55 protein-coding genes (1 of these 55 running past the window's edge) are annotated in these 57,671 nt (G+C 33.0%); 26 read left to right on the forward strand and 29 right to left on the reverse strand.

Annotation, left to right across the window (positions count from 1 at the left end; genetic code table 11):
- Positions 1 to 191 precede the first annotated feature (191 nt).
- Together Q9Q97_RS03965 and Q9Q97_RS03970 are read left to right on the forward strand one after the other, a co-directional pair.
- A complete protein-coding gene (locus tag Q9Q97_RS03965; RefSeq protein WP_306154861.1) occupies positions 192 to 644 on the forward strand; it encodes a DUF1569 domain-containing protein in 453 nt (150 codons plus the stop codon).
- Positions 645 to 656: 12 nt separating this feature from the next.
- Complete coding sequence (locus tag Q9Q97_RS03970) at positions 657 to 1,091, forward strand: nuclear transport factor 2 family protein (protein WP_306154862.1); 435 nt, start codon at positions 657 to 659, stop codon at positions 1,089 to 1,091.
- On the opposite strand, the gene nth is transcribed toward Q9Q97_RS03970, so the two are convergent.
- Complete coding sequence (gene nth, locus Q9Q97_RS03975) at positions 1,092 to 1,742, reverse strand: endonuclease III (protein WP_306154864.1); 651 nt, start codon at positions 1,740 to 1,742, stop codon at positions 1,092 to 1,094.
- A gap of 56 nt (positions 1,743 to 1,798) precedes the next feature.
- Positions 1,799 to 2,656: an alpha/beta hydrolase gene (locus tag Q9Q97_RS03980; protein ID WP_306154865.1), complete on the reverse strand. Its 858-nt coding sequence runs from the start codon at positions 2,654 to 2,656 to the stop codon at positions 1,799 to 1,801.
- A gap of 116 nt (positions 2,657 to 2,772) precedes the next feature.
- Between Q9Q97_RS03980 and Q9Q97_RS03985 the strand changes: the two genes are divergently transcribed.
- The 6 genes from Q9Q97_RS03985 (at position 2,773) to Q9Q97_RS04010 (ending at position 12,442) form a co-directional block, all read left to right on the forward strand.
- Positions 2,773 to 4,200, forward strand: a complete 1,428-nt coding sequence (locus Q9Q97_RS03985; protein WP_306154866.1) for a glycogen synthase — start codon at positions 2,773 to 2,775, stop codon at positions 4,198 to 4,200.
- Entirely contained in the window at positions 4,190 to 5,470 is a 1,281-nt protein-coding gene (locus Q9Q97_RS03990; protein ID WP_306154868.1) for a glucose-1-phosphate adenylyltransferase, read from the forward strand. Before Q9Q97_RS03985 ends, Q9Q97_RS03990 begins: the two co-directional genes overlap by 11 nt.
- A 79-nt stretch (positions 5,471 to 5,549) precedes the next feature.
- Positions 5,550 to 7,454: a 1,4-alpha-glucan branching protein GlgB gene (gene glgB / locus Q9Q97_RS03995; protein WP_306154869.1), complete on the forward strand. Its 1,905-nt coding sequence runs from the start codon at positions 5,550 to 5,552 to the stop codon at positions 7,452 to 7,454.
- 204 nt (positions 7,455 to 7,658) lie between these two features.
- Positions 7,659 to 10,058 (forward strand): glycoside hydrolase family 31 protein, encoded by a 2,400-nt coding sequence (locus Q9Q97_RS04000; RefSeq protein ID WP_306154870.1) that lies wholly within the window; start codon positions 7,659 to 7,661, stop codon positions 10,056 to 10,058.
- An 84-nt stretch (positions 10,059 to 10,142) separates the two neighbouring features.
- On the forward strand, positions 10,143 to 10,952 hold the full coding sequence (locus Q9Q97_RS04005) for a M48 family metallopeptidase (RefSeq protein ID WP_306154871.1): 810 nt from the start codon (positions 10,143 to 10,145) through the stop codon (positions 10,950 to 10,952).
- Positions 10,953 to 11,116: 164 nt separating this feature from the next.
- Positions 11,117 to 12,442 (forward strand): MFS transporter, encoded by a 1,326-nt coding sequence (locus Q9Q97_RS04010; RefSeq protein WP_306154872.1) that lies wholly within the window; start codon positions 11,117 to 11,119, stop codon positions 12,440 to 12,442.
- A gap of 93 nt (positions 12,443 to 12,535) precedes the next feature.
- Here Q9Q97_RS04010 and Q9Q97_RS04015 read toward each other — a convergent pair whose 3' ends face one another.
- From Q9Q97_RS04015 to Q9Q97_RS04030, 4 genes are read right to left on the reverse strand one after another with little or no spacing between them, the layout of a single operon-like run.
- Positions 12,536 to 13,255 (reverse strand): head GIN domain-containing protein, encoded by a 720-nt coding sequence (locus Q9Q97_RS04015; protein ID WP_306154873.1) that lies wholly within the window; start codon positions 13,253 to 13,255, stop codon positions 12,536 to 12,538.
- 20 nt (positions 13,256 to 13,275) lie between these two features.
- Positions 13,276 to 14,334 carry a hypothetical protein gene (locus Q9Q97_RS04020; protein ID WP_306154874.1) on the reverse strand — a complete coding sequence of 353 codons (1,059 nt, stop codon included), beginning with the start codon at positions 14,332 to 14,334 and terminating at the stop codon, positions 13,276 to 13,278.
- Complete coding sequence (locus tag Q9Q97_RS04025; protein ID WP_306154875.1) at positions 14,318 to 14,851, reverse strand: anti-sigma factor; 534 nt, start codon at positions 14,849 to 14,851, stop codon at positions 14,318 to 14,320. The genes Q9Q97_RS04020 and Q9Q97_RS04025 overlap by 17 nt, the downstream gene beginning before the upstream one ends.
- A gap of 14 nt (positions 14,852 to 14,865) precedes the next feature.
- Positions 14,866 to 15,420, reverse strand: a complete 555-nt coding sequence (locus tag Q9Q97_RS04030) for an RNA polymerase sigma factor (RefSeq protein ID WP_306154876.1) — start codon at positions 15,418 to 15,420, stop codon at positions 14,866 to 14,868.
- Between the two features lie 275 nt (positions 15,421 to 15,695).
- On the opposite strand from Q9Q97_RS04030, the gene lon reads away from it, so the two are divergent.
- The 10 genes from lon to rpsA all read left to right on the forward strand — a co-directional run bounded on the left by lon (position 15,696) and on the right by rpsA (position 27,175).
- Positions 15,696 to 18,149, forward strand: a complete 2,454-nt coding sequence (gene lon, locus Q9Q97_RS04035; protein ID WP_306154877.1) for an endopeptidase La — start codon at positions 15,696 to 15,698, stop codon at positions 18,147 to 18,149.
- A gap of 188 nt (positions 18,150 to 18,337) precedes the next feature.
- Entirely contained in the window at positions 18,338 to 19,357 is a 1,020-nt protein-coding gene (porQ, locus tag Q9Q97_RS04040; protein ID WP_306154878.1) for a type IX secretion system protein PorQ, read from the forward strand.
- A 4-nt stretch (positions 19,358 to 19,361) separates the two neighbouring features.
- Entirely contained in the window at positions 19,362 to 19,964 is a 603-nt protein-coding gene (locus Q9Q97_RS04045) for a murein L,D-transpeptidase catalytic domain-containing protein (RefSeq protein WP_306154879.1), read from the forward strand.
- A 26-nt stretch (positions 19,965 to 19,990) separates the two neighbouring features.
- Positions 19,991 to 20,596 (forward strand): murein L,D-transpeptidase catalytic domain-containing protein, encoded by a 606-nt coding sequence (locus Q9Q97_RS04050; RefSeq protein WP_306154880.1) that lies wholly within the window; start codon positions 19,991 to 19,993, stop codon positions 20,594 to 20,596.
- A 39-nt stretch (positions 20,597 to 20,635) separates the two neighbouring features.
- Entirely contained in the window at positions 20,636 to 21,328 is a 693-nt protein-coding gene (gene cmk, locus Q9Q97_RS04055; protein WP_306154881.1) for a (d)CMP kinase, read from the forward strand.
- 68 nt (positions 21,329 to 21,396) lie between these two features.
- Positions 21,397 to 22,770 carry a nucleoside permease gene (locus Q9Q97_RS04060; protein WP_306154882.1) on the forward strand — a complete coding sequence of 458 codons (1,374 nt, stop codon included), beginning with the start codon at positions 21,397 to 21,399 and terminating at the stop codon, positions 22,768 to 22,770.
- Positions 22,771 to 22,907: 137 nt separating this feature from the next.
- On the forward strand, positions 22,908 to 23,396 hold the full coding sequence (locus Q9Q97_RS04065) for a hypothetical protein (protein WP_306154883.1): 489 nt from the start codon (positions 22,908 to 22,910) through the stop codon (positions 23,394 to 23,396).
- A gap of 357 nt (positions 23,397 to 23,753) precedes the next feature.
- Positions 23,754 to 25,013: a hypothetical protein gene (locus tag Q9Q97_RS04070; RefSeq protein WP_306154884.1), complete on the forward strand. Its 1,260-nt coding sequence runs from the start codon at positions 23,754 to 23,756 to the stop codon at positions 25,011 to 25,013.
- 75 nt (positions 25,014 to 25,088) lie between these two features.
- A complete protein-coding gene (locus Q9Q97_RS04075; RefSeq protein WP_306154885.1) occupies positions 25,089 to 25,328 on the forward strand; it encodes a hypothetical protein in 240 nt (79 codons plus the stop codon).
- Positions 25,329 to 25,396: 68 nt separating this feature from the next.
- Positions 25,397 to 27,175 (forward strand): 30S ribosomal protein S1, encoded by a 1,779-nt coding sequence (gene rpsA / locus Q9Q97_RS04080; RefSeq protein WP_306154886.1) that lies wholly within the window; start codon positions 25,397 to 25,399, stop codon positions 27,173 to 27,175.
- A 259-nt stretch (positions 27,176 to 27,434) separates the two neighbouring features.
- On the opposite strand, the gene Q9Q97_RS04085 is transcribed toward rpsA, so the two are convergent.
- Both Q9Q97_RS04085 and Q9Q97_RS04090 read right to left on the reverse strand, forming a co-directional pair.
- A complete protein-coding gene (locus tag Q9Q97_RS04085; protein ID WP_306154887.1) occupies positions 27,435 to 27,959 on the reverse strand; it encodes a biopolymer transporter ExbD in 525 nt (174 codons plus the stop codon).
- Positions 27,960 to 27,970: 11 nt separating this feature from the next.
- Positions 27,971 to 28,498 carry a biopolymer transporter ExbD gene (locus Q9Q97_RS04090; RefSeq protein ID WP_306154888.1) on the reverse strand — a complete coding sequence of 176 codons (528 nt, stop codon included), beginning with the start codon at positions 28,496 to 28,498 and terminating at the stop codon, positions 27,971 to 27,973.
- A gap of 200 nt (positions 28,499 to 28,698) precedes the next feature.
- On the opposite strand from Q9Q97_RS04090, the gene Q9Q97_RS04095 reads away from it, so the two are divergent.
- Positions 28,699 to 29,256 carry a fasciclin domain-containing protein gene (locus Q9Q97_RS04095; RefSeq protein WP_306154889.1) on the forward strand — a complete coding sequence of 186 codons (558 nt, stop codon included), beginning with the start codon at positions 28,699 to 28,701 and terminating at the stop codon, positions 29,254 to 29,256.
- 105 nt (positions 29,257 to 29,361) lie between these two features.
- Here the strand turns inward: Q9Q97_RS04095 and Q9Q97_RS04100 are convergent, their stop codons facing one another.
- From Q9Q97_RS04100 to Q9Q97_RS04150, 11 genes are all read right to left on the reverse strand, one after another.
- Positions 29,362 to 30,207 carry a DMT family transporter gene (locus Q9Q97_RS04100; RefSeq protein ID WP_306154890.1) on the reverse strand — a complete coding sequence of 282 codons (846 nt, stop codon included), beginning with the start codon at positions 30,205 to 30,207 and terminating at the stop codon, positions 29,362 to 29,364.
- 6 nt (positions 30,208 to 30,213) lie between these two features.
- Complete coding sequence (locus Q9Q97_RS04105; RefSeq protein WP_306154891.1) at positions 30,214 to 30,843, reverse strand: peptidylprolyl isomerase; 630 nt, start codon at positions 30,841 to 30,843, stop codon at positions 30,214 to 30,216.
- Positions 30,844 to 30,987, reverse strand: coding sequence for an SsrA-binding protein (locus tag Q9Q97_RS04110; protein WP_306154892.1), 144 nt, complete (start codon positions 30,985 to 30,987; stop codon positions 30,844 to 30,846).
- An 81-nt stretch (positions 30,988 to 31,068) separates the two neighbouring features.
- Positions 31,069 to 32,496 carry a serine hydrolase gene (locus Q9Q97_RS04115; protein ID WP_306154893.1) on the reverse strand — a complete coding sequence of 476 codons (1,428 nt, stop codon included), beginning with the start codon at positions 32,494 to 32,496 and terminating at the stop codon, positions 31,069 to 31,071.
- Positions 32,497 to 32,520: 24 nt separating this feature from the next.
- Complete coding sequence (locus Q9Q97_RS04120) at positions 32,521 to 33,963, reverse strand: serine hydrolase (protein WP_306154894.1); 1,443 nt, start codon at positions 33,961 to 33,963, stop codon at positions 32,521 to 32,523.
- A gap of 82 nt (positions 33,964 to 34,045) precedes the next feature.
- Positions 34,046 to 35,902 (reverse strand): M56 family metallopeptidase, encoded by a 1,857-nt coding sequence (locus Q9Q97_RS04125; protein ID WP_306154895.1) that lies wholly within the window; start codon positions 35,900 to 35,902, stop codon positions 34,046 to 34,048.
- A gap of 11 nt (positions 35,903 to 35,913) precedes the next feature.
- Positions 35,914 to 36,282, reverse strand: a complete 369-nt coding sequence (locus Q9Q97_RS04130; RefSeq protein ID WP_008468912.1) for a BlaI/MecI/CopY family transcriptional regulator — start codon at positions 36,280 to 36,282, stop codon at positions 35,914 to 35,916.
- Positions 36,283 to 36,289: 7 nt separating this feature from the next.
- Positions 36,290 to 36,451, reverse strand: coding sequence for a hypothetical protein (locus Q9Q97_RS04135; RefSeq protein WP_306154897.1), 162 nt, complete (start codon positions 36,449 to 36,451; stop codon positions 36,290 to 36,292).
- Positions 36,452 to 36,506: 55 nt separating this feature from the next.
- Complete coding sequence (locus Q9Q97_RS04140) at positions 36,507 to 38,135, reverse strand: M56 family metallopeptidase (protein WP_306154898.1); 1,629 nt, start codon at positions 38,133 to 38,135, stop codon at positions 36,507 to 36,509.
- 7 nt (positions 38,136 to 38,142) lie between these two features.
- Entirely contained in the window at positions 38,143 to 38,508 is a 366-nt protein-coding gene (locus tag Q9Q97_RS04145) for a BlaI/MecI/CopY family transcriptional regulator (RefSeq protein WP_125720928.1), read from the reverse strand.
- A gap of 166 nt (positions 38,509 to 38,674) precedes the next feature.
- Complete coding sequence (locus tag Q9Q97_RS04150; RefSeq protein WP_306154899.1) at positions 38,675 to 39,892, reverse strand: MFS transporter; 1,218 nt, start codon at positions 39,890 to 39,892, stop codon at positions 38,675 to 38,677.
- A 99-nt stretch (positions 39,893 to 39,991) separates the two neighbouring features.
- On the opposite strand from Q9Q97_RS04150, the gene Q9Q97_RS04155 reads away from it, so the two are divergent.
- The 7 genes from Q9Q97_RS04155 (at position 39,992) to Q9Q97_RS04185 (ending at position 45,064) form a co-directional block, all read left to right on the forward strand.
- On the forward strand, positions 39,992 to 40,591 hold the full coding sequence (locus Q9Q97_RS04155) for a DUF1684 domain-containing protein (protein ID WP_306154900.1): 600 nt from the start codon (positions 39,992 to 39,994) through the stop codon (positions 40,589 to 40,591).
- Positions 40,591 to 41,238: a TatD family hydrolase gene (locus Q9Q97_RS04160; RefSeq protein WP_306154901.1), complete on the forward strand. Its 648-nt coding sequence runs from the start codon at positions 40,591 to 40,593 to the stop codon at positions 41,236 to 41,238. Before Q9Q97_RS04155 ends, Q9Q97_RS04160 begins: the two co-directional genes overlap by 1 nt.
- 163 nt (positions 41,239 to 41,401) lie before the next feature.
- Positions 41,402 to 42,118 (forward strand): tRNA threonylcarbamoyladenosine dehydratase, encoded by a 717-nt coding sequence (locus Q9Q97_RS04165; protein ID WP_306154902.1) that lies wholly within the window; start codon positions 41,402 to 41,404, stop codon positions 42,116 to 42,118.
- Between the two features lie 199 nt (positions 42,119 to 42,317).
- Entirely contained in the window at positions 42,318 to 42,980 is a 663-nt protein-coding gene (locus Q9Q97_RS04170) for an HAD family phosphatase (RefSeq protein ID WP_306154903.1), read from the forward strand.
- A 69-nt stretch (positions 42,981 to 43,049) separates the two neighbouring features.
- The gene (locus Q9Q97_RS04175) at positions 43,050 to 43,892 is read left to right on the forward strand and encodes a DUF2911 domain-containing protein (RefSeq protein ID WP_306154904.1); all 843 of its coding nucleotides are present in this window, start codon (positions 43,050 to 43,052) and stop codon (positions 43,890 to 43,892) included.
- 231 nt (positions 43,893 to 44,123) lie between these two features.
- On the forward strand, positions 44,124 to 44,645 hold the full coding sequence (locus Q9Q97_RS04180) for a TetR/AcrR family transcriptional regulator (RefSeq protein WP_306154905.1): 522 nt from the start codon (positions 44,124 to 44,126) through the stop codon (positions 44,643 to 44,645).
- Positions 44,646 to 44,650: 5 nt separating this feature from the next.
- On the forward strand, positions 44,651 to 45,064 hold the full coding sequence (locus tag Q9Q97_RS04185; RefSeq protein WP_306154906.1) for a nuclear transport factor 2 family protein: 414 nt from the start codon (positions 44,651 to 44,653) through the stop codon (positions 45,062 to 45,064).
- Between the two features lie 46 nt (positions 45,065 to 45,110).
- Here Q9Q97_RS04185 and Q9Q97_RS04190 read toward each other — a convergent pair whose 3' ends face one another.
- The 10 genes from Q9Q97_RS04190 to Q9Q97_RS04235 form a co-directional block, all read right to left on the reverse strand.
- Positions 45,111 to 45,737 (reverse strand): MCP four helix bundle domain-containing protein, encoded by a 627-nt coding sequence (locus Q9Q97_RS04190; protein WP_306154907.1) that lies wholly within the window; start codon positions 45,735 to 45,737, stop codon positions 45,111 to 45,113.
- A 28-nt stretch (positions 45,738 to 45,765) separates the two neighbouring features.
- Complete coding sequence (locus Q9Q97_RS04195; RefSeq protein ID WP_306154909.1) at positions 45,766 to 46,368, reverse strand: hypothetical protein; 603 nt, start codon at positions 46,366 to 46,368, stop codon at positions 45,766 to 45,768.
- 287 nt (positions 46,369 to 46,655) lie between these two features.
- The gene (locus Q9Q97_RS04200; protein ID WP_306154910.1) at positions 46,656 to 48,383 is read right to left on the reverse strand and encodes a sodium:solute symporter; all 1,728 of its coding nucleotides are present in this window, start codon (positions 48,381 to 48,383) and stop codon (positions 46,656 to 46,658) included.
- A gap of 114 nt (positions 48,384 to 48,497) precedes the next feature.
- Positions 48,498 to 51,029, reverse strand: coding sequence for a PIG-L family deacetylase (locus Q9Q97_RS04205; RefSeq protein ID WP_306154912.1), 2,532 nt, complete (start codon positions 51,027 to 51,029; stop codon positions 48,498 to 48,500).
- Between the two features lie 176 nt (positions 51,030 to 51,205).
- On the reverse strand, positions 51,206 to 52,831 hold the full coding sequence (locus Q9Q97_RS04210) for a hypothetical protein (protein WP_306154915.1): 1,626 nt from the start codon (positions 52,829 to 52,831) through the stop codon (positions 51,206 to 51,208).
- 206 nt (positions 52,832 to 53,037) lie between these two features.
- A complete protein-coding gene (locus Q9Q97_RS04215) occupies positions 53,038 to 53,556 on the reverse strand; it encodes a hypothetical protein (RefSeq protein ID WP_306154917.1) in 519 nt (172 codons plus the stop codon).
- 177 nt (positions 53,557 to 53,733) lie between these two features.
- Positions 53,734 to 55,566: a hypothetical protein gene (locus tag Q9Q97_RS04220; RefSeq protein ID WP_306154920.1), complete on the reverse strand. Its 1,833-nt coding sequence runs from the start codon at positions 55,564 to 55,566 to the stop codon at positions 53,734 to 53,736.
- A 78-nt stretch (positions 55,567 to 55,644) separates the two neighbouring features.
- Complete coding sequence (locus Q9Q97_RS04225; protein ID WP_306154921.1) at positions 55,645 to 56,745, reverse strand: AI-2E family transporter; 1,101 nt, start codon at positions 56,743 to 56,745, stop codon at positions 55,645 to 55,647.
- 101 nt (positions 56,746 to 56,846) lie between these two features.
- Entirely contained in the window at positions 56,847 to 57,377 is a 531-nt protein-coding gene (locus tag Q9Q97_RS04230; RefSeq protein WP_306154923.1) for a mechanosensitive ion channel domain-containing protein, read from the reverse strand.
- Between the two features lie 10 nt (positions 57,378 to 57,387).
- Positions 57,388 to 57,671, reverse strand: partial view of a Maf-like protein gene (locus Q9Q97_RS04235; protein WP_306154925.1) — the 3' end only. It continues 301 nt past the right edge of the window; 284 of the gene's 585 nt are visible here — the last part of the coding sequence; the start codon falls outside the window, past its right edge; it ends in the stop codon at positions 57,388 to 57,390.

A 57,671-nucleotide genomic window follows, 5' to 3' on the forward strand; every position in this document is an offset into this window, starting at 1 on the left:
TGAAATTGGTAGACACGCTGGACTTAAAATCCAGTGAACAGCAATGTTCGTGCGGGTTCAAGTCCCGCTCTGAGTACAAAACTTCAATTGGCTTTTGCTAGTTGAAGTTTTTTTTTGCTTAAAATTGAGATCACTCGTTAATTTTTATATTTTTACTTCACTATTCTAGCTAACCATAATATCGTTTAACTATGCAAAATGTTTTTCTTAAAGAAGATTGTGATCAATTTATAAACAGAATTAATCAGCTTAAATCAGATTCACAACCACTTTGGGGTAAAATGTCAGTTGATCAAATGCTGGCTCATTGCAATGTGACGTATGAAATGGTATTTGATGATATTCATGCGAAACCAAATGCTTTTATGAGATTTCTTTTAAAGACATTAGCTAAAAAAGCAGTTGTAGGCGATACTCCTTATTCTAGAAATATTAAAACGGCTCCACAGTTTATTGTTAAAGGTGATCGAGATTTTGATCTTGAAAAAAATAGACTCATTAATTACATAAATAAGACCCAAAGCTTGGGCGAAAGTGAATTTGAAGGAAAAGAATCTCTTTCTTTTGGAAAATTATCTTCAAAAGAATGGAATAATATGTTTGCTAAACATTTGGATCATCATTTTTCACAATTTGGAGTTTAAAACTTTATAGCTATGAGAATTTATACAATTATTTTTTTTCTGCTTTTAGGAATTTCTTCTTATGCTCAAAAAGAAGAGGCGCAAAAATGTATTGAATCTTTTTTCGAAGGATTTCATCAGCGCGATTCTGCAAAGATTAAATTAGTATGCTCAGACAAAATGATTTTGCAATCTATTAGTGAAAGTGCAGCTAAAGGAAATAGACTTTCTAATGAAAGTGCGAAAGAATTTTATAAATCTATCGCATCAATTCCTTCAAATATAAAATTTCAAGAAAAAATATTGAGTTATAACATTCAAATTGATGGAACAATGGCTCATGTTTGGACTCCTTACGAATTTTACATTAATGATAAACTAAGCCATACTGGAGTAAATGCTTTTACACTGTTTAAAGAAAAAGATTCGTGGAAGATTATTTATATAATCGATACACGAAGAAAATAATTAATTTTTAAGTATTTCAGTATTGTAATATAAACAAATATCAGTCAAAAGACATTCAGGACATTTTGGTTTGGGTCTGCATGTTTCTCTGCCTAAAAAAGATATTGCCATTCCTATTTCAGACCAGATATTCTTAGGAAGAACCTGCATTAAGTCTTTCTCTATTTTATTTCCGTCTTTATTTTCTTTTACAATTCCAATTCTTGGAGCGACTCTGATGACATGTAAATCAGCAATAATTCCTTCGGCAGGTTTATTGGTTTCTCGTAGAATAACATTTGCAGATTTTCTTCCCACACCTTTTAAAGTTGTCAATCCGCTCATTGTTAGTGGAATATCTTTGTCTTCTTTAATAGTATTTGCAATTTCTAAAATCCATTTTGCTTTTGTAGAATGGTTTCGGACTTTAGTGATGTAAGATGTAAAAGTTTCTAAATCGGTTTTTGAAATGCTTTTTAACGTTGGATATTTTTCGAATAAAATCGGAGCTATGTTATTTATATTAGCATCTGAATCTTGTGCAGATAGGATCACCATAACAAGTAATTGATATGTATTTTCGTATTCTAAAGGATGCTTTTTTCCTTTATATTTTTTTAAAATGGGTTTTAATTTTATTTCCCAATCCGAAGTCTCACCAAATAAATCCATTTCGTTTAAAATTAAAATATTGAAAACTAGGTTTTTGCATTATAAATTTACGGATTTTAAATAAACTCAAGAATTTTTTTAATAACGCTGTGATTTCCTAGAATTTTTCTGTGACCTAGTCCTTCGGTTAAATATAAAGTTCCATTTTCCAAGTTTTCATGTATATGAATTCCAGCTTTTACAGAAACTTCTGGATCGTCATTATCATGCATTACTAGAACAGGAATTTTTATTTTCTGAGCTGCTCTGTAAGCCGAAAAATCATCCATTTTCACTTGGTATCTATTTTCAAAAGAATCTCTAAGACGATTGCTGATTTCTTTTTTCAATCCCAATTTAAAAGTAAATTCATCTAAGATATCCTGAACAATATCTCCGCTTCCAATAACTACCGCTTTTTCCACCTTAAGTCCGTCTTTAATAGCGTTCAGAACCGACATTCCGCCTAAAGAATGCCCGATTGCAATTTCAAAAGGTCCGAATTGCTTTTCTATTTCTAATATAGATGCTATAAACTCTGACATTATTGTTGTTTTGCCTTCTGATTTTCCGTGTGCTGGTGCATCAAAACTAATTGTAGAATAACCATTAGCCAAAAGCTCATCGGCAATTTTAAAGAGCTGAGTCCCTCTTCCAGACCAGCCGTGAACTAATAATACTTTGCACTCACTTTGCCCATATGAATATGTAACTACACTTTTATCAATCGCAGGAACATGAATTAATTTTTGAATGCTTTTGGAATCCATTTCTAATTCACGTTTCGGAACTTTATGTTTTATTGGTGTTGTGAAAATCTTTGCAGCAAATTTTGTAACTAATTTTGTAGATATAAAAGCGCAGATTTTCGCAGAAATTATAATAATCTTCGGAATTTTTAATGATTTAGTAGGATTGGTTGCCTTTTTTGCCATTTCAATAAAACTTATTTAAAGGAAGGATTTTGCTTGTTTTTTTGCTAAATTTAAAAAAGCATAAAAGTAGTAATAAATGATTGCTGCTTATATATAATCATAAATTAATTTCTGAAATGGAAATATTTCATATTAGTGCAGAATGTTATCCAGTAGCAAAGGTTGGCGGTTTGGGTGATGTAGTTGGTGCATTGCCTAAATATCAACAGTTTGCGGGGCATGACGTTAGAGTTGTACTTCCTTGTTATGACACGAAGTTCAAAAATGAAAATGATTTTGAATGTGTGCATTGGGGAACTGTTAAATTAGGAAGTTTTAATTTTCAGTTTAGCGTCTTAAAAGAAACAACAGATAAGCTAGGTTTTGAATTATATCTAATAGAAATTAATGAGTTATTTAATCGTCCGAATGTTTATGGTTATGAGGATGATATCGAAAGATTTTTATCTTTTCAGATTGCTACACTTGATTGGATTCTAGCTCGAAATCAAGTTCCAGATATTATCAATTGTCATGATCATCACACAGGTGTTATTCCATTTTTGCTTCAGTTTGCTTATAAATATGAAAATTTGAAGCATGTAAAAACGGTTATTACAATACATAATGGATTATATCAGGGATGGTTTGGCTTTGATAAACTGTATTATTTGCCAGAGTTTGACTTGAAACATGTTGGGTTTTTAGAATGGAGCAATTCTATAAATTCTCTCGCTGTAGGTATTAAATGCGCGAATGCTGTGACTACGGTTTCACCAAGTTATTTAAATGAAATTAATATTTCAGCAAATGGATTAGAATCATTGTTTAACTCGGTTCGACATAAATCTAAGGGAATTTTAAACGGAATTGATATTGAGGTGTGGAATCCAGCTAAAGATCAAATGATTGCTGAAAACTATTCTATTGATGATTTCGAAATAGGAAAAAGAAAAAACAAAGAAAAATTGTGCGAAGAGTTTGATCTAGATCCGTCAAAACCATTATTTAGTTTTATTGGAAGATTATTTGAAGAAAAAGGAGGCGATTTGCTACCGCATGCTTCAGCTTTAGCTTTGTCAGAACATTTTGAGGAAATTAATATTCTGATTTTAGGATCAGGAAATTCAGAAATTGAATCGCAGTTAACTCAGCTGAGAAATGATTATAAAGGAAATTACAATGTTTTTATAGGTTATAATGAAAATTTAGCGCATTTGATTTATGCGGGTTCAGATTATATTTTAATGCCTTCTAGAGTTGAACCATGCGGCTTAAATCAGATGTATGCCATGCGTTACGGGACAATTCCGATTGTTAGAAGAACTGGAGGGTTAAGAGACACGGTTGTTGATTTTGGAGATGAAGGAAATGGGGTTTGTCATGATCAGGCTTCTGTAGCCGACATTTGCTATTCAATAAATCGTGCGGTTAGGTTGTATGAGGATAGAATAAATTTCAATAAAGTTTTAAAAAGAGGAATGACAGCAGATCATTCCTGGGAAAGTGTTTGCCAAGAATATATCGAAATATACAACTTAATAATTCAGCAAAATGAAATTTAAAAAGAAAAATGTAGTTGCCATTATTTTAGGAGGTGGACAAGGTTCACGTTTATTTCCATTGACAGAAACAAGATCAAAACCAGCAGTTCCGATTGGAGGAAAATATCGTTTGGTCGATATTCCGATTTCTAATTGCATCAATTCTGATATCTTTAAAATATTTGTTTTGACACAATTTAATTCTGCTTCTCTAAATGCTCACATTAAGAATACTTTTAATTTCAGCATTTTCAGCCAGTCTTTCGTTGATATTTTGGCTGCAGAACAAACTCCTGATAATCCAACTTGGTTTCAGGGAACGGCAGATGCTGTAAGACAATGTATGTCGCATTTTTTAAAACACGATTTTGATCATGCATTGATTCTTTCTGGAGATCAGCTGTATCAGATGGATTTTAATGAAATGCTCGAAGCTCATATCGCTGCCGATGCAGAAATTTCTATTGCAACTTTACCCGTAAATGCTAAAGATGCTCCAGAGTTTGGAATTCTAAAAACGAACCACGAAAGTGTTATCGAAGCTTTTATAGAAAAACCGCACGCGTCACTATTACCAGATTGGGAATCTGAAGTGAGCGAACAAATGCAGGAAAAAGGCAAAAAATATCTTGCCTCAATGGGAATTTATATTTTTAATAAGCCTCTTTTGGAAGAATTGATGGCTGATCCTGAAACGAAAGATTTCGGTAAAGAAATTATTCCGCAAGCTGTTGGGAAACATAAAATTTTAAGTTATCAGTACGAAGGATATTGGACAGATATCGGAAATATTGAATCCTTTTTTGAAGCTAATATTGGTTTGACAGCAGATATACCTGAGTTTAATTTGTTCGATAACGAAAATAAAATTTTTACAAGACCGAGATTATTACCGCCGTCAAAATTTAGAAATTCAATTATAAACCAATCTTTAATTTCTGAAGGCTGTATTATTAATGCGAAAGAGATTAAAAGTTCTGTAATTGGTATCCGCTCTAGAATTGGCGAGGGTACTGTTTTGGAGAACTGTTACGTAATGGGGAACGATTTCTATCAGGATCTGGATGAAATGAATTACGAAAGCAGTATTAATAAAATACATGTTGGTATTGGTGAAAACTGCTTTATTAATAATGCTCTTATCGATAAAAATGTGCGTATTGGAAACAATGTCCACATTAGCGGAGGAAAACATTTGGATAATTTTACCAATGAATTGTACAGTATAAAAGACGGAATTGTGGTCATCAAAAAAGGTGTTACGCTTTCAGATAATTTTAGAATTGAATAAAATCAAAAAAAAAAAATAATTTAAAAATTCCAAATTCCAAATTCCAAATTCCAAATCCAATTATTCTAGAAAACAATATATGAGTAAAGTAATCCCACATTCTCTTTTTACCGACTTTGACATCGATTTATTCAAAGCTGGAAAACACTTCAGATTATATGAAAAACTTGGAGCACATTTAATCGAAGTTAATGGGGTAAAAGGCGTTTACTTTGCTGTGTGGGCTCCTACGGCCCATTCGGTTTCGGTTGTTGGCGATTTTAATTATTGGACACAAGGAGAACATCTTTTAAATGTTCGTTGGGATTCTTCTGGAATTTGGGAAGGATTTATTCCTGAGATTTCAAAAGGAGCACTTTATAAATACAAGATTCAATCTAACATTAACGGCGTAATTACTGAAAAAGCCGATCCTTTTGCGCGTTACTGCGAAAAACCGCCGCACACCGCGTCTGTAGTCTGGGATTTGGATTATAAGTGGAAAGATGAAAATTGGATGCAGAATCGCCAAGATTTTAATGCTTTAGATAAGCCATATTCGGTTTACGAAGTGCATTTGGGTTCTTGGAAAAGAGCGGATCATAACCGTTTTTTGACTTATCTCGAACTTGCTGATGATTTGGTGAAATATGTAAAAGAGACTGGTTTTACACATGTCGAATTCATGCCGATCATGGAATATCCTTACGATCCTTCGTGGGGCTATCAGCTTACGGGGTATTTTGCGCCGACTTCCCGTTTTGGAAAACCGCAGGATTTTATGGTATTGGTGGATAAACTGCATCAAGAGGGAATTGGTGTAATTTTAGATTGGGTTCCGTCGCATTTTCCAGACGATGCACATGGCTTAGGTTATTTTGATGGTTCGCATTTATATGAACATCCAGATCGCAGAAAAGGATATCATCCAGATTGGAAAAGTTTGGTTTTTAATTACGGAAGAAATGAGGTTCGTGCTTTTCTAATAAGTAATGCTGTTTTCTGGCTTCAAAATTATCATATCGACGGACTTAGAGTTGATGCTGTAGCGTCAATGCTTTATCTGGATTATTCCCGAAAAGATGGCGAATGGGAAGCTAATATTTTTGGTGGAAGAGAAAATCTTGATTCGATAAGTTTTCTTAAAGAATTTAATGAAGTAATTTATTCTAATTTTGATGGAGTTCAAACTATTGCAGAAGAAAGCACTTCATTTCCGATGGTTTCAAGACCGACTTCTTTTGGAGGTTTAGGGTTTGGAATGAAATGGATGATGGGTTGGATGCACGACACTTTGAAGTATTTTCAAAAAGAAACAGTTTATAGAAAATACCATCAAAATGATTTGACTTTTTCGATGACTTACGCCTTTACTGAAAATTTCATGCTTCCGTTTTCTCATGATGAAGTGGTTTACGGCAAACAATCTCTAATTTACAAAATGCCAGGTGACGAATGGCAGCGTTTTGCAAACCTGAGATTATTATACGGTTATATGTTTACGCATCCTGGAACAAAACTTCTGTTTATGGGGGCTGAATTTGGGCAGACCAATGAATGGAATTTTGAACAGAGTCTTGACTGGCATTTATTGCAATATGACTTTCATTCTGGAATTAAAAGATTGATTACAGATTTGAATCAATTGTATAAATCGCAGCCTGCATTGTATGAAAAACAATTTAGAGGAGATGGTTTTGAATGGATTAACTATTCCGATCATCAAAATGCTATTTTATCCTATATTCGAAAAGGAAATAATCCAGATGAGAATTTAATTGTAGTCTGTAATTTTACTCAGGTTGTTCGAGAAAATTATCGAATTGGTATTCCTAAAAAAGGCACTTTGCAGGAGATTTTTAATAGTGATGCCAAGATTTACGGCGGAAGCGGAACAGAAAATCCAAAAACAATAAAAGTGGATGCAATAGCTTATGATGGAAGAGATTTTTCTGCTGAATTAATTTTACCGCCTTTAGGTGTAACCGTGTATTCTTTGGTTTAATAAAATTCTGATATCATTTTTTGAGAGTAAGATTTTATCATTTTATCGTTTCAAAATTATCAAATTGTTGATTTTTTGTTTGGTAATTTGAAAGTCGTTCAGAAAAAACGTTTTCGTTAATAAACCTTTTATTCATAGGGTGTTATGAACTTTTTTTGTATGTTTGATTAGAAGGAAAATGTTATAAATTAATTCATTTGAGATATGATTACAAACACATCATTAGAATACAAAGGCGATTTATATCCATCAAAAATTATCTCTTATGAACATGAAGGAGATTCTGTTTTCTTTAATACGGATAACAAAGTAATCTTAAAAGTCACCATTCTTCGTGATAGTTTAATCCGATTTCGTTTTACTACAAAAGGGTATTTCAGTAACGATTTTTCGTACGCTATTGATAAAACCCAGCTTCACGGTTATAATTTTCTAGAAGTTACAGAAGAAGAAACCTTCTTTCAAATTAGAACCAGTAAAGTAAAATGCAAAATACAAAAGGCAGATCTTCGTCTTTCTATTTATGATTTAAACGATTTTCTAATTCTTGAAGATGAACTTGGTTTTCATTGGGAAGAAAGCTATGAATATGGCGGAAATATTGTAAAAATGAGTAAATACGCTAAAGACGGCGAATGCTATTATGGTCTTGGCGATAAAGCAACTCAGATGAATCTTAAAGGCAAAAGACTAGAAAATTTTGCTACAGATCAATATGCGTATCAGAAAGATCAAGAACCATTATATAAAGTAGTTCCGTTTTATATCGGATTGCACAACAAACAATCCTACGGTATATTTTTCGACAACACTTTTAGAACGTTTTTTGATTTTTGTCAGGAAAGAAGAAACGTTACCAGTTTTTGGGCTGAAGGTGGTGAAATGAATTATTATTTTGTCTATGGCCCTCAAATGCAGGATGTTGTTACAACGTATACAGACTTAACTGGAAAACCAGAATTACCGCCGCTTTGGGTTTTAGGATACCACCAATGCAAATGGAGTTATTATCCTGAAAGCAAAGTCAAAGAAATTACCTCGAAATTTAGAGAACTGCAGATTCCTTGTGACGCTATTTATTTGGATATTGATTATATGGATGGTTTCAGATGTTTTACATGGAATAAAAACTATTTTCCTGATCCAAAAAGAATGGTTGCTGAATTAGCCGAAGATGGTTTTAAAACCGTTGTAATTATTGATCCGGGAATTAAAATCGATAAAGATTATTGGGTCTACAAAGAAGCTTTAGAAAAAGATTATTTCTGTAAAAGAGCCGATGGACCTTATATGAAAGGAAAAGTTTGGCCAGGAGAATGCAATTTCCCAGATTATACAAATCCCGTAGTTAGAGAATGGTGGGCAGGATTATTTAAAGAATTAGTTGCAGATATTGGAGTAAAAGGAGTTTGGAATGACATGAACGAACCTGCTGTAATGGAAGTGCCGAATAAAACTTTCCCGATGGATGTACGCCATATTTATGATGGAAATCCTTGCAGTCATAGAAAAGCACATAATATTTACGGCACGCAGATGGCAAGAGCTACTTATCATGGTGTAAAACGATTTGCTTATCCAAAACGACCATTTGTAATAACAAGATCGGCTTATGCTGGAGCACAGCGTTATACTTCTTCATGGACAGGCGATAACGTGGCAACTTGGGAACATTTATGGCTTGCTAACATTCAGGTGCAGCGATTGTCCATTTCTGGAATGGGATTTACAGGTTCTGATATCGGCGGATTTGCAGAACAGCCAACGGGAGAGTTATATGCACGCTGGATTCAATTAGGCGTTTTTCATCCTTTTTGCAGAACGCATTCTTCTGGAGATCATGGGAATCAGGAACCTTGGGCTTTTGATGAAGAAGTCATTAATATTACTAGAAAGTTTGTGAGCCTGCGTTATCAATTACTTCCTTATCTATATACAATGTTCTGGCAGTATATTGAGGAAGGAATTCCGATGCTTAAACCTTTGGTTTATTATGATCAAGACGATACTCAGACACATTATAGAAATGATGAATTTATCTTTGGAAACCAGATTTTAGTTTGCCCGATACTTGAACCTAATGCTGTAGGTAGACGTATGTATATTCCTAGAGGCGAATGGTATAACTATTGGACAAATGAATTGTTTATTGGGGGAAGAGAAATTTGGATCGACACTAAATTTGATGAAATTCCGGTTTTTGTAAAAGCAGGGGCAGTTATTCCTAAATATCCAGTTCAGCAGTACGTAGGCGAATTAGAATTTGATGAACTAACGCTGGATGTTTATTATAATAATGGAAAAGAACAGTCAGCTGTTTACGAAGATGCGCAAGACGGTTATGATTATAAAAAAGGACGTTATAGCTATTTGTCGTTAAGGAATATTGGAAAAGAAAAAGAACTTATTATTCAGCTTCATAAAGAAGGAAAATATATCACACCATACACTAAGTATAAAATAAACCTTATCGGACTGCCATTTAAAGTTTCTGAAATTGAAATTGACAACGAAAAAATTGAATTTGATAAAATTAGTTTCGAGCAAAATAATTTCTTAATAGTTGATAAAGAGTTTAATGAACTTCATATTGTAGGGGAGTAGTCAAATTTTGATATTTTTTTGACTTATTGTGTAAAATATTTTATGTTTTTTAATCGTATTTTTGCTATAAAAATAGCTCGAATTATGAAAAAATATATGTTTTTAGGAATTTTTGGAGCACTTGTAATGGCATGTGCAACAAATCCAATTACTGGAAAACAAAACTTGAATTTTGTTTCAAATAGCGAATTGTTTCCAACTTCTTTTCAGCAATACAGTACTTTTCTGTCTGAAAATAAAGTTATTACTGGTACAACCGATGCAAAACTAGTCGAAAATGTTGGTTTGAAAATTAAATTGGCAGCTGAAAAATATCTGACCTATTTAGGACAATCACAATATTTAAAAGATTATCGTTGGGAATATAAATTAGTTGATAATAAAGAAGTTAATGCGTGGTGTTTGCCTGGAGGAAAAATTGTAGTGTATTCAGGAATATTGCCTATAACACAAAACGAATCTGGTCTGGCAACGGTTATGGGGCATGAGGTTTCTCACGCGTTAGCCAATCACGGTGCGCAGAGAATGAGTGCAGCTCAATTGCAGCAAATAGGAGGAGCGGTTTTAGATGCTGCAACAGCAAACAAAACGGCACAAACAAGAGAAATATTTTCTCAAGCTTACGGTATGGGAACAGAAGTAGGAGTAATGCTTCCTTTTAGCAGAAGTAACGAAAGCGAGGCAGACAAAATTGGTTTGACATTGATGGCCATTGCAGGTTATAATCCGGATGATGCTGTTGCGTTTTGGACTAGAATGTCTGCAAAATCAGGCGGTGCTTCAACACCAGAATTTATGAGTACGCACCCTTCTGATGCTACTAGAATTGCTAATATCAAAGCATTAATTCCAGAAGCAAAAGCAATTGCACTTAAAGTTGGAACTATAAAATAAATTACGCATAAAAATATACCTTTTAAAAAGCCACTCATTTTTTTGATTGGCTTTTTTTTTATTTTACCGAATTTCATAATTTAATAATGTACGAAATATCGAAATTCTATTTGTTTATCATAAAAAATAGATAAATTCGTAGCCTATTTAACAAAACCATTTCTATGAAAAACCTACAAAAAGGAGATAAGAAGCTTTTAAATGCCTGGGCATTTTATGATTGGGCAAATTCAGTTTATACTTTGACGATTGCCTCTGCTGTATTTCCTATTTTTTACGAAGCTTTATTTAGTGACCGCGATCATTATATTGATGTTTTTGGAATGCATCTTAAAAATTCTGCTTTAATTAGTTTTATTACTGCCGCGGCGTTTTTAGTGGTTTCTTTTATTTCGCCTTTGTTATCTGGTATTGCCGATTATGTGGGAAATAAAAAGTCATTCATGAAATTTTTCTGCTATCTAGGAGCCTTTTCTTGTATGGGATTGTATTGGTTTGACTTAGAAAATATTTATGTTGGACTTTTATTTTATTTCCTTGGATTGCTTGGCTACTGGGGAAGTTTGGTTTTTTATAATTCCTATCTTCCAGATATTGCATTTGAAGAACAACAAGACAGAATCAGTGCAAAAGGATATTCGTTAGGATATATTGGTAGTGTTATTTTGTTGATAATCAATTTAGCAATGATCATGAAGCCGAAACTTTTCGGAATTTCAGGAACAGATGGAGAAGCAGCAATGAAAGCCATGCGTTATTCTTTTATAATGGTCGGCGTTTGGTGGATTTTATTTAGCCAATACACTTATTATTATTTGCCGAAAGGGAGCAAAGAAAATGGCCAAAAATTGACTAAATCTGTTTTGTTTAATGGTTTTAAAGAATTGAAAAAGGTTTGGCGTTTGTTGAATGATAACATTCCTTTGAGAAGATATTTAGGCGGATTTTTTGTTTCAAGTATGGCTGTACAGACTGTAATGCTTGTAGCAACTTATTTCGGTGCTCAGGAAATTAAGTGGTCATCAAAAGAAGAAAGCACAATTGGTCTTATAATTTGTATTTTGATAATTCAGCTTGTAGCGGTAATTGGTGCTGTTTTGACTTCAAGAGCTTCAGCAAAATTCGGAAATGTCAAAACTTTAATTTTTATCAACGGTATTTGGGCTATATTTTGCGCTTTAGCATATTTTATAACATTGCCTTTGCACTTTTATGTAATGGCAACCGTTGCTGGATTTGTAATGGGAGGTATTCAGGCATTGTCACGTTCAACCTATTCTAAATTATTGCCAGATACAGAAGACACTGCTTCATTTTTCAGCTTTTATGATGTGGCAGAAAAGATAGGAATCGTGATTGGAATGTGCATTTACGGAATCATTGACCAACGTACAGGAAGTCCGCGTAAAGCGATTGTTATTCTAGCTATTTTCTTTATAACAGCCATTTTCCTTTTAAGAAGAGTACATAAAAAAGACGTTTCAAATTAATTGAAACGTCTTTAAAATAATAATATCACGAATTGCAAGGAATTATTTGATTGATGATTTTTTTGTAATTCGTGATATTTTTTTTGTTTGAAATCAGCTTTTTGTAATGCTTCCAGATCCTGAGACTTTAACATCCTTTTTTTCTGGATTTCCAACATATCTAATGTTTCCAGAGCCAGAAACTCTAGCCGTTAAACTTTGATCGCAGGCCACTTTGCTGTTTCCAGATCCCGAAACATTTGCTTCAACAATTTTCGATTTCAAATCGGCTGCATTTATATCTCCAGAACCGGAAAGTTTTGCAGAGAAATTATCAGCCGTTCCTCTCAAACGTACATTTCCAGAACCGCTTACATTTAGTTCTAAATTATTAGTATCAACTGGTAAAGTAAAATTTCCAGAACCAGATAATTTAACCAAAAACTTTTCATTTTTGATAACGTCTTTTGACTGAATATCGCCAGAACCAGCTAAACTCAATTCAGAGATTTTTTCAAAAGGAACTGTAATGTGAATACTTTTACCAGTACTAGTTCTAATATTTGTCAACTTTTCAATATAGATTTTTAATGAATTATCTTCCACTTCAACTTTGATGGCAGACAAAAGATTTTCTTCTCCCTTGATGGTAATTTTTCCTTCTTTTCCAGCAACTAAATCAACATCAAAGAAACCTGAAATTTTAATTCCGTCGTAATCTCCAGTAGTTCTAGTTTCTGTAACTACTTTTCCGTTTCCTTGAAGTTTGTTTTGTGCATTTATAGTGCTTAAAGAAAGCGCAGCAAATGCAAGTAATAAAATTGACTTTTTCATTGTTTTGATTTTTTAGATGATTAATTTTTTGTTAGCGAAATATTTCCGTAATTCGAATTGATATTGATTTTATTTTGTCCTTTTTTCTTGTAATAGCCAGCAATTCTTTTACTGTTGCTTTTAACTTCTGAAACAGAAACTTCTAAATTATTATCATGTTTGATATTCGAATATCTGGCAGAAATATCAAAATCGAAAGCATAATTTGGCACGTAACCAATTGAAATGTCCGTATATCCTGAATTTATCGTAATGTTTCCAGCTCTTTCATTTACAGTTCCAATACTGATTTTACTGTAATTGGTATCGTAGCTAAAGTTACTTGAAATTTCTCCAATAATAAAAGTTAAATAGTTTCCAGAGCCGCTTAAAGAATTGATTTTTTGAAACTTAAACGTTCCGTAATTACAGTCAGCTTTAATATTCTGACCGTCATTTAGATTAACATCCGTATAATTGGCATTTAGATTCAAATTTCCTGAATCATTAATTTTAAGATTCGAATATCGAGCATCAACATTTCCTGCTTTTACGTAATCTATGCTTGAACTTTGGCAGTATTGAATTGAGATTTGATTATTAGATCCGTTTAGTTTTCCCAAAGTGACTTTCCCATATTTGCAGTCAATATCTGTAGAAGATTCTGCAATTGGTACCGAAATATTGCCATATTTATTAGCCAGTTTAATCGACCCGTTTTTCGGAATTTTAACCACATAGTTGATTTCAAAACTATTGTTGCTTCCTTTACTTTTAAGAGTAGAATTTCCAAGTGTTGTTACGGCAGAAACCAATCCTTTAAGAGCAGTAATTTCAACATCAATGCTGTTTAATCGTTCGTTTACCCAATTTTCATTTGGTCCATTCACTTTGATTGTAATGTCGAGATCAATTTTGTCTTCATCCCAAGTTGTTACAGTGATACTGCCATATTTATTTTCAATATCGATTCCGGCATTTGAGTTTACGATATATGTCTTTTTAATGCTTTTTTGTTTGGTTATAAAAGTGTCGTCGTTTGAAAATCCCAAAAAAGGAATCAAAAGAAGTAAGATTAGTAAGTTATAGTGTTTTTTCATTAGAGTTGTTTTTTAGTTTTTCATTGTCTTCAATTCTTTTTAAAACGGTTTGTAAAAAAGAAATTCGCGTTTGGAGATTGCTAATCATCGCATAAATAATTTGTTTGTTCTCTCCATTTTTTTGCAGTTCATTTATGATTTTTTGATAGTCAGCATCAAAAGTTTTCATCTGATTCATGGCATCATTAATAATCTGCTGATTTTCTGGCGAACTTTTCTCTTTCAGTTTAACCAATTCGTTGTCAATTAGAATATTGAAAATAGAATCGGTGCGTTTAGTCTCTTTAGAAGCAAATTTGAATTCTTTTGTTTTTTCATTTTTATAAAAAAGAGATATTCCAAGCATTATTACAATCGAAGCGGCAATAGCGGTTACGACCCAATATTTTTTCTTAGGCTCTTTTTTGTTTAATTTCTGAAGAAAATCCATCTGATGGTCAGGAGTTAATTTCTGAATATCCCATTGATTTTCAAATCTGTTGAATAATTCGTCTAAATTGTCTTTTTCATTTTTCATAATTCCAATTCATTTTATATCTCTTCCAATTTTTTTCTCAAACTGTCTTTGGCTCTGCTCAAGGTTGTTCTGCAATTTGCGTACGTAATGTTTAAAATTTCGCAGATTTCTTCCTGATCATAACCTTCTATGTAAAAAAGCGTCAGCACCATTCTGTAATTATCTTTCAGCTGCAGAATAGTATCCAAAACCTGTTTTACTTTTAGAGAATTTAAGTCAATATTTTCAGAAATAATTCCGTCATTTTCTTCAATTTTATAAAGCTGCTTACTTAAATCTTCTACCTGAAAAGAATTGTTCTTCTTGTAAAAATCGATACTATAATTGATGATTATTTTTTTTAACCATGCTCCAAAAGCCACTTCTTGTTTATAGTCATTGATTTTTGTAAAAGCTTTCAAGAAACCTTCCTGCATGACGTCTTGTGCAAAATGTTCGTCTTTTACAATACGAAAAGCCACATTATACATCGCTTTACAATAGCGATTGTATATTTCAAATTGCGCTTTCTGATTGTTATTTTTACAAAGCGCAATTAATTCTTCGATATTTAGGTTATTTATACTCAAGTAGTGGCTTTTGGTTTTATATAAGGACAGTACTTTTTTTTCTTTGTTACACTTTTATAAAATTAATTTTATTTTTTTTTAATTCGGATGAAATGAAAAGTGAAAATATATTTTTTTAGACCTGACTTCTTTTGCTTTTGGCATAATGATTGTCTATTTTTATGGCCTATCTTGTAATTGAAAAACAAAACAGATTTTCAGTAAAACTTCAATAAGCAATACACTGTTTATAGATAGCACAAAAAATTTAATGACAAAAAGACTTATATTTTATTATGTCAAACCATAAAATACTTACTATTGACAATCTGTCACTTCAAGAATTCGATTCAGAGGCAGAATTAATTCCATTGTTGACTCCAGAAGACGAGGAGGAAATGAATAATGAAGAACTTCCTGTTTCGCTTCCAATTTTACCTTTACGCAACACCGTTTTATTTCCAGGAGTTGTTATCCCGATTTCTGCTGGAAGAGATAAGTCTATCAAACTGATTAATGATGCCAATGCAGGCGGAAAAATAATTGGTGTAGTTTCTCAAATTAATGAAGAAGACGAAGATCCGTCAAAAGATGATATTCATAAAGTAGGAACTGTGGCGCGTATTTTACGTGTCCTAAAAATGCCTGACGGTAACGTTACGGTTATTCTTCAAGGTAAAAAACGCTTCGAAATTGACGAAGTGGTTTTAGAAGAACCATACATGACAGCAACTATAAAAGAAGTTGCAGAAGAACGTCCAGATGAAAACGATTCTGAATTTACTGCAATCTTAGATTCGGTAAAAGAATTAGCGATACAAATTATTAAAGAAAGCCCAAATATTCCTTCGGAGGCTACTTTTGCGATTAAGAATATTGAAAGCCAATCATTCTTGATCAATTTTGTTTCTTCTAATATGAATTTATCCGTAAAAGAAAAACAAGGTCTTTTATCGATAAACGGACTGAAAGAGCGTGCTTTAGAGACTTTACGTTATATGAATGTTGAACTTCAAAAATTAGAATTGAAGAACGACATTCAGTCAAAAGTACGTTTTGATTTAGACCAGCAACAAAGAGAATATTTCCTTCACCAGCAAATGAAAACCATTCAAGAAGAATTGGGAGGTGTTTCTCAGGAAGAGGAAATGGACGAAATGGGGCTGAAAGCTAAAACTAAAAAGTGGGACGAAAAGACGCAGAAGCATTTCGAAAAAGAATTGTCAAAAATGCGTCGTATGAATCCGCAATCTCCAGATTTTGGAATTCAGAGAAACTATTTAGAATTGTTTTTAGAGTTGCCTTGGGGCGAATATTCTAAAGATAAATTCGATTTAAAACATGCACAGAAAATTTTAGATAAAGATCATTTCGGACTTGATGAAGTTAAGAAAAGAATGATCGAGCATTTGGCAGTTTTAAAACTGAGAAATGACATGAAATCGCCAATTATCTGTTTAACTGGGCCTCCTGGAGTTGGTAAAACATCTATCGGGCGTTCTGTAGCAGAAGCTTTAGGCCGTGAGTATGTACGTATTTCATTAGGAGGTTTACGTGACGAAGCGGAGATTCGCGGACACAGAAAAACGTATATCGGAGCTATGCCGGGACGTATCATTCAAAGTTTGAAAAAGGCCGGAACTTCAAATCCAGTGTTTATTTTAGACGAGATTGATAAACTATCAAGCGGTAACAGCGGTGATCCATCTTCAGCTTTATTGGAGGTTTTAGATCCAGAGCAAAACAATGCTTTTTATGATAATTTCCTTGAAATGGGATACGATTTATCTAAAGTAATGTTTATTGCGACTTCAAATAACATGGGAGCAATTCAGCCAGCTTTACGTGACAGAATGGAAGTAATCAAAATGTCGGGCTATACAATTGAAGAGAAAGTTGAAATTGCTAAAAGACATTTATTCCCGAAACAATTAGAAGCGCACGGTTTAACATCTAAAGATTTGACAATTGGTAAAAAACAATTGGAAAAAATTGTAGAAGGTTATACACGTGAATCTGGTGTTCGTAATTTAGAAACTAAAATTGCTCAAGTAATCAGAAATGCTGCAAAATCTGTAGCAATGGAAGAGGAGTACAATAAAAAAGTAACCGACGAAGATATCGTAGCGATTTTAGGCGTTCCTAGATTAGAAAGAGATAAATACGAAAATAATGATGTTGCGGGTGTTGTAACAGGTTTAGCTTGGACAAGTGTTGGTGGTGATATTTTGTTTATCGAATCTTTGATTTCTGAAGGAAAAGGAGCTCTAACAATTACAGGAAATTTAGGAACTGTAATGAAAGAATCTGCCACAATTGCGTTAGAATATATTAAAGCAAATGCTAAGAAATTAGGTGTTAGCACTGAGCTTTTCCAGAAATATAATATTCACTTGCACGTTCCAGAAGGAGCAACTCCAAAAGACGGACCAAGTGCTGGTATTGCTATGCTTACTTCATTAGTTTCTCTTTTAACTCAGAGAAAAATCAAGAAAAGCCTTGCTATGACAGGAGAGATCACCCTTCGTGGAAAAGTATTGCCGGTTGGTGGTATTAAAGAAAAAATCTTGGCTGCGAAAAGAGCAGGAATCAAAGAAATTATTCTTTGTCATGAAAACAAAAGTGATATTGACGAAATAAAAGCAGAATACTTAGAAGGTTTGAGTTTTCATTATGTGAAAGAAATGAGCGAAGTTTTAGCTATCGCTTTGACAGATCAGAAAGTAAAAAACGCTAAAGAACTGAAATAACTTTCAAAAGTTAACTTTCAAATATTTTTAAAATCCAAATTACAAATTGCTCAACAGGCAGTTTGGAATTTGGATTTTTTTATTGGAATTTTCTAAGAATTTATTTGATGCAATAATTTATTTTTTTGGTGTTATATAATTTTATATTTGCAATTGCGTTATTGCCATATAGGTGCCGCCAAAAACAAATGCTTCAAAAAGTTGGTTTATTTTTTATAATCTTAATTTGTTCGTCTTCTTTCGGACAAGTCGGAGGGCGCTACACCTACCAATTTTTAAACCTAACCACTTCGCCAAGGCAAGCAGCATTAGGAGGAGACGTTATTACAATATATGACGAAGATGTTAATCAGGCCATGTCTAACCCCGCTCTTATAAACGCAGACATGGACAATCATTTTGCATTAAATTACGGAAGTTATTATGGTGAAGCCTCTTATGGCACAGCGTCGTATGCCTATACTTATGACAGGCATCTGCAGACTTTTTACGCAGGAGTTACCTATGTGAATTACGGTACATTTGAAGGTTACGACGAAAACGGACAGGCAACTTCTAACTTTACTGGAAGTGAAGGTGCGTTATCACTCGGATATGCATACAATATTCCGTATACCGATTTCTACATTGGGGCGAATGCTAAATTAATTACATCTTCTTTAGAAACGTATAATTCTATAGGCGGCGCAGCAGATTTAGGCTTTTTGTATGTAGACGTAAGGAACGATCTCAATTTTGCTCTTGTTTTTAGAAACATGGGAACACAATTCACAACATATTCAGGAATTAAAGAAAATCTGCCATTTAAAATCGTTGCGGGTATTTCACAAGAATTAGAACACGTTCCCATTCGCTGGCATCTTACACTAGAAAATTTGCAGCAGTGGAATATCTCTTTTTCGAATCCTGTACGCGGAGAAACCAACATCGACGGATCTACAAGCGACGAGAAAGTGTCTTTTGTAAACAATGCTTTAAGACACGTGACTTTCGGCGTGGAGCTTTTTCCTAAAAAAGCCTTTAATTTTCGAATCGGATATAATTTTAGAAGAGGTGAGGAATTGAGGGTAGAAGAACAGCGTAATTTCTCTGGTGTTTCATTAGGTTTTGGTTTAAAAATGAATAAGTTAAGATTTAACTATTCGTATTCTAGATATACTTTGGCGGCTAATACAAGTCTTTTTGGTTTAACATTAAATTTTCAATAACTGCATGAAACTGTTTTATTTGGTTTTGTTTATGACAGTAAGCTTTTTTACGGGATCTAAACTTTCTTTTAAAGAAGAAGAAGCTATTTCTACTGTGGAATTGGAAAGAATTAACAGCAGAATCACTAGCATCAAAAGCATGATTGGTACTGATCCTAAATACAATCAAAAAATTGCTTTTCTGATTGACATGAAAGTTCCTTCGGGAAAGAATCGCTCTTTTGTTTACGATTTGAAGAAAAATGAAGTTATCGATCAAGGACTTGTAGCGCACGGTTCTGGCTCAGAAACAGGAGTAAGAGGAGTATTAAAATTTAGTAATGCTCCAAATTCTAACTGCACTTCTCTAGGCAGATATGCTGTTGGAAAAACATATAAAGGTATTTTTGGAAAAGCGTATCGATTGGCTGGCTTAGAAGAAACGAATAATAATGCTTTGAAAAGAGCAATTGTACTGCACCATTATTCTGCGGTTCCTTATGAGGAACAAGATTACTACATAAGCAACAGTCATGGATGTCCAATGATAAATGAACAGTTTTTTAAAAGAATAGAAAAGATTATAGATAATTCCAAATCTAATATTCTTATGGATATTTACTATTAATTAGTTTTTTTTTGAGTCTTAAACCAATGAAAAAAGTAATAATTGTATTTCTTTTTATTCTGGCGCTTTCTGCTGCATATTTATTGTTTTATGATGTTAAAGAAATTGGTTCGCTATCTTCTGATAATAAACGAATTGAATCTCAAATTACAGCAGTAAAAAAAATGATAAATCAAAATCCTCGCTATAATAACCAAATCGCCTTTTTTATCGATATGAAGATCCCTTCAGGAAAGAATAGATTTTTTGTTTATGATTTTAAAGCAAATAAAATTATTGATAAAGGTTTGGTGGCTCATGGATCTGGTTCTGAAACTGGTGTTAAAGGGAAACTTCGTTTTAGCAATGTCCCAAATTCTTTAAGTACGTCATTGGGAAAATATTCTATTGGAAATTCCTATTATGGCAAATTCGGAAAAGCTTATAGGTTGTATGGATTAGACGAAACCAATAATAATGCTTTTAAACGCGATATCGTTTTTCATTACTATTATGATGTTCCATATAAGGAGAAAGATGGCTACATTTGCAATAGTTATGGCTGTCCGATGGTAAATAAAAAATACTTTGATAGAATATCAAAACTAATTGATAGTTCTGAATCGGATATTTTAATGAGCATTTATTACTAGAACCAGTCTTTAAAAGAATAAAAATTAAAAAATAAAAAATTGAAAAAAATTACCATTGCTATCGACGGATTTTCATCTACAGGAAAAAGTACTCTTGCCAAACAATTGGCAAAAGAGTTAGAATATGTTTATGTAGATACTGGAGCGATGTATCGTGCTGTGGCTTATTTTGCGATGCAACATGATTTGATAAATGCGGAATTCTTTAAAAAAGAAGCTTTAATTGAAGCATTGGCAGATATAAAATTAGAGTTTAGATTTAATACTGATCTAGGTTTTGCTGAAATGTATTTAAATGGTGAGAATGTCGAAAAACAAATTAGAACTATTGAAGTTTCTAATTTTGTGAGCACAGTTGCTGCAGTTTCTGAGGTTCGCGCTAAGTTGGTAGAGCAACAGCAGGAAATGGGAACGAACAAAGCTATAGTGATGGATGGAAGAGATATTGGAACGGTAGTTTTCCCTAACGCTGAATTGAAAATTTTTATGACCGCAAGTGCAGAAACACGTGCGCAAAGACGTTTTGATGAACTACAGCAAAAAGGCGATAAGGTGTCTTATGAAGAAGTTTTAAAAAATGTAGTTGATAGAGATTACATGGATACGCATCGTGAAGATTCTCCTCTAATAATCGCCGACGACGCAATTGAGATTGATAATTCTTACTTAAATAAAGAAGAACAATTTACAGCTGTTTTAGAATTAGTGAATGATGTTGTTAAAACGATATAATTTTTTGCAGATATTATTTTTAATGGTAGTTTTACCGCTTCATTTTACTTTAAAGACAATTTCATTATATGGGAATTAAAAACAGGTTGATTTTTATGAGCTTTCTTCAATTTTTTGTTTGGGGAGCTTGGCTTATCACAATTGGAAATTATTGGTTTGGAACCAAAAATTGGGAAGGAACACAATTTGGTTTAGTATTTGGAACCATGGGAATTGCTTCTTTATTCATGCCTACATTAACCGGAATTATTGCCGACAGATGGGTAAACGCTGAAAAATTATATGGAGTTCTTCATATTTTATATGCAGTAGTTTTATTTGGAATTGCACAAGTTACAACACCAGATACTTTTATTATTGTAATGCTTTTGGCTATGTGCTGTTACATGCCAACAATTGCTTTGAGTAATTCGATATCGTATACTTCACTTAAATTAAATAATAAAAACATCGTAAAAGATTTCCCGCCTATTCGCGTTTGGGGAACAATCGGTTTTATTGTTGCGATGTGGATCACCAATCTAAGCGGAAGTAAAGCGACAGAGTACCAGTTTTATATTGCTGGAATTGGAGGTTTAATTCTTGGAGTTTACGCTTTTACTTTGCCAAAATGTGAGCCACAGCGTTTAATCAAAGAAAATGCTACTTGGATAGAAACTTTTGGTTTAGAATCTTTCAAATTGTTTGCTAATTACAAAATGGCTTTGTTCTTTGTGTTTTCTATGTTTTTAGGAGGAGCATTGCAATTGACAAACGCTTACGGAGATGTATTTTTGGATGAATTCAAACATTTTCCAAAATATGCAGATTCATTTGTAATTCAATATTCGACTATTATTATGTCAATCTCTCAAGTTTCTGAGACATTGTTTATTTTAGCGATTCCATTTTTCTTAAGACGTTTCGGAATCAAACAAGTTATGCTAATTAGTATGCTGGCTTGGGTTTTGCGTTTCGGATTATTTGCGTTTGGAGATCCTGTAAATGGTTTATGGATGATTATCTTGTCTTGTATCGTATACGGAATGGCATTTGATTTCTTTAATATTTCTGGTTCATTATTCGTAGAAAGTAATACTGATTCTAAAATTCGTTCATCAGCACAAGGATTGTTTATGATGATGACAAATGGAGTAGGAGCGGTTTTAGGAAGTTTGACTTCAGGCTGGGCAATTGACCGTTTCTTTACAAAGTCGTTTACTACCACTACAGAATTAGCTGGATTTTTACAGACAGACGCCTCTAACGAAAAAATGGCAGAGTTTGTCAAAAGTCAAGGAAATACAATTAATGACGGAGTTTTTGCAAATCCAGTTCTAATGAAAGACTGGCATACGATCTGGCTTTCATTTGCGATTTATGCTTTAGTAATTGCGATTGCTTTTGCTGTTTTATTTAAACATAAACATGATCCGAAGGAAATTGAGAATTTGAGTCATTAAAAATTCTTATAATTATTTGAATCCTATTTTCAGATCTGAAAATAGGATTTTTTTATGTCTCCTTCTTCATTTAAGAATGGGCTCTGGAGCAAATATATTTCTTTACTAAAAGAATTTTATTTATTTGGGTATACAATATGGATATTAAAAAAAATACGTTTTTTATTCTTTTATTTTTTATGCTTAGTTGTAATAAAAAAGAAGATTTTAAGCCAACAGTTAAACTTGATTTAATTTTAAAAAACGAGAAATTAAAAAAAGATTATACTGAATTCAGGTTTGATAACGTTTATTTGTTGTCAGGGATAGAGAAAAAACAAAGTTTTATCAATTTTTCTAAAGAGACAAATATTGATGAACTTGTTTTGATGACAGAATGCGAAAAACCAATCGTAAGATGTTTTGCATTTAAAGTATTAGTAGAAAAAGATTATTCTAGAATTCGTGAGGTATTATTTAAACATCTAAATGATAATGAATATGTTGATATTTATCATCCTCCATGTATTAGAATGAATGAAATGGTTAAAGTTTATATGTTGCAGCAATTGGATCCATTTTCAAATAGCAAAATGAAATTTAGTAGGACTGAGTACGATCACATCTATGCTGAGTTATTTAAATAATTTAAACAAAGACTATTTGTATTATATAGTGTTGCAACCCGACAGGTTTTTAGAACCCGGTTTGTTGTTTAAAACTTTATCCTGCAAGGTTTCCGAAACCTTGTAGGTATATCGAAAACCTAATTAGGTCTTTAAGTCTAACTGTTTTAAAAAGTTTTTACTAAACGGTGATAAATTACAATAAATACGAAAAATAAATACCTACAAGGTTTTGGAAACCTTGCAGGAAATTCGAACTTTATGGGATTAACGATTTAAACCCGACAGGTTTTAAAAACCTGTCGGGTTTGTCGTCTGGTGTGCTTGTGTATTAAATAAAATAATAACTTAGTGCCTCATTATTAATAACATAAAAAAATGCTAAAACTTAAGTTTTATATTTTGCTTTTGATCGGTACTTTGGGGTTTGCTCAAAACAAAGCTTTGTATGATAAAAGTATAGAAGCATATAAAAATAAGGACTATGTTTTGTTCCTTCGGTTGGCAAAACAATTGGACAGTATTCGGCCAATGCATCCTGCTTTTACTTATAATTTAGCGTCGGCTTATGCTTTGAATGGAAAGAAAGAGGAAGCTTTATCTGTTTTGAAAAATATGGTTCTAGCAAATAATACTGTTTCTTTTGAAGAGGATACGGATTTTGCTTCTATCAAAAACGATAAGGATTTTAAGGATTTGGAATCACTCAAAATTTTGCAATCTAAGAAAATAGAGAATTCAGTTGAAAAACTTTGTCTTTCTGAGAAAGGATTGCATCCAGAAGGATTATTTTATTTGGAGAAACAAAAGCTTTGGTTGTCGTCGAGCATTAGAGATAAAAAGATTGTTTCTTTTGATGCGTCTGGAAAATGTTCTGATTGGTTTACAGATTGTTTGTATTCGGTTTTTGCCTTAAAAGCAGATCGTGATGAAAAATATTTGTTTGTCGCTTGTTCTGCAATTCCTGAAATGAAAGGTTTTAAAAAAGAATTGGATGGAAAAAGTGAGATCTTAAAAATTGAAATTGCTTCAAAAAAAGTGGTGAAAAGATATTTTATTGAAGGAAATCATGTTTTTGGTGATCTTGTAATAAGTAAATCTAACGAAGTTTATATTTCAGATAGTACTGAGCCCATAATTTATAAAATTGAAAAAGAGAATTTAGTTTTATGGAAAGATTTGAGAAATCAAGCTTTTAATTTGCAAGGTATTACATTTAATAAAGACGAATCAAAATTGTTTGTTGCAGATTATTTAAAAGGAATTGCAGTTATCGATATAAAGAATAAAAAGGAATCTTGGTTGGTATTTCCAATTGATGCTTCCAGAAAAGGTATTGACGGATTGGTTTTTTATAAAAAATCATTGATTGCCATTCAGAATGGAGTAGTGCCGATTAGGATTGCAGCGTTTAAACTGAATGAAACGGAAACAAAAATAGTTGACTTTAAGGTTTTGGATAATAATAGAGAAGCCTTTAATGAGCCAGCTTTGGCGGTTTTGGTTAAAAATAAAATCTATTTTTTTGCCAATTCACCTTGGAAGTTTTATGATAAAAACTTTCAGCTCGACGAGAGTAAATTCGATAACCCAAAATTGTTTGAACTTGATTTGGAGAAATCTTTATCAAAGTTTTAAAATTGATATAGATAGTTACAAGTCGTAAACCCGACAGGTTTTGAAAACCTTGCAGGAAGGGGTTCAAAAGGTATTATGAAAACTAAAATTTCTAATCTAGCCCCGATAGAAGTGGAAATCCTTTTGTGCCGGGGTTCGGCACAAAAGATTGTAACGGATAGCGGGACTAAACGTCTTGAAAACCCGAATTCTCGTGCTTCTAATCAATCTACTGATAATCATATCGGTTTTGTTTTGTTAATTCAGAAAAATGTAGTAATTTTGCAGTCCTTTTGGCAGAGAAGAGTTTCCATTAGGAATCAACCATTTATGTAAAACAACTTCTGTATTTTCTATCGCATAGAGAAACTCGAGAAAAGCAGAATACAAATTTTTTTATCAGCATGTCTGAACAATTAAAATCACAAGAAGAGTTTTTAGCAAATTTTAACTGGCATAACTTCCAAGAAGGAATTGATGCAGTAGATGAGAAAAACTTACAAGAGTTTGAAGAACTAGTATCAAAAACTTTCATCGCTACAGATCAAGAAGAAGTAGTTGAAGGTGTTGTTGTTAGAATTACAGATAGAGACGTTATCGTTGATATCAATGCTAAATCTGAAGGTGTTATTTCTTTAAACGAATTCCGTTACAACCCTAACTTAAAAGTTGGTGACAAAGTAGAAGTATTAATCGACATCCGTGAGGACAAAACAGGTCAATTAGTATTATCTCACAGAAAAGCACGTACTATTAAGTCTTGGGATAGAGTTATTGCAGCTAATGAAACTGGAGAAATCGTTAACGGTTTTGTTAAATGTAGAACTAAAGGAGGTATGATCGTTGACGTATTCGGTATCGAGGCGTTCTTACCAGGATCTCAAATTGACGTTAAGCCAATTAGAGACTACGATGTATATGTAAACAAAATGATGGAATTCAAAGTGGTAAAAATCAACCACGAATTCAAAAACGTTGTTGTATCTCACAAAGCTCTTATCGAAGCTGACATTGAAGTACAGAAAAAAGAGATCATCGGTCAATTACAAAAAGGACAAGTATTAGAAGGTGTTGTTAAAAACATTACTTCTTATGGTGTGTTCATTGACTTAGGTGGTGTTGACGGATTAATTCACATTACTGACCTTTCTTGGAGTAGAATCAACCACCCAAGTGAAGTTCTTGAATTAGACCAAAAATTAAACGTTGTAATCCTTGATTTCGATGATGAGAAAACAAGAATTCAATTAGGATTGAAACAATTAAACGCTCACCCATGGGATGCTTTAGATGCTAACTTAACTGTTGGTGATAAAGTTAAAGGTAAAGTAGTTGTAATCGCTGATTACGGTGCATTTATCGAAGTTGCTGAAGGTGTTGAAGGTTTAATCCACGTTTCAGAAATGTCATGGTCAACTCACTTACGTTCTGCTCAAGATTTCGTAAAAGTTGGAGATGTTGTTGAGGCAGTTATCTTAACTCTTGACAGAGACGATCGTAAGATGTCATTAGGTATCAAACAATTGACTCAAGATCCATGGACTGACATTACTTCTAAATACCCAGTAGGTTCTAAACATACAGGTATCGTTAGAAACTTTACAAACTTTGGTATTTTCGTAGAATTAGAAGAAGGAATTGATGGATTAATCTACATCTCTGACTTATCTTGGACTAAGAAAATTAAACACCCATCTGAGTTTGTAAACGTTGGTGAAAAACTTGATGTTGTAGTATTAGAATTAGATGTTGAAGGACGTAAATTATCTTTAGGTCACAAACAAACTACTGCTAATCCTTGGGATCAGTACGAAGATTCTTTCGCTGTAGGAACTATCCACAACGGTGAGATTTCTGAAATCGTTGACAAAGGAGCTACTGTAGAATTCGGAGATGATATCGTTGCTTTCATTCCAACTCGTCACCTTGAAAAAGAAGACGGAAAGAAATTGAAAAAAGGCGATACAGCTGATTTCAAAGTAATTGAATTCAACAAAGAATTCAAAAGAGTAGTTGCTTCTCACACTGCTATCTTCAGAGAAGAAGAAGAGAAAAACGTGAAAGCTGCTGCTGAAAATACTTTATCTAACTCTACTACTAATGCACCAGCTGCGACTTTAGGAGATAACAATGATGTATTAGCTGCATTAAAAGCTAAAATGGAAAAAACTGAGAAAAAATAATTCTTAGCTTTTTTATAAATAGAAAGTCCCACATCACTGTGGGACTTTTTTTTGTTTTTTACATTTGTTTCAAGTTTCAGGTTGTCACGCTGAGCGAAGTCGAAGCGCATTTCTATTGGAATTTTAAAACTATAATAATTGATTTTTTTTAGAAGCTATTTCCCGCTATCCGTTGCAATCTTTTACTTTTTAAAGAAAAAAGTAAAAGGATTTTCACTTCTATCGGGGCTAGGGACTTGTTTTCAAAATAAATCTATTCTTATTTTGATGCCAATAATTTTGTTTCTTCTGGAGTGAACTCATTTACAATGGCATAAGTGTCTATTTTTGTAATTTCCATTTCATCTAGAATATCAACTAGATTTTTAAAATTGCTTTTTTTACTTGGTTTGATAATTACAATAGGCCCATTCTTTGGCTTTCCAATTGAAGCAGAATACTCCAGAATATTTTTTCTTTTTTGTAACAATTCTTTTCTAATGCCATTTTGACCATATATTATCTCTTTCGGTATTTCCAATGGAAATTCTAATAAACCTGAATAAGTTATTATTTTGTTATTATCATCTAGTAATATCGTATAAATTCGGGTTTCGTCCACACATCCAGGATGACAATCATCACAGTCATTATTTGGAAGGCTTAAATCCACAGCTTTTGGTTTTCTCAATTCAATCGTAACCATAAAAAATATAATCAGCAGAAAAGAAACGCTGACCATGGCAGTTAAATCAACTCTTGAATTTAACTTTCTACTTCTAACTTTTTGAGGAAGATTTTTCATAAGATTAAGGTTTAATTGGAAGCTAATAATTTTTCTTCTTCTGGAGAAAACTGGTCAACGATGAGATAAGATTTAATTCCTGTTATTTTAATTTCATCTAGAATATCAACCAAATTGCCATAGTTTGACTTTTTACTTGGTTTAATAACTACCTCGACACCTCTTCCTGGTTTTCCTAAATTAGCTGAATAAGCCAACACATTGTTATTTCTTCTAAATAATTCTTTACGAATACCATTTCTGCCAAACGCGACTTCTTTCGGAGCTTCAATTGGAACAAATAATAATCCTGAGTACGTAATTATCTTGTTGTCCTTATCGAGGAGTATTGTCATCGTTCTATTTTCGTCAGGTTTACCACATTCTACTATCGGTCCGCATCCTTCATTATAAATGGGATATTCTATAAGTCTAGATTTTCTCAATTCAATCGTAACCATAAAAAATATAATCAGCAAAAAAGAAACGCTGACCATTGCTGTTAAATCAACTCTCGAACTTAACTTTTTACTTCTAACTTTTTGAGGCAGGTTTTTCATAGTAAATGAATTTTTACTAAAGTTAATAATAAAATAGTAACGAAAATGACTTCAATTTCATAAAATGCTAAAAAATATTTTAAACTGTAAAGCCTTGTGATAAAAGAGATTTATATGATTTCATAAAATTATATTCCAACTTTATAAAACCAAAGAGCGTTTTAAGGCGTAAATGAGCTTATAACTTAAAATCATTAAATATGAAAACTAGAAAATTTTTAGCTCTTGCAGTTTTAGCTTTAGGATTTGCATTTACATCAAATGCACAAAAATCGGTAATGGTTGGTGGCGCAGCGATGTATCCAAATAAAAATATTATAGAAAATGCTGTAAATTCAAAAGACCATACGACTTTGGTTGCAGCAGTAAAAGCGGCAGATTTGGTAGAAACTTTGAAAGGGAAAGGTCCTTTTACTGTTTTTGCTCCAACAAATGCTGCATTTGATAAATTGCCAAAAGGAACTGTAGAATCTCTTTTAAAACCAGAAAATAAAAAAATGCTTCAAACGATCTTGACCTATCATGTGGTTGCAGGTAAAATGAATTCGTCTGATATCGCAGCTGCAATTAAAGAAGGAAAAGGTAAAGCAACTTTGAAAACGGTTAGTGGCGGTTCATTAACTGCTTGGATGAAAGGGAAAGATTTATATATCAGTGATGAGAATGGAAACAAAGCAAAAGTGACTATCGCAGACGTTAATCAGTCGAATGGTGTGATTCATGTTGTAGACGCTGTTTTGCTTCCGAAAAACAAATAAATTCCAAATAATAAATTCCAAATTCCAAGCTTAAATTGGAATTTGGAATTTCTTTTTTCTAAGATTTTAAAATTTGGAATTTCAAATTTTGGAATTTTTTAAATTTTATTTTTTTGCTGTCAAAGTACTTCCAGCTGAAGCGATTACAACACAAATTACAGCCAAAATTTCATAAAAGCTTAAGCTTTCCTGAAGAAATATAAAAGCACAAATAGAGGCTGCTGCAGGTTCTAAACTCATTAAAATACTAAAAGTACGCGGCGGAAGTTTTCCTAAAGCTTTCATTTCTAATGTAAACGGAATTGCACTAGATAAAAGAGCAAGCGCAACACCCATTCCGAATAATTTTGGCGTTAGATTGGTTAAACCGTTTTCTAGAAAACCAAAAGGCAAAACTAAAAGTGCAGCAAATAACATTCCTGTTGTTACCGCATAACCATCATTCATTATTTTAGAAATTTTTCCGCCTAAAACGATATAAGCCGTCCAAAATCCACCGGCCATAAGTGCAAACAAAATTCCCCAAGGATCTAAACGGTCATTTGTCCAAGGTGCGATTAATAATATTCCTATGGCGGCCAATAAAACCCAACAATAGTCAATTAAACGTTTTGAACCTGCTATAGCTAGTAATAATGGTCCAACAAATTCTAAAGTTACGGCTAAACCAATCGGAATTCTTTCTATAGCAAAATAGAAAATCAAATTCATTGCTCCTAAAGACAAACCATACGGAATTACAATTTTCCATTGCTGTGCTGTTATGGCTTTAAAATTGGGTCTGTAAGCCAATAATAAAATTAATGCCGAAACACCAATACGTATAGATGCCGTACCCGCTGCGCCAATTGTAGGGAATAATGTTTTTGCAATTGCCGCTCCGCATTGAACACTTATAATAGCTAATAATACGGCAGGAACAGGAGGGAGGCTAATTTCTCGGTTTTTCATTTAAGATTAGCTTTTTACTTTTAATATGGTTAATTCTTCAACTATCTGATCTTGATAAGTTTTTAGAGCCACGTAGTACCAATTTTCTTTTGTAAGATCAATAGTGAAAATGTCATTTTTATTATGTTTTTTAATTGCGGTTTCAAATTCTTTTACCATCGTTCCTTCAGTGAACCATGAAAGGTCGCCATCTTTTGCAGAATCCATAGTATATTGATTTGCTAGGTCAGAAAATTTAGCACCATTTTTATATTGATTTACAATTTTCTTGCGAAGGTTATTTATAGCTTGCAAAGACATTTTATTTCCGTCTAAAAATATGTAGCTGACACGAAGAGCTACTGTTTTCCTAGAATCAATGATTTTATAAAGGTTAGTGCCATCTGAAAAGATATCGCCGATAGTTCTGTTTTTAAATATTCTAGAACTTTTGTTCTCGTCTATTTGTGGGGCTATTGTCCAAATTTGAGCATCAATATTTTCATTAACAAGAATAAATTGATTGGCTTCATCGATGGAATTGATTGACTTAATTTGATCTTCAATTTTTTGTCCAAAAGCATTCAAACTGCTAAGACATAACATTGATGCTAAAATAAATGCAATATTTTTAGTGGCGTTTTTAAAGAAAATCATTTAATTACCTAAAGCTTTTTTAGTAACATAAGCACGATAGCCAATTATTGCCATTTGCCATTTTTTTGCTTTTGAAATATCTAAACCTTGTTTGGTAAAACTCGGCAAAAGCATTTTGTTTAGTTTAGCTAATAATTTATACATGGTAGATTTGTTTTTTCAAAGATATAAAAAAAGACTTTGTGTTTGAAGCAAAGTCTTTTGAGCAGTAAAATGTAAAAGTATTTAAAATTTGAGAATTAGATTTTCATCTCCTTCAGTTTGTCTATTTATGGCATTTCTAGGAGCTTCCATCCAGCCTGTTTTATTGATGACAAACTTAAAAAGATGAGTCGTGTTTTTTTCAAATTGAGATTTCGGAATGACCAATTCAAATGTATTTTTGTTTTTCTTTATCATTTGAAAATTCTGGTCGTTTGGATTCCATTTATCGAAAGAACCCGCTATGGATACGCTTTTAACTAAACTAGAATCTAAATTCTTGTCATGTTCGTAAACAAAAAAAACATTGTCACCAATGATTTTATAGCCATAAATACCGGTTTGTTTTTTATTTTCGCTCAATAAATCATTAGAAAGTCTTACAATAGCTTCGCCAATTGCATTTCCGGTATTTTCATCACTGATGTTTACAATAATAGAAATGCCTAGTTGACGTTCGGGATAAACAACTAACATATTTTGAGTTCCGAATGCACCGCCATGTTTCCAGCAGTTTTTTCCGTTTTCGTCAACTTGAATATAATCCCAGAAATAACCGTTCCAAGTTGTTGGGCTATTTAGGAGATTTCGTTGCGATTCTTGAACAATTTTATTCTTTGTATTTAGTTCATAATTAATAAATTTAGTTAAGTCACCTAAAGTAGATTTTAATCTTCCAGCAGCTCCCCAAAGATTATCTGAAATAGTTGGCATTAAAATTCCTTTGAGATTATAACCATTTGCGATAACAGTATTTGGACTTAAATTTATACCACTAGATTTCATGTCGAGTTTTGAAAAAATATTTTCCTTCAAAAGGGTTTCATAACTTTTCTGATAGACATTTTCCAAAATATGAGCAGTAAGATTAAGGCTACCGTTGCTGTATTTGAATTTAGTTCCAGGCAAAGTATCCAATTTCATAGACTTAAGATCTTCGAAGAATTTTTCGCGAGTGTACGATTCATCTATTTTTTTGAACGCCAAATAGCTGCTGTCATTTCTATTTTTCCGTAATTCATCAGTATCAGGCAAATCTTTAGCAAAACCAGTTCTAAAAGAAACCAAATCTTTAATCGTTATTGGCGTTCCGTTGTATTCTAAGTTCGGATAAGAACCTGTAATATATTTTCTGATATCGTCATCAGGATTTAATTTTCCTTCCAAAACGGCTTGTGCAGTGAGAAGTCCCGTAAATAATTTGGTTATCGAGGCAACTTCAAAAACAGTATTATTGTTGGCAATATTTTCTTTTCCTTTATCTATTTCCCCATAATGGCGCGTATAGGTTTTACCATTTTTGACAACGCCAATAGAAATGGAATTTGCTTTTGACTTATTCAAAAGTAATGAAGCAGTTTTGTCCATTGCTATAAAAATATCTTTTTCGGCTTTGTTTTGCTGAGCGCAAACAGTAAAAGACAAAAATAGAAGTAAGAGATACTTTTTCATTTTGGTTACTATTTTAATTGATTTTTATTTGGCTAATAATTCATCAATTTTTTTGAGCATTTCTTTCGCGTTCGAATTTTCTGGTGTAAGCGCTAATGATTTTTTATAATTTTCTTTAGAAAGTTCCAGCTGATTATTTTTAAAATAACTCTCCGCTAAACTGTCATAAACATTTCCAGAATTTGGATGTTCAATTGCATTCAATTCAAAAATCTTAGTAGCGTCTTTTAAGCGATCGCTTCTCATCAAAGAATAACCAATTAAATTCAAACGCTGTTCAAAATTCCAATCTGGATGCTGCTTTTTTACAGCGAAATAATAGTCTTTTGCTTTAGTAAAATCTTGCTTTAAGAAATTAATGGTTATGTTTTCTTTCTCTTCCTCTTTCAAATTGATAAGCGAAGGATCAATTATACCGCCAATTCGATAAACAACATCATCAAAAGCAGGCAAATACATATATTTATTGCTGTTTGATAAAAAAATCACAGTCAGATTGTTGTCTGGAAATTTTCTAAATGCTGTTACATTTCCGCCGCTAAATCCGTACGACGAATGATTGTTTACAGGCTGACATTCCCAGCCATAAGCAAAAACATCTTTTTGGTTAGTAAATTGGAAAGGTGACCACATTGCGACCTTTGTTTCTTTTTTTAAGTACAAATCGTTATCTAAATTTTGATTCCACTTAATTAATTGTGAAAGTGTTATGTTTAAACCATTTGCCGAATGAGAGTCTGGACCGCTGTTAAAAGTAATCTGCTGGTATTTTTTGGTTTCAATATTATAAGTGTAACGAACGGCACTCGAAGTTAATTTTGCGAAATCCGAACAAAAGAAAACATCAGATCCATGATCTGGAAACTGGTTCTGAAAAATATAATCTTCGAAAGTTTGCCCCGTTATTTTTTCGATTATTTTGGTCAACAATAAATAATTGGTTTGATTGTAACTATACTGGTTTCCTGGAGTAAATTGTATTGGTTTTTGACCTAAAAAAGATATTCTTTCTAAGTAAGGAGCTGTATATGGGAAGTCTGTATATTTGAAATAATCTGGAAGCCCCGAAGAATGCGATAAAAGATTGCCTATTTGTACATTTTGCCATTCTTTTGGAAGATCGCTCAAGTATTTAGAAACTGGATCGCTCAAGGCGATTTTGCCTTTTTCTATCAATTGAAAAATTCCGACTGCTGTAATTAATTTAGTGGTAGAAAAGACCTTAAAACTGGTCGTTTTATCAACTGGTATATTTTCTTCTAAAGAAGCTTTTCCAAAGTACTTTTCATAAATAACTTTGCCGTCTTTTATTACAGCGACAGCCGTACCAGGAATTTCATTTATCTCTATTATTTCTTTTAAATATTGATCAATTTTTTGTTCTGTTTCTTTATTGCTTTTATTTTGTCCAAATGAAAAATTTAGGAAAACAATAAGCATAGCAAAGCTGTAGATTGTGTTTTTCATCTATAAAATTTAATACGTTAATAATTTTAGGGATAAAAAAACCAGTGAATAAAACACTGGTTTTTAAAGTAAAATGAATTGGTTAGGCTTTTTTATTCTGTTTTTCCATTTCCTTCAAGTCTTTCTCATGCTGCTTCATATCCTTTTCATGTTGCTTCATGTCTTTAGCATGCTGTTTCATATCTTTGGCGTGCTGCTTCATATCAAGCTCATACTGTTTCATGTCTTGTTCGTATTGCTTCATATCAATCTCGAGGTTTTTATTGTCAAAATTGAATTTAAAATCAAAATTGAATTTCTCCATATTGGCAGCAAATTTCTCCATGGCAATCTCATATTTAGCCATTTCTTTTTCATAGATTTCAGATCTTTGAGACATAATAGCTTCTACTTGTTTTTCGTAAGCTTCCATTTGCGGTTCAAACGCTTCCATCTGCTTTTCAAATGCCTCCATTTGTTTTTCAAAATTTGCCATCGCTACTTTATCCTTTGGATTTTTAGGAGCAACTGGCGGTTTTGGCATTTTTGACATATCAATAGCAGGAGCAGCCGGTAGTGGACCAGAAGGAAATGCTGGAGGTGATGGTGGTACGGGAGCAGCAACATCAGCGCCTTCGTGATTGCGAACAATAACTCTTTCGTTTCTAATGATTATTGGCATTTTAAAGTTTCTATCGGTATTGATGTTGATAGATTTTGTACCTTTTTCGTCTGTTCCAATGGCTAATTCGCAGTCTTTTATCGCTTCGTCACCGTCAATTTTGATGGTTTGTTTTTTACCAGAATCCGATTTTACTTTGATCTGAATCGCTGTTAATTCTTCTTTCGTATTTCTTTTTACATCCGAAATTTCAACATCAAGATTATGGTTAGATTTTAACTTTCCAGGAAGTTCATTTAACTCTTTATCTGTTGTGTTTTTGGTAATCTTGATCGTTTCGTTAATGTCTTTAATAGTATCTTTTTGGATGATTGAAACTTCGTCTTGTTTCTTTTCTTGCGCAATAGTCTTTATTTGAAATAAAAGAATAAAGGCGCCAAGAGCAGGAATTACCGCCGAATATTTCCAGTAATTTCTTTTGTTTGATTGATTTTTGTTTAACATGACAATTCGTTTTTTGATTAATGATTGATAAAAATGATTGGTGATTGCAACGCAAGTTTCATGCGTTGTTATTTTTAAAAGCGTGTACTGATACGCTTTTTTGTCGGCAATTTTTTTAGAAGCCTCACTGTCTGCTATAAATTCAAGGTTTTGCAAAATAGCTTTTTTATAAAGCCATACAATTGGATTAAACCAAAAGAGGATACAAAAGATTCTCGAAATCAAAACATCAATGGTGTGTTTTTGATCGCTGTGCACTTTTTCATGTTCCAAAATACTTTCTAATTCTGCCGCTGTATATAGTGATGAGTTATATACAATGTAATCGAAATAGGAGAAAGGAGCGATGTTTTCTTTGACATCGATAAATTTAAAATCTTCCTGCTGTTCGATTCTTTTTCCTTTTAAAACAGCATTAAGGCTGTAGAAATCAAGTCCAAATTTGATCATGAAAGCCAAGAAACCTATTCCATAAACTGCTGCTAAAACTAAACTCCAATTGATTTCAAAATTTTCTTCTTCAACAACGGTTACCCTTGTAGGAGAGTATTTTGCTTCATAAGAAGTCACATTATCGTGTGAAACTGGAATATTTTGAATATTAGTCGACGATGTTGTAATCACAGGAGCTGGAGTGGGAGCGGGTGGCGCTTCGACCAAAATTACTTTAGTGTAAACTACAAAAGGCAGAACTACAGAAGTAATTAATCCGGCAATTAGAAACCAGCGGCTGCTGTTGAAAAAAGTTTCTTTACGAAGTAAAAAAATGTAAGCAAAATAAAACATTGCTAATAAACCGCTTGATTTTAGGATAAAAATGAAAAGTGCTTCCATAACTATTTTGATTATTTACCTTCTTTTGGATTTTCGATCATGTCTAAGATTTCACGTAACTCATCTGCAGAAATCTTTTCTTCTTTGGCAAAAAAAGAAACCATGCTTTTGTATGAGCTATTAAAATAATTATCGATTGCAGTGCTCATAAAACCTTTTCTATAATCTTCTATGCTTACGGCTGGATAATACTGATGCGTATTTCCAAAAGCATTGTGCGCCACATACCCTTTCTCTTCCAGATTACGAACAATAGTAGACAAAGTGTTGTAATGCGGTTGGTCTTCTAAAATCTCTGCTTGAATTTCTTTTACAAAAGCTTTTTTCAACTTCCATAAAATGTGCATGATTTCCTCTTCTTTATTGGTCAGTTTTTGCATTTCTGATTTATTTTTGGTTTTCAATGTTTGAATCACTTTCCGTTACAAATTGTTGTTTTTCCTTTGCAGTAACTTTCGTTACAAATAGCAGAAAAAAAGCGGCAAGTACTGTAATCAACACATAATATTTCCACGAATTTCTCTTTTCTGATTGATTTTTGGTTAACATGATGATTTGTTTTTTGATTAAAATGATTGAAAAATAGTCTTTTATTAAAAAGAAATTATTTTCTGGTTTTAATTTCAACTACTCCATTTGCGCCTTTATCTCCAAACAAAGAAATAGCTTCAACTCCTTTGTGAACTTTCATTGATTGAACATTATTAACTCCTAGACTTTCAATATCAAAATCAGCAGGCATTTCCTTTCCATCTACAATTACAAGCGGAAAACCTGTTTTTTTTGCATTAATTTTTACTCCGTTTGAAACCGCAATAGAAGTGTTTTCATCAGTAGTAGTGATCACTTTGGTGTTTGTTTTATTGTCATTATCAATAATTACAATAGTGCTAGTATTTGTATTAGTATTACTGTCAGTTTTTGTACTAGTAATAGAATTAGTGTTAACATTGGATTCTGTATTAGTAGTTAAATTGTTGCTTGTTGCTGTTTTAGAAGTTTTGCTTGCATTATTATTTGCAGTTGCTTTTTTGCTGACAGCAGTTTTTTCTTCAAAAGTTTTAATACCAGCTTTTATTGTGCCGTCTTTGTTTACAATAACAGCAATTCCAAAATCTTTGATGGCCTGATCACCACTTTGTATAGATTGAGATTTTTGCTTGCCATTGACAACATCAACTTTAATAGCTGTTAAATAATTTTCTGAGTTTCTTTTGATGTCAGAAACTTCTAAATCAATGTTGTAGTTTGATTTTAAGTTCTTCTTTAAATCCTGAAGTTCACTATCTGTCGTTTTTTTCGTGATTGTAAAGACGTTCATCGATTTAATTTCGTTAGATACTGCTGTTTCCACCTTTTGCTGCCTTTCTTTTGCAACTACTTCTATTTGAAATAACAGCACAAAAGCAGTCAAAGCCGGAATTACAGTATAATACTTCCAAGAATTCCTCTTTTTTGATTGATTTTTGTTTAACATGACGATTCGTTTTTTGATTAATGATTGATAAAAATGATTGGTGATTGCAACACAGCTTTCGTGTGTTGTTATTTTTAAAAGCGTGTATTGATACGCTTTTTTGTCTGAAAGTTTTTTAGAAGCTTCACTGTCAGCAATAAACTCTAAGTTTTGAGTTATTGCTTTTTTATAAAGCCATACAATCGGATTGAACCAGAAAATAATACTGAAGATTCTCGAAATCAATACATCTAATGTATGGTTTTGATCGCTGTGCACTTTTTCGTGTTCAATTATACTTTCTAATTCTGAAGGCGTGTAAAGTGATGAGTTGTACACGATATATTCAAAATAGGAGAAAGGCGCAATGTTTTCGTTGATATCTATAAATTTAAAATCGGCTTGCTGTTTGATTTTTTTTCCCCTAATAATAGAATTCAAGCTATAAAAATCAATTGCCAGTTTTATGATAAAGATTAAAAGACCAAGGCCATAAAGACCAAGAATAATGTAATTCCAATTAAATTCAGCCGATTCGTTTTGCGGACTGCTTATGATCGTCGTTGGAATATTTGCATCTACATAAGAAACTGTATCCGTCCATATCACCTTTGTATAAGTCAGTAATGGTAAAACTGCTGAGACAATCAAACCAGATAATAGAAACCATCTGTTGCTATTGAAAAATGTTTCTTTGCGTAATAAAAAGTAATAAGCGCAATAAAACACCAGCATTAAACTGCTTGATTTGGCGATATAAATGAAAACTGCTTCCATAAACCGATTATTTTTCGTTTTTATTTTCGATCATCGATAAAATCTCACGCAATTCATCTGCTGAAATTTTTTCTTCTTTAGCAAAAAAGGAAACCATGCTTTTATAAGAACTATTAAAATAGTTGTCGATAGCAGTTTTCATAAATCCTTTTCTGTAATCTTCAATGGCAACAACTGGAAAGTACTGATGGGTGTTTCCAAAAGCATTGTGTCCCACATATCCTTTTTCTTCCAGATTACGCACAATAGTCGATAAAGTGTTGTAATGTGGCTGATCTTCTGTGATTTCGGCTTGAATTTCTTTTACAAAAGCTTTTTTAAGCTTCCATAAAATCATCATAATTTCTTCTTCTTTGTTTGTTAACTTCTGCATCTTCTCTAATTTTAATTCAAATATACAACTATTTTTTTAGTTACACAACTATAAAAATAGTTATTTAACTAAAAATTAAGTTTGATTTCGATTTCAAGCGCAGAAATGCTATTCAAATTTAATGGTAATAAATTGAATTATAGTATTTTAAAAAGTTAAAAGTTTTTTACGAAATCTTCTCGTTGACTAAGGCATTCTTAATCCAAATGCAGCATCCCGTAGCGACAACACCAATGCAAGCCATAAACAGCCAGTTAATTTGATAGCCAAATCCAGTAATAATTTCAAACCCAAGCTTAGAACTGATAATATGAGCCAAACTAAAACTCATTGTATAAAGCGCCATATAACGGCCTTCTTGTCCGCGTGGTGCACGGCTTAAAGCAAATGCATTAGAAAAAGGGAAAGTCAAAACTTCTCCTATAGAAATGCAAACCATGCTCACCACCAAAATTCCAGCCCAGAAATTGATGAGAAGTAAGAAGAAACTGGAAGCCATTACAAAAGAACCTATAATAATAATTCGGATTTTAGGAAACGCTTTTCGTTCTAAAAAGCCAACCGTTGGCATTTCGAGAGAAAAGATTAATAGACCGTTGAGTGTCATTAAAAGACCTGTTTGGAATTCGCTTAAGCCAAATTTTTCATTATGATATAAAGGAAGAGTAGTAAACAATTGGAAGAAAATCATGGCTGTAATAAAACTTACAAATAAGAAAACCCAGAAAATCTTATCATGAAAAACCGATTTTATTTCCGCAGCGCTTTCTGCTTTATCGTCATGAGTTGCTTTTTTCTTTTCTTTTACTAGTAAAGCAAAAATCGAGATCGAAATAATGCAAGACGCACCATCAACCCAGAAAAGTCCAGAATAACCCATTCCCATAATAATTAATCCACCAAGGGCAGGACCCGCAGCGAAACCGAGATTTACAGCGAGACGTACCAACGTAAGCGCGCGAGTTCTGTTTTCGGGTTTTGCATACGCTCCGAGAGACACAAACATCGCAGGACGAAACATATCTGCAATGGTCATAAGAACAAACATCGCTGCGCAAAGAGCCCAGAAAGTAGTAATGTATTGTACAAAGAAAAGAGAAACTCCGCTGGTGAATAAACTAAAAATCATGATTTTATAAAACCCGATTTTATCTGATAATTTACCGCCAAGCCAAGAGCCCAACATAGATCCTAAACCAAACGCGACCATAATCCACCCGACTTGATTGTACGAAAAATGAAGATCTTCTTTTAAATATTTGGATAAAAAAGGAAGAACCATTGTTCCGGCGCGGTTAATAAAAGTAATGATAGCAAGAATCCAAACTTCTCGGGTAAAACCTCTAAAGTTGTTAATGTAGTGGGTTAGGGCGTTTTTAAGCATTTTGTTTGATAAATTATCGTCACAAAGTTAGGAAACTTTGTCTCGTTAAGTGGTTGTCGTTTTGTTACTTTTGAACTATTTTTGCATAAAATTTCTAAGATGAAAACTATAAACGCCCTAGCTTTATTGTTGGTTTTTAATTTTGGCTTCGCTCAAAAAAAATTTAGCAAAGCTGATGCTCAAAAATTTCAAAAGAAAATCAACTCAGAATACGCTGATCCTAAGACAAGTCCGTTAATGGCTGAAGATTTGAAGACTTTCAAAAGCTTAGATTTTTTTCCTATTTCTGAAACTTATTTTGTGAATGCGACGCTCGTGAAAGCTAAAGGCGGAAAAGCTTTTGACATGAAAACTTCTGGAGCCCGTACATCAAAGTATACTAAATATGGGACTTTAAACTTCAAAATAAACGGAAAATCATTTTCACTTGCCGTTTATCAAAGTCTAGAACTTTTGGTTCAGGAAAAATATGAGAATCATCTTTTCTTGCCTTTTTCAGATTTAACAAGCGGAAAACAAAGCTACATTGGCGGCCGATATATTGATTTAGAAGTTCCAAAAGGAAACACCATAACAATCGATTTTAACCAAGCTTACAATCCGTATTGCGCTTATAACTACAAGTATTCTTGTCCGTTGGTGCCTCAGGAAAATGATTTAAAAATTGAAATCAAAGCAGGCGTAAAAGCTTTTCATTAATGGAATATTTTAATTTTCATACCCATCAATTTACCAATCAATCTAATGTTTTAGAACTGGTTAACCAGTATCCGAAAGATTTTGATACCGAAATTCCATTTTATTCTATCGGAATCCATCCGTGGTATATTGAGGAAAATCGAATTGATGAAGATTTGAAAATTATAGAAGAAAAACTGCAAACCAAAAATTGCTTGGCAATAGGGGAATGCGGTTTAGACAAAAGGATAGAAGTGCCGTTTGAGTTGCAGCTTTCGGTTTTTGAAAAGCAATTAGAATTGGCAGAAAAATATAAGAAACCAGTCGTTATACATTGTGTTGCCGCATTCCAGGAAATTATGGCGATTAAGAAAAAAAAGAATATAAAAGTTCCGATGATTATTCATGGTTTTGCAAAGAACAATCAGTTGGCACAACAATTAATTAATGCTGGATTTCATCTTTCGTTTGGAAAATATCTATTAAAGAATCCAGATTTAAAAACGGTTTTTCAGAATGTTCCAAATGATCGTTTTTTCTTAGAAACCGATACCACTGAAGAATCAATTGTACAGGTTTATGAATTGGCGGCCGAATATAAAGATTTAGATATAAAAGAATTGCAAGAGATTATTTCAAGTAATTATAAAAGTGTCTTTGGAGAGTGAAATATTTTCATTTAAGGTTTGTCACCCTGAGCGAAGTCGAAGGGCGCAAAGGGCTTCGACTCCGCTCAGCCTGACAAACGTGAAACATGAAGCTTAAAACATGAAACTTGAAACGTGAAACAAAAAAATAACAATAAATAAAAAAAACAACAAATAAGAATATATGGCAGAATGGACAGAAAGAGCTGAGCTTTTGTTTACTAAAGAAGGATTAGAAAATTTAAAAAAAGCTAACGTTTTGGTCGTTGGACTAGGCGGAGTTGGATCTTTTGCAGCAGAATTTTTAGCGAGAGCAGGAGTAGGGAACATGACAATTGTAGACGGAGACGTTGTAGATATTACGAATATTAACCGTCAATTGCCAGCTTTGCATTCAACAGTTGGTCAGCCTAAAATTACGATTGTCGGAGATCGTTTAATGGATATTAATCCAGAATTAAATTTAACTCGTGTTCAAGAATTTCTATCTCCAGAACGCGCTTTCGAAATCGTTTCTCCAGAATTTGATTATGTTTTAGATTGTATTGACAGCATTACGCCAAAATTAAATTTAATTATGGGTGCCAAGCGCAATAGAGTAAAAATCATCAGCAGTATGGGCGCTGGCGGAAAAATGCTGGCTTCTAAAGTAAAAGTGGCGGATATTTCTAAAACCATAAACTGTTATTTCTCTAAAACCATTCGTAAACGTCTAAGAGAATTAAAAATCAATAAATTGAAAGTGGTTTTTTCTTCTGAAATTCAAGACGAAAAAAGCTTAAAATTAACAGACGGAAAAAACTTTAAAAAGTCTTTCTACGGAACAAACAGCTATATGCCAGGATTATTTGGTTTGCATGCTGCTGAAACAGTGATTAGATATTTGTTGAGTAAAAAGTAGGTGCTAAGATGCTAAGATTCTAAGGTGCTAAGTTTTTTTTGCTACAGGACACAGAATCTAGTTTTTTAGACTTATAAATAAATTAAAAGCAACTTTTTCAAAGTTCAAAACTTTGAAAAAGTAAAGCACAATAGAAATAAAACCTTAGAAGCTTAGCAACTCAGTACCTTAGTAGCTCAGTATAGCACCTTTAAAAAAAATGATTAAAACAGTAATTTTTGATATGGACGGCGTAATTGTTGACACAGAGCCTGTTCATCGTTATGCTTATTATTTACAATTTTCAGAATTGAATATAGAAGTTCCTGAGGAAATGTACACCACATTTACAGGATTCTCGACTCGAAATACGTTTCAAACTTTGAAAAGTTATTTTCCGACTGTCGAACAGGAAGTGGAAGATTTGATTCAGAGAAAGAGAACTATTTTTAATGATGCTTTTGATACTAAAGAAGATTTGTATCTTTTGGATGGTGTTGAAGATTTAATTAAGGATTTGTATAAGAACGGAATACAATTAATTTTAGCTTCTTCGGCTTCTAAAGTAACAATCGATCGTGTTTTTACAAGATTCAATCTGCACCAGTATTTTACTCATATTGTGAGCGGAGAAGATTTTCCGCAGTCAAAACCAAATCCGGCGATATTTATTCATGCGGCTTCCTTGTCTGTGGCGCCAAAAGAAGAATGTATCATCATCGAAGACAGTACAAATGGTATCAAAGCGGCAAAAGGAGCAGGGATTTACTGTGTAGGATACAAGAGCGAGCATTCGCACCATCAGGATTTATCAGAAGCGGACTTGGTTATCGATCATTTTAACGAGTTAAATGCAGAAAAAATATCACAGTTAAAGGCTTGAATTATATAAAATTTAACATTTGTTAGCTGATTGAATTTGTAAATTTGATAAAAAATAAAACTTAAAATAATGAAGAAACTACTTATTGCTTTAGCCCTGATCCTAGCTCCATTAGCATCAGAAGCACAAGTAAAAACACCGCAAGCAAGTCCAAAAGGATATATTAAACAAACTGTTGGTTTAACCGATGTTGAAGTTACGTATTCAAGACCGGGAGCAAGAGGAAGAGCTGTGTTCGGAAATTTGGTTCCGTTTGGGAAACTATGGAGAACAGGAGCAAACGAAAATACGATCATCAATTTTAGCGACGATGTAATTATCGATGGAAAAACGCTAAAAAAAGGAAAATATGCGATTTATACTGTTCCTAGAATCGAAAGCTGGGATATCATTTTCTATCTTTCTACAGACAACTGGGGATTGCCAGAAAACTGGAGCGATTCTTATGTAGCTTTAAAAACTACTGTAAAAGAAGAGGCATTGCCAACTCCTGTTGAAACATTTACAATTGGGATTAACGGTTTAGATCCAAATTTTGGTTATTTAGATATTGCTTGGGAAAACTCTCATGTAGCTTTAAAATTTGAAGTTCCAACTGCTAAAATTGCAACAGCAAGTATTGATAAAGCTTTAGCTGGTCCAACTTGGAACGATTATTTTGCAGCATCTCAATATTTATTCCAAGCAAACGGAAATATCGAAACTGCTAGAACTTACGTGGACAAAGCTTTGGATATGAGTACAGACAAACCATACTATGTATTAAGATTAAAATCTCAAATACAAGCAAAACAAGGTGATAAAAAAGGTGCAGTTGAAACGGCAAAAGCTTCTTTAGCATCTGCTGAAGCGGCAAATAACGCTGACTACGTAAAATTGAACAAAGACAGTATCGCGGAGTGGAGCAGATAATAATGCTGGCGCATTATTAAATTCCAATTTTAAAATATCAAATTCCAAAGCTTTCGGGTTTTGGAATTTTTTTTTGTTTTTTTTAAACGCAAAGTGCGCAAGGTTTTTTAAATATAGAACGTAATAAAAACGCAAAGTTCACAAGCTTTGTGTTTTTTTTTGAAAATAAATATAGACAGACTTGTCTGTATGTTTTAAAAAGTATTATATTTGCTGTGTAAATAATTTGATATGCAACCAAAAGAACGAATTTTAGAAAAGACTTTTAACTTGTTTCACAAACAAGGTTATAATGCTACGGGAATAAATCAGATTATTGAAGAGGCCAAAGTAGCAAAGGCTAGTTTTTATCAGCATTTCAAATCAAAAGAAGATTTGTGTGTTGCTTTTTTAGAAAAGCGCCATTCTTATTGGTTTGATCAGCTTTTAAAATTTACTGCAAATGCCAAAGATTCACATTCAAAGATTGAGATGTCTTTTGACTTTTTGATTTTTATGAATAAAAAAGAGGACTTCAGAGGATGCAGTTTTCTAAATATACTTTCAGAGATTCCGTCAGATAATGTAAAGATACTTAGCGTTATCCAGAATCATAAAAGTGATTTACGGACTTATTTTAGAGATAATTTAAACGATGATTTGTTATCAGATCATGTTTATCTGCTATTTGAAAGCTGTATTATCGAAAGTCAGCTTTTTAAGTCAGATCAGTTAATAGAACAATCAAAAAAAATAATTCAAACTTTAATTTAAAGATTATGGAACAGAAATTACCGTTGCCACCTTTCACTTTAGAAACGGCATTAGAAAAAATCCAATTGGCAGAAGATGCTTGGAACAGTCAAGATCCCGAAAGAGTTTCAAAAGCGTATACCATTGACAGCGAATGGAGAAACAGAGATAAATTTGTCAACGGAAGAGATGAAATCGTTCCTTTTTTGACAGAAAAATGGAAAAAAGAGAAAAATTACAAGTTAACAAAGGAATATTGGGCTCATACCGATAATAGAATTGTTGTAAGATTTGAATACGAATACCAAGATATTGATGGAAATTGGTTTCGTGCTTACGGAAATGAGAACTGGGAATTTGATGTAAATGGCCTAATGCAGAAAAGATTTGCCAGCATAAACGATCTTCAAATTTCTGAAGAAGACAGAAAATTTAAGTAATGGTTTTGAAGTAAAACTTGGAATTTGGAATTTTAGATATTGGAATTTAATTCATACTAGGTGGTTCAGGAATTTTGATTGTTTTTTTGATTTTCTTAATCAGAAGATAAAAAGTAATTCCTCCTAGAATTATGAGCAGCGCAATTTGAAGCTGGCCAAGGACATTGTTTTTATTATACATGGCATTTGCCGCTTCAAGTTTCGCTTTTCCTTCTTTGATTTGAATTTGAGAAAGGGCTTCTAAAGTTTTTAAAGCTCCTGCACTAGAATTGGCTATTTTATCCCAATTTTTACTTTCAACCTGCTTATTGATTTCTTTGCAAGAACTCAAAAAAGCATCAAAATACTGTTTTTCTTTATTGGTTAAAACTGTTTTAGCGTACAAATCATCAATATCATGAATAATATCAAGCGTATGAATAATTTCATCTTTTTTAATATTATCGCTTAAATTCAGTTTTTCAGCTTCAGCTTTTATAAAATGAAGTTGCTTAGAATATTGAAAAATATAATGCGCCACAACCAAACGATCTTTGTAAATCGCATTGATATTATCATTTACATTTTTGGAATTTCGAAGCGTATTAAAATTGCCTAGTAAAATAATCAGCATTACAATTAACAGAATAAAAGCAGCTTTGGTTTTATTGCTGTATTTTTTTTGATCTTTCATAACGCTGTTTTTTTAGGTGACTAAAACTTTAATCAATCATTTTGTTTTCAATAAGCTCTATATTTTTTATAGATGCCAAAGGAGTAATCTTGATCTTTTTATCCCCTTTAACAAAATAGAAATAGTACAAACTGTTATTTCCAATAACATAAACATTTTTAGATTCTCCCTCATTAAAATCGATCTGAAAGCTATAATCCAATTTGTTTTCTTTCAATTTTTTTGTCGTAAAATAACCTCCAGCAAGTCCGTAACCAAGAAAAAAAGATAGCAAGAAAACTACAAGAGATTTTATGGCAATAGAATTATAATAGCTTTTGGCTTCTGCAGCAGTTAATTCGTCAGTTGATTTTAACTCAAAAGATCTTTTTACATACGCCACATTTTTATACTTAGCCAAAAATGAAGGAAGGTAAAAATGAATTACAAAGAGTATGATTATCGCTCCCAGAATTATTGGATTTGAAGTAAATTCAGCGATCGGACTTATTAAAACATCCATTATAGTAGAATATCTTAATATATTAATTCCGAATTGATAATAATAGATGCTGTCCTTCAGTATTCCCATCATTATCAGAAAGAGATATCCAAATGGCAATAGCTTTTCTAAATCGTCTGAAATCTTCATTTCTTCAGTTTAAAATTAGTTTGGTTTTAGTGGTAGTATTATATCGCACTAAAATAATCTTTTTTTACTTACAAAAATTGAAGAATTGGTATTTGAAGGAAATAGTTTTTATAATTTTTAGAAGCTGTTTCCTGCTGTCCGCTATATCTTTTGTCTCGTTAAAGAAACGAGACAAAAGGATGCCGCTACCATCAGGGCTAGGGTATTCGGTGTTATTTGAGAGATTTTTGTTTAATTAGTGATGAAGTTTGTTTATTAACGATATCTGTTCCTTTATGAAGAAAATTTTATTCAATTATTAACTCATTATCATCATCAGATTTTCCTCTGAAAAATAAAAACTGCAATATTTCAGACAATACAATCGTCAAGATAGCCCCAATAAAATTTAGCCATAAATAACCTAGTTTTTCTTGGCTGTAAATCATGAAATAATATATTACAAAAATGGTCAACTGACTGATAATTGCACTAATAAACATCGGTTTTGCTTTAACTCTTTTAGAATAAAAAGCAACAAGGAATATTCCTAAAACGGTTCCGTAGAAAATTGAACCGATAATGTTTACAAGCTGAATAAGATTTTCGAATAAAGTTCCAACGCACGCGAATAGAATCGCTACAACTCCCCAAAATAGAGTAAAAAACTTAGTGACATTCAAATAATGCTTTTCGGATTTTTCTTCTTTCTGGTTTCGTTTGTAAATGTCAATTGCGGTTGTAGAAGCCAATGCAGTTAATCCAGAAGCGGTAGAAGACATTGCTGCTGAAAGAATAACGGCCAATAGCAATCCGATCAAGCCTTTTGGCAGATAATGCAGGATAAAATGGAAGAAAACATAATCTTTATCATTAGTTTCCGTATTACTGTCAGCTCTCGAAATAATGTCCTTGGCTTTATCGCGAAGATCTTTTTCTTTATTAGACAATGCAACCAATTCTTTACGCAAAATCGGATTATCATAATCTTGATTCAACTGATCGATATACAATAAATTAATCACTTTTTTATCTTCTGAAAGTTTGACCAACTTTTGTTCTAAAGTATGATATTCTTCTTTAAAAGCCGATTTTTCAATTGCAATCTTGTTATTCGGATTGAAATTTAAAGGAACCGGATTGAATTGGAAAAACACAAAAACCATAACTCCTGTCAAAAGGATAAAGAACTGCATCGGTACTTTTAAAAGTCCGTTCATGATTAATCCCATCTGACTTTCGCGAACTGATTTTCCAGACAAATAACGTCCAACTTGAGATTGGTCTGTTCCAAAATAAGCAAGTGCCAAAAAGAAACCTCCCGTAATACCGCTCCAAAAAGTATACTTTTCTTCAGGATTAAAAGAAAAATCTACAATATTCATTTTGTCATTTGCACCAGCAATATGTAGCGCACTGGTAAAAGTCATATCGTTTGGAAGATAATGCAGAATCAGAAAAAAGGTGATGAACATTCCAGACATAATCACAAACATCTGTTGTTTTTGTGTTACGTTTACCGCTTTAGTTCCTCCTGAAAAAGTATAGATAATTACCATTACTCCAATAATGATATTCATTACCGTCAGATTCCATCCTAAAAGGGCTGACAAAATAATAGCTGGCGCGTAAATGGTTAATCCAGTTCCTAGACCTCTTTGCACTAAAAACAAAATAGCGGCAAGCGAACGTGTTTTAACATCAAATCTTTTTTCTAAAAATTCGTAAGCCGTAAAAACTTTGCTTTTATGATATAGTGGAATAAAAGTGACACAAATAACAATCATGGCAATTGGAAGTCCAAAATAGAATTGCACAAAACCCATTCCGTCGTGATAGGCTTGTCCAGGCGTAGATAAAAAGGTAATCGCACTCGCTTGTGTGGCCATTACAGAAAGTCCGACAGTATACCAAGGCGTTTCATTGTTTCCTAAAATGAAATCCTCTACGTTTTTACTGCCTCGGGTTTTCCAAGAGCCATATCCAACGATAAATAATAAGGTGACAATAAGTACGATCCAGTCAAATAGCTGCATAGGTTATGAGTATAATTGCATGATTAAAAAGAAAATAGCAATATAAATTGCATTAGCTACCAAAACATAAGTGTAGCTTTTTTTCCATTTTTTTGTTTTTTTAGCTTCCATATTTTATTGCTTTAGATCTTGTTTAGGAGCTTCAATTGGCTGTTTTAGAGAAATAATATTCGATAATAATCGATACGCTCCAGAAACGCCTTCTGGTAGTTCTCTAAAGAAACTCAAACCTGTATAGATGTAATATCCTTTTCCGTATGGCGCGACAAGTAAGGCTCCGTCCTTAGCAGATTCACCTTTGTCATGTGACGAAATAATAGGAGTGAAGGCAGGATCGTATTCATTTGGATAATACAAGCCTTGTTCTTGTGTCCATCCTTTAAAATCATTTTCTGAAATTTTATTTGGCGTATTTAAAACAGGATGATTTGGCGCTAGAAAAGTAATTTTAGCATTTTCTTCAGTTACACGATCATTTGATAATTTTAACGGATACGGAGCAATTTTATCAGTTACCAGCTTTCCGTTTGTATTGTACTGCACAATCATATTTTTACCGCTTTTTACAAAATTGAAAAGAATGTTTTGCTTATTTGCCAAAGCATTTACGGTATTGTAAGCACGGATTCCGGTAATAACAGTGCTGAAAGAATCTAGTTTTTCTGGCGTAATTTCATCAGGTTTTATAACAGAAACTTTGTATCCCATTTGCGATAAACTTTCAGGAACTTCGTCGCCTGCGCCCATGATATAAGCAATAGCATCGCCAGAAGTTCTTAAATCCATTCTAATAAATTTTGATTCAGCTGGCTTTAAAACCATTTGTTTGGTAATATGACTGAATTCTATAATAGTCTGATCTTTGTCAAAACGTTTATTGTCAACAATTGCAACGCTTTTTGCTGTAGTTTCTTCTGGATTAAGAGGCGGTGTCACTTCAAAATAAAAGATTTGTTCAGTGCCTTTCTTCTCTAAAGCAAACGGAATTTCTTTTGGAGAAACACTCCAGCTTTTTGGCAATTCCAATTGCAAATTTCCTTTGATATTGTCTTTTCCTGCGCGTACTTTCACCGGAATCATTTTGCTTTTAGTATCTCTAAAAAGCAAAACTCTTTCTAAAATTGAAGTAGTAACTTCTGGAACTATATCTAGAAAATTATACATTTCGCCTTTTACGCCGTCGTTGTATTTATAAACAACAGTACGCTCAAACGGAATTTCGACATCGTTAATTTTTACATTAAAAATAACTTTGGCATCTCTAATAATATCTGGAATTCCAATAATTTCCTGATTAGAAACGGTATACATTCCAACAGTAGCTTTTTCTTTTAACCAATAAGGCTGCGTATATTCCATATTGCTTGGAAGCTGTAGCGACAGGTTGATTTTCTGATCGTTATTGTTTTTTAAAACAATGTTTTGAGCTGTAGTCTGATTGTCTGGAAGTGTTGTTACACTAACTAACTGCATTCCAACTGCACATCTGTTAATCGCTTCAATACTTAATTTAATTGTACTTCCTGGAGTTGCTTCCTGCTCATTGGCAACAGCTTCAAGATATAAACCTGAACAAGATGCGATTATGTTTTTTATAGCTGTAGATTTAATATTTTTCCAGTGCGTATCGTCTAAAGCTTGAATCATAGAATACGCTTTAACTAAATCTGGAATACTGGCAGAAGGATTGCTGAAATCGTATTTTGAGATAATAGAAGCAATCAAATCACCAACTGGTTTTCCGTTTTTAACGCGGTTCCAACTTGTGTCAATTCCGTCAAATAAATTATCGCGTTCTTTTGGGGTTTCACCATTAATTAGTTCTAGATATTCTGTTTCTTCACCGCGAACACCAGTACTTCCAAATCCTTGCGACTGATGACGGCTTCGGCTTAAAGCAGCAATTTCTTGGTTTGATTTTCCGATTCCTGTGTAATAAACGCCAGTTTCAAGCTTAGTAAACTTTGATTTATTGGCTGCGTCAAATTTTTCCTGACTTCCGTAAAACCACCAAGAAGGATTAAAAAATTGGCGTTTTACCTGCCAAGGCGTAACATATTTTAATTGTTCGGGATAAACTTTCGGATCGTTTGTCAATTTAAAACTTTCAACACTCAACATAGCAGAAGAAGTGTGATGTCCGTGCGTGGTACCCGGCGAACGATGATCAAATCTATTGATAATAATGTCTGGCTGAAATTTTCTTATTGTCCAAACTACATCGGCTAGGACTTTATCTTTGTCCCAGATATCTAAAGTTTCTGACGGATTTTTTGAAAAACCAAAATCATTCGCTCTCGAAAAAAATTGTTCTCCTCCGTCTATTTTTCGAGCTTCAATTAATTCCTGAGTTCTAATTACGCCAAGCAATTCACGCAATTGCGGACCAATTAAGTTTTGTCCGCCATCGCCTCTTGTAAGAGACAAATAGCCTGTTCTGGCATTCATATCATTAGCCAAATACGAAATCATTCTAGTATTTTCATCGTCAGGATGCGCTGCAACGTACAATACTGAACCCAAAAAGTTTAATTTTTTGATTTGATTGTAAATTTCAACTGAATTTGGTTTTTGTGGCTGCTGTGCAAATGAAATTTGGAAACCTATAAAAAATAGAAGAATGATTTGAATCTGTATTTTTCGCATATTCTGGTTAATTGTTTTTTTGAAAGTGCTTCAAAAATACTAATTATTTTATGGAACAGTATTTAAATGAAATGTTAATGATCGTTATTTGACAGTTATTTAAAAATAAAAACAAAAAAAAGCTGCCAGTTTAATTCTGACAGCTTTTTGAAAATATATATTTGAGCCTTTGTCGCTTATTTCAATTTGTTCTCTGTATCAACGTAGTTTCCAGTAATGGTAACATTGCTTCCTTTGGTCACTTTTCCATAAATAGTAATTGTAGAAGTGTTGCCAATAAAGTTGATTTTAGCACCGCTGTTCAATCTTAAATCTCCCCAAATCACAACAGAGCCTTCAATATTTAATACTGAATTATTGTTTATAATTAATTCTGTTGGAGACGATTGCTGGTATTTACCTTGAGATAAACTTCCTCTCATATTAAATGTACCACCGCTGTTTAAAGTCAAATTGCTTAAAACGGCAATCGAACCGCAATGTGTTAAAGTTGCACCATTATTAATAATTGCTGAATTAATAGCCGTTGCTCCCTGGTACGATTTTACTTCATTAGAATTTAAAATCAAATCTCTTCCTTGATTATACAAACCATAAGTTAAACAGCTTGCAAAAGTAGTATTTGGTTTTTCCATTTTAATGATTTTCAAACCGCCTGTTCCGCTTGCTACATAAATATAGTTACCGCTTGATTTTACGTAGTTTGAAGAACCTGCGATTCCTACAGAACCTAACAAATTAAGCTGTGTTGCAGATTGATACACATTAAGTCCTAAAGCACCGTTTGCAACAAATGCATAACCGTCATTGTAAGAAACGGCATTAGTTACATTGTCTTCACCAGCAGTTGCAATTCCGATAGTCTGCAATTTAGATCCGCTGTTGATGTCGTAAACGCCAAGACCGTTTGGACCTTCAGAAACAAAAAGTTTTGTTCCGTCAACATCCATCGTTCTTTTTGCACCGCTTACATCTGTAGAAGTTGTAAAGCTTTTTTGCAAAGCAAGATTTGACTGATTATAGATGTTAACTCCTTTATTTCCACTTAAAGTCACCACTTTATCGCTTGTTAGAGCAACAGAACGCAAATCTGTTACAGCTGCTTTTCCTGCGATTACCTTTGTAGAACTGCTTATTTTATACAAACTTCCGTTGTCTCCTGTTACCGCAAAATAGTTAGAAGCATTAGCCGCAACATCTGTTGTCACTCTGCTTTCTAAATAATTTGTAGTTAGATTGCTAGTCAATAATCCTGAGCTTAATGGCATATTAAATACAATTGCCGGATTTCCTGCAAGCTGAGCATCTTTATCGACATCTTTTGCAGCTCCGATAATTAAATTTGATCCTGAGAAAGTCAGAGATGTAATATCAGTATTTGGAATTAGGGCAGAAGTAACCAATTTAGGTTTGTAAGGATCTGAAACATCAATAACGTCAATAGCTCCAGAATAAGCATCGCCTCTCATAATATAAGAAACATAAGCATAATTTCCGTTTACTGTTACGTGACTAGCTTGTAATGTTCTACCGCTTGCATCAACTGGCGGTTTAACTTCGGCAATTTGAACTAAAGGGAAAGTAGTAGTCGCTGTTTCAGCAACTTTTCCTGTCAAAGAACCGTTTTCGATCGAGATTACCCCAGAATTAGTTAGGTCAAGCCTTTTGTTTAAAGTAGATTGATCTGAGGTAATAGTAATGTTATCTGACGATTGTCCACCGTTATTGTTGTCATTATTATCGTCACAACCTATTAATAGTGACATTGCTAAAAATGAAAACAAATAAACATTCTTTTTCATAAATTTCTTTTTTGGGTTTTAAAATTCGGCGCAAATATATAGTTTAAATGAATTGAACAAGGGTTTTAATAGAGAAACTTATTGTTATACAGTCATTTATATTAAATATACAACATTTTAACAAAACATCAGATTAAACAAATCATAAAAAAAAGAGAGTATCATTTTTTTGATACTCTCTTGTATTGATTACTAGTAATTTAGCATTATCTTCTTCCTCTTCCGTGATCATGGTCATGATCGTGGTCGTCATGGTCATGTCTTCCGTGGTGTTTATCGTGTTTGTCGTAATGTTTGTAGTCTTTACGATCGTAATGACGACGCTCACTATAACCGTAAACCGGTCTTGGTTTGTAAGGTCTTTGCGGAGCTCCGTGGTATCCTCTATAGTATTTTACTTTATGACGGTCAAAGTAGGTGTACGGAGTTCTACCATGATAATCTGTCAATACTACTTTGTAACCTCCATACAAATCGTAGTTTCTATATTGTCTAGGCAAGTATCTTGCTCTTACCCATTTTCCTCCTCCAAAATAGATGAATTGAGAAGCACGAACATCATAGTAGGCTTCAACATCTGGAAGATAGTAATATTCCATTTCTGTATATCCTGCTGGCCCCCAAGCCGGTGGAGATCCAATGTTTACGTTTACCGATACTTGGGCTTGCGTGGCGTTTGCAACCATTAGAAATAATCCGGCGATTGCTAATTTTATCGTTTTCATCTTTTTTATTTTTTTAAAGGTTATTCTTGAATAGGGATATTCACATACTGTGCCAAAAAATAAAAACAGATGTTTTTCGTCGAATAAAAATGCATTTTATCGAATTTAGAATAACCCGAAAAGATGTAATTATTTGAATTTTAAAACTTTAATTATTAGAAGAAAAAAGTAAAAAAATTATCTGTAATCGACAATTCTAGGTTTTGCGAGTTCAAAATTTTGCAATTTGTAATCGGTGGTTTCAAAGGTATTGGTTTTGAAAACATTATCGCCTTGCTGCGGAATACTTGGGTAATAGGAAAGAGAAAGCTGGAACGAACTGAAAACCAAATAGTCATTGTTGATAAGCAGTCCTACGGTAATTTTAGAATAGGGTTTGCTTTTGGTCATAGCCACTTCTGGACTTCCTAATACGGCAACTGAATAATTAAAAAATGGGTTTAAACGAAAACCTAACAAAGAATGAGGCGAATAGGTTTGAGTTTGAAGGGATAAAACTGCTTTACTGGTTCCGTAAACTGCACTGTTGAATCCTGGAATACCATTAATTTCATTTATATTTAATTCATCTGCAATAATATTATCTCTATTAATGCCAATAACAAACTTCGGATTAACGAATTGTCTCAATTTCCAATTTCCAATACTATACAACTTGGTAAAATAATTTGATTCTAATAAAAATGCCGTCTGATAGGTTTTGGACTGATGGAAAAAAGTTCCTGCCTCAAAATTCATGCTTAAGAAACCGAGACGATAGTAATTTCCAAAAGAATATTGTGCGCCAATATAAGGCCTCCAGTAAGTGTTTTTGTACTGATAGCCAAAAGTAATTCCGTAGATTCTTCCCGTAGCGACGTCTTCGGTCTGTCCATTTCTAAAAATATAACTATCCTGAATAAATTTTCGGGTGTTTAAACCTATTCCGCTTAAAATCAGCTTTTCGTCAGAAAAAAAATGATCAGGATCGTATTCTTCAGTTGGTGTTTCACTGAAATTTTTATTCATAAATCTTGCCGTCGCAATAAGATTGGTAATGGCTTTATGAGGATCTTCAAAAACTTTAAAAGCGCGTCCCGCCCAAAGATCTTGAGAGGTATATTTTACAGGTTGGTAAGCATACGTAAGATCGGGAGCCTGAAGGGTATCTTTACGAAAATATTCATCTACATATACACCACCAGCCCATTTGGTCAGAGGAGAGTAGAAGTCTCGCTCAACATTTATACTTTTAATATAATTATTGTCTAAGTCCATATTATAATGGAGAACAGTTCCAATATAAGTATTTTTAATATTCGGAACCGTATAAGTAGCTTCATTAGCAGTTCGTCCGTCATCAAAGCGGTTTGTAAAACGATATTCTAATTGCTGACCAGAGCCAAAAAAATCTTTTTCTTTAAAACCTACGGAAACTCGATTACTCGAAATAGAAAACCTCGGAATCGTACTCCAGGAATCCAAAACACGAATCGTAACATCTACTGAATCTGAAGCTTGTCCAACACTCTGATTCGAAATTCGAACAGCCGTAACATAACGCTGTGCACGAATCAAACGTTCAGACTCCAGAACTTTATAAGTATTGTAAGGTGTATTTTTCTTAAAAAGCAACAAATTATAAATCGCTATTTTTTTTGTTTTTAAGTGAAGTCGGTTACCCATTCTTTCTCCCCAATTTTTAGGCATTTGAGTGGTATCGGCAACCGAATGTCCAAAAGGATCTAACGTAATAATATTGATTTTTCGAATAATTTTTCCTTCGTAATTGGTCGAATCAATCTTAACAAGCAATTCTTCTTTTTTCTTAGACTTTTTAGATCTGAAAAACAATTTATGCATGGTCTGCGTAAATTTATTTTTCTTAGAGTAATTTCTAATTTTGGTATAAATCTCCGTACTGTCTTTTTTGGTTTTTGGCTCTTTTTTATTCTGATCTACTTGCGCATATCCGCTTTGTAAGCAAAAGCACAGCAAAATAAAAAACAGTATTTTTTGATGTAAAGACATGCGGTAATTTTCTTCTAATAAAGATTAAGTTTTATGAATATAAGGAATAAATAAATGCTATGCTAGCATAACGCTTTTTTAATTTTCTGCTGGAATTTTTCTTTTCCTCCAAGCAAATTTTCGGGGCACATGATTTCCCATGAGATAACCCCAGGCCGAAAGCGATTCAATTCGGTCAAAAATGATTTTTAAGATAGCCAAAAGCGGGATGGCTAAAAACATTCCGGCAATTCCGGCAGCCGCACCGCCAACAATAATTCCCATAATGGAAACAAAAGCGTTTATTTCTACTTTAGAATTAATAATTAAAGGAACAAGCAGATTATTATCAATAAATTGGACAATAATATTTACAATAAGGATTCCGGTAATTACTGACATTTCTCCAGAGCCTGTTAAAGATGCGAGGACAGTAATAATTCCAGCAATTGTAATTCCGATATACGGAATAAGATTCAAAATTCCCGTAATTAATCCGAGCAGAATGAAGTATTTAATGCCAATTATCCATAGCCCCAAACTGGTTAAGACCGAAACCACAATCATTTCGATAATTAAACTTACGATATAATTGTTGATCGAAACTTTTATCTGTCCTAAAATATCCTGCAAAACATCATGATTTTCTTTTTTGATTAGTTTCGCAAAAAACAGTTTAAAGTGCTCTTTATAAATTAGAAATAGAAAAGTATAAATAATCATAATTGTGCTGTCTAAAAGAACATCACTTATAGAAATTATAAACGATCCCAATTTTGCCTGACCTGTTTTAACTGAGTCTTGAGTAACAGAATCCAAGTATTTTTTTTGTTCACCTATACTGACCTCAAAATTCTCTCGTATGAATTTATGAATTTCAAGGATAAAAGCATTTGCATTTTTCTTTATCGTATCAAAATCATTTGCCATGTAGGTGACTTGATAGGAAATAAAGACCAGAATTCCAGCTATCACCGATATAAAAATGATCATACAGATTAACGCCGCAAGGTGCCTAGGAAACTTAAGTTTGGTGTTTAAAAATGTAAAAATCGGAAGCAATAAAACGGCAAATAAAAATGCCATTAGAATTGGTGTAAGTATATTTTTTCCGAGACAAAAAATGAATGCAAAACAAATTAAAGTTACAAGAATAAAGGAAAGTTTTGCATAGAACGGTAAAGTTATGGGCCGAGTCATTTTATTTTTATTTAGCTGAATTTATAAAACAAATATTACACTTTATTTGTCTTTTTCTGTTCTAGCTTTTTTTCTGGCCGTTATAAAATTCCCATTAGATTTTAGTCAAAAAACTCGCGCTCTTCATACTTTGCCGGAATGATTGAAATTCCTTTTTGCAACAGTAAATTATTAGGAAAAACAATTTTTTCTCCTTCTTTCGTTTTTAAGCTTACATGAAAAGTATTAATATCTTCAATTTCAGCCTCTATAGGGAAATCTTTGTCGTGTATTTTAATCGTGTCTCCAATTCGGAAAGGGAAGGAGAAAAATAAAACCATTCCAGAGGTAATGTTGCTCAGAATAGACCATTGCGCAAACATAGCAACGCCAATTACCGTTGCAATCGATGAAATAGTGAGAAAAATATCTTCTGTCTGAACTCCCCATATCACAATTAGACTTGTTACAATGAGAATGTTCATCAGAATATTAATATACTTGATAACCAAATTGGTACGATGCTCAAATAACTGACTTGTAGAAGCAAAACGTCTTATTAATTTAGCAATTACCATTCGCAGCACAATCAAAATAGTAATAAGAACGATTGTGGCAATTATTTCTCGGCTATACTCTTTAAAAGAAAACATAAATAAATTTTTACACTAATGTAGTCAAAAATTCGTAAACTTTGGCTGTCGGAAGTCCCATAACATTCGTATACGAGCCTTCTACTTTTGCAACTGCCATAAAACCAAACCATTCCTGAATGCCGTAAGCACCAGCTTTATCGTAAGGTTTGTAATTTTCGATATAATATTGAATCGCCTCGTCTGACAAATCGTTAAAAGTTACCTTCGTAACATCATTAATCAGGGTAGAAGAGGAGTTGGTTTTAAAGCAAACCGATGTAAAAACTTCGTGAGTAGTATTCGACATAGATT

Source organism: Flavobacterium sp. DG2-3 (assembly GCF_030730925.1).
Classification (GTDB): Bacteria; Bacteroidota; Bacteroidia; order Flavobacteriales; family Flavobacteriaceae; genus Flavobacterium.

What these genes read in the sequence shown, in the direction of transcription:
- Q9Q97_RS04025 (WP_306154875.1), bottom strand. Translation starts at nt 14,851, where the DNA reads ATGAAAAATGAAAAAGACAATTTAGACGAATTATTCAACAGATTTGAA.
- Q9Q97_RS04005 (WP_306154871.1), top strand. Translation starts at nt 10,143, where the DNA reads ATGAAAAAATATATGTTTTTAGGAATTTTTGGAGCACTTGTAATGGCA.
- Q9Q97_RS04230 (WP_306154923.1), bottom strand. Translation starts at nt 57,377, where the DNA reads ATGTTTTCTTTTAAAGAGTATAGCCGAGAAATAATTGCCACAATCGTT.
- Q9Q97_RS04215 (WP_306154917.1), bottom strand. Translation starts at nt 53,556, where the DNA reads ATGAAAACGATAAAATTAGCAATCGCCGGATTATTTCTAATGGTTGCA.
- Q9Q97_RS04210 (WP_306154915.1), bottom strand. Translation starts at nt 52,831, where the DNA reads ATGAAAAAGAATGTTTATTTGTTTTCATTTTTAGCAATGTCACTATTA.
- Q9Q97_RS04060 (WP_306154882.1), top strand. Translation starts at nt 21,397, where the DNA reads ATGGGAATTAAAAACAGGTTGATTTTTATGAGCTTTCTTCAATTTTTT.
- Q9Q97_RS03985 (WP_306154866.1), top strand. Translation starts at nt 2,773, where the DNA reads ATGGAAATATTTCATATTAGTGCAGAATGTTATCCAGTAGCAAAGGTT.
- Q9Q97_RS04075 (WP_306154885.1), top strand. Translation starts at nt 25,089, where the DNA reads ATGAAAACTAAAATTTCTAATCTAGCCCCGATAGAAGTGGAAATCCTT.
- nth (WP_306154864.1), bottom strand. Translation starts at nt 1,742, where the DNA reads ATGGATTTATTTGGTGAGACTTCGGATTGGGAAATAAAATTAAAACCC.
- Q9Q97_RS04150 (WP_306154899.1), bottom strand. Translation starts at nt 39,892, where the DNA reads ATGCTTAAAAACGCCCTAACCCACTACATTAACAACTTTAGAGGTTTT.
- Q9Q97_RS04095 (WP_306154889.1), top strand. Translation starts at nt 28,699, where the DNA reads ATGAAAACTAGAAAATTTTTAGCTCTTGCAGTTTTAGCTTTAGGATTT.
- Q9Q97_RS04130 (WP_008468912.1), bottom strand. Translation starts at nt 36,282, where the DNA reads ATGCAAAAACTGACCAATAAAGAAGAGGAAATCATGCACATTTTATGG.
- Q9Q97_RS04085 (WP_306154887.1), bottom strand. Translation starts at nt 27,959, where the DNA reads ATGAAAAATCTTCCTCAAAAAGTTAGAAGTAGAAAGTTAAATTCAAGA.
- lon (WP_306154877.1), top strand. Translation starts at nt 15,696, where the DNA reads ATGTCAAACCATAAAATACTTACTATTGACAATCTGTCACTTCAAGAA.
- Q9Q97_RS04160 (WP_306154901.1), top strand. Translation starts at nt 40,591, where the DNA reads ATGGAATATTTTAATTTTCATACCCATCAATTTACCAATCAATCTAAT.
- Q9Q97_RS04020 (WP_306154874.1), bottom strand. Translation starts at nt 14,334, where the DNA reads ATGAAAAAACACTATAACTTACTAATCTTACTTCTTTTGATTCCTTTT.
- Q9Q97_RS03990 (WP_306154868.1), top strand. Translation starts at nt 4,190, where the DNA reads ATGAAATTTAAAAAGAAAAATGTAGTTGCCATTATTTTAGGAGGTGGA.
- Q9Q97_RS04045 (WP_306154879.1), top strand. Translation starts at nt 19,362, where the DNA reads ATGAAACTGTTTTATTTGGTTTTGTTTATGACAGTAAGCTTTTTTACG.
- Q9Q97_RS04185 (WP_306154906.1), top strand. Translation starts at nt 44,651, where the DNA reads ATGGAACAGAAATTACCGTTGCCACCTTTCACTTTAGAAACGGCATTA.
- Q9Q97_RS04090 (WP_306154888.1), bottom strand. Translation starts at nt 28,498, where the DNA reads ATGAAAAACCTGCCTCAAAAAGTTAGAAGTAAAAAGTTAAGTTCGAGA.
- Q9Q97_RS04170 (WP_306154903.1), top strand. Translation starts at nt 42,318, where the DNA reads ATGATTAAAACAGTAATTTTTGATATGGACGGCGTAATTGTTGACACA.
- Q9Q97_RS04000 (WP_306154870.1), top strand. Translation starts at nt 7,659, where the DNA reads ATGATTACAAACACATCATTAGAATACAAAGGCGATTTATATCCATCA.
- rpsA (WP_306154886.1), top strand. Translation starts at nt 25,397, where the DNA reads ATGTCTGAACAATTAAAATCACAAGAAGAGTTTTTAGCAAATTTTAAC.
- Q9Q97_RS04125 (WP_306154895.1), bottom strand. Translation starts at nt 35,902, where the DNA reads ATGGAAGCACTTTTCATTTTTATCCTAAAATCAAGCGGTTTATTAGCA.
- Q9Q97_RS04180 (WP_306154905.1), top strand. Translation starts at nt 44,124, where the DNA reads ATGCAACCAAAAGAACGAATTTTAGAAAAGACTTTTAACTTGTTTCAC.
- Q9Q97_RS04205 (WP_306154912.1), bottom strand. Translation starts at nt 51,029, where the DNA reads ATGCGAAAAATACAGATTCAAATCATTCTTCTATTTTTTATAGGTTTC.
- Q9Q97_RS04105 (WP_306154891.1), bottom strand. Translation starts at nt 30,843, where the DNA reads ATGATTTTCTTTAAAAACGCCACTAAAAATATTGCATTTATTTTAGCA.
- Q9Q97_RS04115 (WP_306154893.1), bottom strand. Translation starts at nt 32,496, where the DNA reads ATGAAAAAGTATCTCTTACTTCTATTTTTGTCTTTTACTGTTTGCGCT.
- Q9Q97_RS04225 (WP_306154921.1), bottom strand. Translation starts at nt 56,745, where the DNA reads ATGACTCGGCCCATAACTTTACCGTTCTATGCAAAACTTTCCTTTATT.
- Q9Q97_RS04015 (WP_306154873.1), bottom strand. Translation starts at nt 13,255, where the DNA reads ATGAAAAAGTCAATTTTATTACTTGCATTTGCTGCGCTTTCTTTAAGC.
- Q9Q97_RS04065 (WP_306154883.1), top strand. Translation starts at nt 22,908, where the DNA reads ATGGATATTAAAAAAAATACGTTTTTTATTCTTTTATTTTTTATGCTT.
- Q9Q97_RS04110 (WP_306154892.1), bottom strand. Translation starts at nt 30,987, where the DNA reads ATGTATAAATTATTAGCTAAACTAAACAAAATGCTTTTGCCGAGTTTT.
- Q9Q97_RS03965 (WP_306154861.1), top strand. Translation starts at nt 192, where the DNA reads ATGCAAAATGTTTTTCTTAAAGAAGATTGTGATCAATTTATAAACAGA.
- Q9Q97_RS04145 (WP_125720928.1), bottom strand. Translation starts at nt 38,508, where the DNA reads ATGCAGAAGTTAACAAACAAAGAAGAAGAAATTATGATGATTTTATGG.
- glgB (WP_306154869.1), top strand. Translation starts at nt 5,550, where the DNA reads ATGAGTAAAGTAATCCCACATTCTCTTTTTACCGACTTTGACATCGAT.
- porQ (WP_306154878.1), top strand. Translation starts at nt 18,338, where the DNA reads ATGCTTCAAAAAGTTGGTTTATTTTTTATAATCTTAATTTGTTCGTCT.
- Q9Q97_RS03970 (WP_306154862.1), top strand. Translation starts at nt 657, where the DNA reads ATGAGAATTTATACAATTATTTTTTTTCTGCTTTTAGGAATTTCTTCT.
- Q9Q97_RS04200 (WP_306154910.1), bottom strand. Translation starts at nt 48,383, where the DNA reads ATGCAGCTATTTGACTGGATCGTACTTATTGTCACCTTATTATTTATC.
- Q9Q97_RS04120 (WP_306154894.1), bottom strand. Translation starts at nt 33,963, where the DNA reads ATGAAAAACACAATCTACAGCTTTGCTATGCTTATTGTTTTCCTAAAT.
- Q9Q97_RS04100 (WP_306154890.1), bottom strand. Translation starts at nt 30,207, where the DNA reads ATGAAAAACCGAGAAATTAGCCTCCCTCCTGTTCCTGCCGTATTATTA.
- Q9Q97_RS04190 (WP_306154907.1), bottom strand. Translation starts at nt 45,737, where the DNA reads ATGAAAGATCAAAAAAAATACAGCAATAAAACCAAAGCTGCTTTTATT.
- Q9Q97_RS04220 (WP_306154920.1), bottom strand. Translation starts at nt 55,566, where the DNA reads ATGTCTTTACATCAAAAAATACTGTTTTTTATTTTGCTGTGCTTTTGC.
- Q9Q97_RS04195 (WP_306154909.1), bottom strand. Translation starts at nt 46,368, where the DNA reads ATGAAGATTTCAGACGATTTAGAAAAGCTATTGCCATTTGGATATCTC.
- Q9Q97_RS04050 (WP_306154880.1), top strand. Translation starts at nt 19,991, where the DNA reads ATGAAAAAAGTAATAATTGTATTTCTTTTTATTCTGGCGCTTTCTGCT.
- Q9Q97_RS04165 (WP_306154902.1), top strand. Translation starts at nt 41,402, where the DNA reads ATGGCAGAATGGACAGAAAGAGCTGAGCTTTTGTTTACTAAAGAAGGA.
- Q9Q97_RS04140 (WP_306154898.1), bottom strand. Translation starts at nt 38,135, where the DNA reads ATGGAAGCAGTTTTCATTTATATCGCCAAATCAAGCAGTTTAATGCTG.
- Q9Q97_RS04010 (WP_306154872.1), top strand. Translation starts at nt 11,117, where the DNA reads ATGAAAAACCTACAAAAAGGAGATAAGAAGCTTTTAAATGCCTGGGCA.
- Q9Q97_RS04070 (WP_306154884.1), top strand. Translation starts at nt 23,754, where the DNA reads ATGCTAAAACTTAAGTTTTATATTTTGCTTTTGATCGGTACTTTGGGG.
- Q9Q97_RS03980 (WP_306154865.1), bottom strand. Translation starts at nt 2,656, where the DNA reads ATGGCAAAAAAGGCAACCAATCCTACTAAATCATTAAAAATTCCGAAG.
- Q9Q97_RS04135 (WP_306154897.1), bottom strand. Translation starts at nt 36,451, where the DNA reads ATGTTAACCAAAAATCAATCAGAAAAGAGAAATTCGTGGAAATATTAT.
- Q9Q97_RS04155 (WP_306154900.1), top strand. Translation starts at nt 39,992, where the DNA reads ATGAAAACTATAAACGCCCTAGCTTTATTGTTGGTTTTTAATTTTGGC.
- Q9Q97_RS04175 (WP_306154904.1), top strand. Translation starts at nt 43,050, where the DNA reads ATGAAGAAACTACTTATTGCTTTAGCCCTGATCCTAGCTCCATTAGCA.